The sequence below is a fragment of the Sphingomonas rhizophila genome, from assembly GCF_014396585.1.
Lineage (GTDB): Bacteria > Pseudomonadota > Alphaproteobacteria > Sphingomonadales > Sphingomonadaceae > Sphingomicrobium > Sphingomicrobium rhizophilum.
On the sequence record NZ_CP060717.1, the window covers coordinates 1,960,819 to 2,018,489 of the forward strand.

47 protein-coding genes, 1 tRNA gene and 4 pseudogenes (2 of these 52 only partly in view) are annotated in these 57,671 nt (G+C 61.9%); 23 read left to right on the forward strand and 29 right to left on the reverse strand.

Features of this window, described 5'->3' with window-relative positions; translation table 11 throughout:
* Together H9L12_RS10035 and H9L12_RS10040 are read right to left on the reverse strand one after the other, a co-directional pair.
* Positions 1-2,534, reverse strand: partial view of an NAD-glutamate dehydrogenase gene (locus tag H9L12_RS10035; protein ID WP_187541618.1) — the 5' portion only. The gene continues 2,098 nt to the left of window position 1, outside the view; only the first 2,534 of its 4,632 coding nucleotides appear in the window; it begins with the start codon at positions 2,532-2,534; its stop codon lies off the left edge, out of view.
* A gap of 39 nt (positions 2,535-2,573) precedes the next feature.
* Positions 2,574-3,920 (reverse strand): PAS domain-containing protein, encoded by a 1,347-nt coding sequence (locus H9L12_RS10040; protein WP_187541619.1) that lies wholly within the window; start codon positions 3,918-3,920, stop codon positions 2,574-2,576.
* 152 nt (positions 3,921-4,072) lie between these two features.
* On the opposite strand from H9L12_RS10040, the gene H9L12_RS10045 reads away from it, so the two are divergent.
* Positions 4,073-4,148, forward strand: a tRNA-Thr gene (locus H9L12_RS10045).
* A gap of 193 nt (positions 4,149-4,341) precedes the next feature.
* Here the strand turns inward: H9L12_RS10045 and H9L12_RS10050 are convergent.
* The 3 genes from H9L12_RS10050 to H9L12_RS14495 are packed head-to-tail and all read right to left on the reverse strand — an operon-like array spanning position 4,342 to position 6,627.
* Positions 4,342-5,916 carry a recombinase family protein gene (locus H9L12_RS10050; protein WP_187541620.1) on the reverse strand — a complete coding sequence of 525 codons (1,575 nt, stop codon included), beginning with the start codon at positions 5,914-5,916 and terminating at the stop codon, positions 4,342-4,344.
* Complete coding sequence (locus tag H9L12_RS14490) at positions 5,913-6,317, reverse strand: DUF2924 domain-containing protein (protein WP_187541621.1); 405 nt, start codon at positions 6,315-6,317, stop codon at positions 5,913-5,915. The genes H9L12_RS10050 and H9L12_RS14490 overlap by 4 nt, the downstream gene beginning before the upstream one ends.
* 31 nt (positions 6,318-6,348) lie before the next feature.
* Positions 6,349-6,627: a DUF3489 domain-containing protein gene (locus H9L12_RS14495; RefSeq protein ID WP_425506777.1), complete on the reverse strand. Its 279-nt coding sequence runs from the start codon at positions 6,625-6,627 to the stop codon at positions 6,349-6,351.
* A 469-nt stretch (positions 6,628-7,096) separates the two neighbouring features.
* Between H9L12_RS14495 and H9L12_RS10065 the strand changes: the two genes are divergently transcribed.
* From H9L12_RS10065 to H9L12_RS10085, 5 genes are all read left to right on the forward strand, one after another.
* The gene (locus tag H9L12_RS10065; protein WP_187541623.1) at positions 7,097-7,435 is read left to right on the forward strand and encodes a hypothetical protein; all 339 of its coding nucleotides are present in this window, start codon (positions 7,097-7,099) and stop codon (positions 7,433-7,435) included.
* A complete protein-coding gene (locus H9L12_RS10070) occupies positions 7,428-7,775 on the forward strand; it encodes a helix-turn-helix domain-containing protein (protein WP_187541624.1) in 348 nt (115 codons plus the stop codon). Before H9L12_RS10065 ends, H9L12_RS10070 begins: the two co-directional genes overlap by 8 nt.
* Positions 7,772-8,815, forward strand: a complete 1,044-nt coding sequence (locus H9L12_RS10075; RefSeq protein ID WP_187541625.1) for a protease inhibitor I42 family protein — start codon at positions 7,772-7,774, stop codon at positions 8,813-8,815. Before H9L12_RS10070 ends, H9L12_RS10075 begins: the two co-directional genes overlap by 4 nt.
* Positions 8,816-8,915: 100 nt before the next feature.
* The gene (locus tag H9L12_RS10080) at positions 8,916-9,416 is read left to right on the forward strand and encodes a C1 family peptidase (RefSeq protein WP_187541626.1); all 501 of its coding nucleotides are present in this window, start codon (positions 8,916-8,918) and stop codon (positions 9,414-9,416) included.
* Between the two features lie 4 nt (positions 9,417-9,420).
* Positions 9,421-10,233 (forward strand): thymidylate synthase family protein, encoded by an 813-nt coding sequence (locus tag H9L12_RS10085; protein WP_187541627.1) that lies wholly within the window; start codon positions 9,421-9,423, stop codon positions 10,231-10,233.
* A gap of 657 nt (positions 10,234-10,890) precedes the next feature.
* Here the strand turns inward: H9L12_RS10085 and H9L12_RS10090 are convergent.
* A complete protein-coding gene (locus H9L12_RS10090) occupies positions 10,891-11,916 on the reverse strand; it encodes a pyrophosphatase (protein ID WP_187541628.1) in 1,026 nt (341 codons plus the stop codon).
* 643 nt (positions 11,917-12,559) lie between these two features.
* Between H9L12_RS10090 and H9L12_RS10095 the strand changes: the two genes are divergently transcribed.
* Genes H9L12_RS10095 through H9L12_RS10105 form a run of 3 tightly spaced genes read left to right on the forward strand, consistent with a single transcriptional unit; the run spans position 12,560 to position 15,792 of the window.
* Entirely contained in the window at positions 12,560-13,930 is a 1,371-nt protein-coding gene (locus tag H9L12_RS10095; RefSeq protein ID WP_187541629.1) for a DNA cytosine methyltransferase, read from the forward strand.
* Positions 13,914-15,107, forward strand: coding sequence for an MvaI/BcnI family restriction endonuclease (locus tag H9L12_RS10100; RefSeq protein ID WP_187541630.1), 1,194 nt, complete (start codon positions 13,914-13,916; stop codon positions 15,105-15,107). The genes H9L12_RS10095 and H9L12_RS10100 overlap by 17 nt, the downstream gene beginning before the upstream one ends.
* The gene (locus tag H9L12_RS10105; protein ID WP_187541631.1) at positions 15,094-15,792 is read left to right on the forward strand and encodes an endonuclease III domain-containing protein; all 699 of its coding nucleotides are present in this window, start codon (positions 15,094-15,096) and stop codon (positions 15,790-15,792) included. Before H9L12_RS10100 ends, H9L12_RS10105 begins: the two co-directional genes overlap by 14 nt.
* Here H9L12_RS10105 and H9L12_RS10110 read toward each other — a convergent pair.
* Entirely contained in the window at positions 15,789-16,796 is a 1,008-nt protein-coding gene (locus H9L12_RS10110) for a DUF4268 domain-containing protein (RefSeq protein WP_187541632.1), read from the reverse strand. The two genes, H9L12_RS10105 and H9L12_RS10110, sit on opposite strands and share 4 nt — an antisense overlap.
* A 178-nt stretch (positions 16,797-16,974) precedes the next feature.
* Between H9L12_RS10110 and H9L12_RS10115 the strand changes: the two genes are divergently transcribed.
* Positions 16,975-17,589 (forward strand): hypothetical protein, encoded by a 615-nt coding sequence (locus H9L12_RS10115; protein WP_187541633.1) that lies wholly within the window; start codon positions 16,975-16,977, stop codon positions 17,587-17,589.
* A 362-nt stretch (positions 17,590-17,951) separates the two neighbouring features.
* Here H9L12_RS10115 and H9L12_RS10120 read toward each other — a convergent pair whose 3' ends face one another.
* Both H9L12_RS10120 and H9L12_RS10125 read right to left on the reverse strand, forming a co-directional pair.
* On the reverse strand, positions 17,952-18,524 hold the full coding sequence (locus H9L12_RS10120) for a hypothetical protein (RefSeq protein ID WP_187541634.1): 573 nt from the start codon (positions 18,522-18,524) through the stop codon (positions 17,952-17,954).
* A 265-nt stretch (positions 18,525-18,789) separates the two neighbouring features.
* The gene (locus tag H9L12_RS10125) at positions 18,790-19,506 is read right to left on the reverse strand and encodes an IS6 family transposase (protein WP_187541635.1); all 717 of its coding nucleotides are present in this window, start codon (positions 19,504-19,506) and stop codon (positions 18,790-18,792) included.
* Between the two features lie 169 nt (positions 19,507-19,675).
* Here H9L12_RS10125 and H9L12_RS10130 point away from each other — a divergent pair, with 169 nt between their 5' ends.
* Together H9L12_RS10130 and H9L12_RS10135 are read left to right on the forward strand one after the other, a co-directional pair.
* Positions 19,676-20,410, forward strand: coding sequence for an NHL repeat-containing protein (locus H9L12_RS10130; protein ID WP_187541636.1), 735 nt, complete (start codon positions 19,676-19,678; stop codon positions 20,408-20,410).
* Positions 20,386-20,487, forward strand: a pseudogene (locus tag H9L12_RS10135) (PEPxxWA-CTERM sorting domain-containing protein); the annotation flags it as partial. The gene H9L12_RS10130 and the pseudogene H9L12_RS10135, both read left to right, overlap by 25 nt.
* A 318-nt stretch (positions 20,488-20,805) precedes the next feature.
* On the opposite strand, the gene H9L12_RS10140 reads toward H9L12_RS10135, so the two are convergent.
* Complete coding sequence (locus H9L12_RS10140) at positions 20,806-25,974, reverse strand: beta strand repeat-containing protein (RefSeq protein ID WP_187541637.1); 5,169 nt, start codon at positions 25,972-25,974, stop codon at positions 20,806-20,808.
* Between the two features lie 914 nt (positions 25,975-26,888).
* Positions 26,889-28,379 carry a hypothetical protein gene (locus tag H9L12_RS10145; protein ID WP_246450348.1) on the reverse strand — a complete coding sequence of 497 codons (1,491 nt, stop codon included), beginning with the start codon at positions 28,377-28,379 and terminating at the stop codon, positions 26,889-26,891.
* A 644-nt stretch (positions 28,380-29,023) separates the two neighbouring features.
* Between H9L12_RS10145 and H9L12_RS10150 the strand changes: the two genes are divergently transcribed.
* Positions 29,024-29,488 carry a hypothetical protein gene (locus H9L12_RS10150; protein WP_187541638.1) on the forward strand — a complete coding sequence of 155 codons (465 nt, stop codon included), beginning with the start codon at positions 29,024-29,026 and terminating at the stop codon, positions 29,486-29,488.
* Between the two features lie 90 nt (positions 29,489-29,578).
* Positions 29,579-30,265 (forward strand): alternative oxidase, encoded by a 687-nt coding sequence (locus H9L12_RS10155; protein ID WP_187541639.1) that lies wholly within the window; start codon positions 29,579-29,581, stop codon positions 30,263-30,265.
* Positions 30,266-30,614: 349 nt separating this feature from the next.
* On the opposite strand, the gene hemA is transcribed toward H9L12_RS10155, so the two are convergent.
* The 10 genes and pseudogenes from hemA to ccoN form a co-directional block, all read right to left on the reverse strand.
* Positions 30,615-31,835: a 5-aminolevulinate synthase gene (hemA, locus tag H9L12_RS10160; protein ID WP_187541640.1), complete on the reverse strand. Its 1,221-nt coding sequence runs from the start codon at positions 31,833-31,835 to the stop codon at positions 30,615-30,617.
* 229 nt (positions 31,836-32,064) lie between these two features.
* Entirely contained in the window at positions 32,065-33,390 is a 1,326-nt protein-coding gene (hemN, locus tag H9L12_RS10165; RefSeq protein WP_187541641.1) for an oxygen-independent coproporphyrinogen III oxidase, read from the reverse strand.
* Positions 33,387-33,533, reverse strand: a complete 147-nt coding sequence (gene ccoS, locus H9L12_RS10170; RefSeq protein WP_187541642.1) for a cbb3-type cytochrome oxidase assembly protein CcoS — start codon at positions 33,531-33,533, stop codon at positions 33,387-33,389. Before ccoS ends, hemN begins: the two co-directional genes overlap by 4 nt.
* Positions 33,530-35,719: a heavy metal translocating P-type ATPase gene (locus tag H9L12_RS10175; protein ID WP_187543255.1), complete on the reverse strand. Its 2,190-nt coding sequence runs from the start codon at positions 35,717-35,719 to the stop codon at positions 33,530-33,532. Before H9L12_RS10175 ends, ccoS begins: the two co-directional genes overlap by 4 nt.
* Positions 35,653-36,090, reverse strand: coding sequence for a FixH family protein (locus tag H9L12_RS10180; protein ID WP_187543256.1), 438 nt, complete (start codon positions 36,088-36,090; stop codon positions 35,653-35,655). The genes H9L12_RS10175 and H9L12_RS10180 overlap by 67 nt, the downstream gene beginning before the upstream one ends.
* A gap of 2 nt (positions 36,091-36,092) precedes the next feature.
* A pseudogene (gene ccoG, locus H9L12_RS10185) lies at positions 36,093-37,537 on the reverse strand (cytochrome c oxidase accessory protein CcoG).
* Positions 37,538-37,574: 37 nt separating this feature from the next.
* A pseudogene (ccoP, locus tag H9L12_RS10190) lies at positions 37,575-38,479 on the reverse strand (cytochrome-c oxidase, cbb3-type subunit III).
* Entirely contained in the window at positions 38,472-38,630 is a 159-nt protein-coding gene (locus tag H9L12_RS10195; RefSeq protein WP_187541643.1) for a cbb3-type cytochrome c oxidase subunit 3, read from the reverse strand. The pseudogene ccoP and the gene H9L12_RS10195 overlap by 8 nt, the downstream one beginning before the upstream one ends.
* Entirely contained in the window at positions 38,627-39,361 is a 735-nt protein-coding gene (gene ccoO / locus H9L12_RS10200) for a cytochrome-c oxidase, cbb3-type subunit II (protein WP_187541644.1), read from the reverse strand. Before ccoO ends, H9L12_RS10195 begins: the two co-directional genes overlap by 4 nt.
* A 9-nt stretch (positions 39,362-39,370) precedes the next feature.
* Positions 39,371-41,074, reverse strand: a complete 1,704-nt coding sequence (ccoN, locus tag H9L12_RS10205) for a cytochrome-c oxidase, cbb3-type subunit I (RefSeq protein WP_187541645.1) — start codon at positions 41,072-41,074, stop codon at positions 39,371-39,373.
* Positions 41,075-41,251: 177 nt separating this feature from the next.
* Here ccoN and H9L12_RS10210 point away from each other — a divergent pair, with 177 nt between their 5' ends.
* On the forward strand, positions 41,252-42,352 hold the full coding sequence (locus H9L12_RS10210) for a PAS domain-containing sensor histidine kinase (protein ID WP_246450351.1): 1,101 nt from the start codon (positions 41,252-41,254) through the stop codon (positions 42,350-42,352).
* Positions 42,353-42,411: 59 nt separating this feature from the next.
* On the forward strand, positions 42,412-42,972 hold the full coding sequence (locus tag H9L12_RS10215) for a response regulator transcription factor (protein WP_246450729.1): 561 nt from the start codon (positions 42,412-42,414) through the stop codon (positions 42,970-42,972).
* Here H9L12_RS10215 and H9L12_RS10220 read toward each other — a convergent pair whose 3' ends face one another.
* Positions 42,973-43,365, reverse strand: coding sequence for a hypothetical protein (locus H9L12_RS10220; RefSeq protein ID WP_187541647.1), 393 nt, complete (start codon positions 43,363-43,365; stop codon positions 42,973-42,975).
* 214 nt (positions 43,366-43,579) lie between these two features.
* Between H9L12_RS10220 and H9L12_RS10225 the strand changes: the two genes are divergently transcribed.
* Entirely contained in the window at positions 43,580-45,877 is a 2,298-nt protein-coding gene (locus tag H9L12_RS10225; RefSeq protein WP_187541648.1) for a nitric-oxide reductase large subunit, read from the forward strand.
* Between the two features lie 129 nt (positions 45,878-46,006).
* A pseudogene (locus H9L12_RS14500) lies at positions 46,007-47,043 on the forward strand (NnrS family protein); the annotation flags it as partial.
* Between the two features lie 161 nt (positions 47,044-47,204).
* On the opposite strand, the gene H9L12_RS13675 reads toward H9L12_RS14500, so the two are convergent.
* Positions 47,205-47,666 carry a hypothetical protein gene (locus H9L12_RS13675; RefSeq protein ID WP_246450353.1) on the reverse strand — a complete coding sequence of 154 codons (462 nt, stop codon included), beginning with the start codon at positions 47,664-47,666 and terminating at the stop codon, positions 47,205-47,207.
* Positions 47,667-47,732: 66 nt separating this feature from the next.
* On the opposite strand from H9L12_RS13675, the gene H9L12_RS10240 reads away from it, so the two are divergent.
* From H9L12_RS10240 to H9L12_RS10250, 3 genes are all read left to right on the forward strand, one after another.
* Complete coding sequence (locus H9L12_RS10240; protein WP_187541651.1) at positions 47,733-48,461, forward strand: Crp/Fnr family transcriptional regulator; 729 nt, start codon at positions 47,733-47,735, stop codon at positions 48,459-48,461.
* 64 nt (positions 48,462-48,525) lie between these two features.
* A complete protein-coding gene (nirK, locus tag H9L12_RS10245) occupies positions 48,526-49,581 on the forward strand; it encodes a copper-containing nitrite reductase (RefSeq protein WP_187541652.1) in 1,056 nt (351 codons plus the stop codon).
* A 73-nt stretch (positions 49,582-49,654) separates the two neighbouring features.
* Positions 49,655-50,038: a SpoIIAA family protein gene (locus H9L12_RS10250; protein WP_187541653.1), complete on the forward strand. Its 384-nt coding sequence runs from the start codon at positions 49,655-49,657 to the stop codon at positions 50,036-50,038.
* Positions 50,039-50,077: 39 nt separating this feature from the next.
* Here the strand turns inward: H9L12_RS10250 and H9L12_RS10255 are convergent, their stop codons facing one another.
* The 5 genes from H9L12_RS10255 to H9L12_RS10275 all read right to left on the reverse strand — a co-directional run bounded on the left by H9L12_RS10255 (position 50,078) and on the right by H9L12_RS10275 (position 53,334).
* Positions 50,078-50,524: a pyridoxamine 5'-phosphate oxidase family protein gene (locus H9L12_RS10255; protein ID WP_187541654.1), complete on the reverse strand. Its 447-nt coding sequence runs from the start codon at positions 50,522-50,524 to the stop codon at positions 50,078-50,080.
* A 97-nt stretch (positions 50,525-50,621) separates the two neighbouring features.
* Positions 50,622-51,872: a SulP family inorganic anion transporter gene (locus tag H9L12_RS10260; RefSeq protein ID WP_187541655.1), complete on the reverse strand. Its 1,251-nt coding sequence runs from the start codon at positions 51,870-51,872 to the stop codon at positions 50,622-50,624.
* Between the two features lie 163 nt (positions 51,873-52,035).
* Entirely contained in the window at positions 52,036-52,212 is a 177-nt protein-coding gene (locus tag H9L12_RS10265) for a hypothetical protein (RefSeq protein ID WP_187541656.1), read from the reverse strand.
* Between the two features lie 193 nt (positions 52,213-52,405).
* Positions 52,406-52,831, reverse strand: a complete 426-nt coding sequence (locus H9L12_RS10270; protein ID WP_187541657.1) for a pseudoazurin — start codon at positions 52,829-52,831, stop codon at positions 52,406-52,408.
* A gap of 89 nt (positions 52,832-52,920) precedes the next feature.
* Positions 52,921-53,334 carry a SirB2 family protein gene (locus tag H9L12_RS10275; RefSeq protein WP_223177112.1) on the reverse strand — a complete coding sequence of 138 codons (414 nt, stop codon included), beginning with the start codon at positions 53,332-53,334 and terminating at the stop codon, positions 52,921-52,923.
* A gap of 83 nt (positions 53,335-53,417) precedes the next feature.
* Here H9L12_RS10275 and H9L12_RS10280 point away from each other — a divergent pair, with 83 nt between their 5' ends.
* Both H9L12_RS10280 and H9L12_RS10285 read left to right on the forward strand, forming a co-directional pair.
* The gene (locus tag H9L12_RS10280) at positions 53,418-55,637 is read left to right on the forward strand and encodes an adenosylcobalamin-dependent ribonucleoside-diphosphate reductase (RefSeq protein WP_223177113.1); all 2,220 of its coding nucleotides are present in this window, start codon (positions 53,418-53,420) and stop codon (positions 55,635-55,637) included.
* Positions 55,638-55,859: 222 nt separating this feature from the next.
* On the forward strand, positions 55,860-56,483 hold the full coding sequence (locus tag H9L12_RS10285; RefSeq protein WP_187541658.1) for a hypothetical protein: 624 nt from the start codon (positions 55,860-55,862) through the stop codon (positions 56,481-56,483).
* Between the two features lie 26 nt (positions 56,484-56,509).
* On the opposite strand, the gene H9L12_RS10290 is transcribed toward H9L12_RS10285, so the two are convergent.
* Positions 56,510-57,671, reverse strand: the 3' portion of a protein-coding gene (locus H9L12_RS10290) for a glycoside hydrolase family 3 N-terminal domain-containing protein (protein WP_187541659.1). Its footprint extends 1,136 nt past the window's final position; the window shows 1,162 of its 2,298 coding nt (coding positions 1,137-2,298); the start codon falls outside the window, past its right edge; the stop codon is at positions 56,510-56,512.

Here is a 57,671-nt window from a genome sequence, read left to right on the forward strand (position 1 = left end):
TCGCCGTCGTGGATGACGACCTTTTCAGGGTGCACCACCTTGTCATCGACGATGTTGTCGGTGACCGACAGCAAAGAGCGGATGAAGATGCGGTAGCTCTCCGTGCCTTCGGCCAGCCAGGCGTCGCGATCGGTGACGGCGTTCGGCAACTGCTTCGGGTAAAATCCGCCCTTCGCGCCGGTCGGCACGATCACGGCGTTCTTGACCAGCTGCGCCTTCATCAGCCCGAGGATCTCGGTCCGGAAGTCGTCGCGCCGGTCGGACCAGCGGAGGCCACCGCGAGCGATCGGGCCCCCGCGCAAATGGATGCCCTCGACCCGCGGCGAATAGACCCAGATCTCGCGATAGGGGATCGGCGCCGGAAGGCCCGGGATCAGCTTGGAATCGAACTTGAACGCCAGCGCCTCGCGCGCCGCGGGCGAGAAGGCATTGGTGCGAAGCGTTGCATCGACGACCGAACGCATCAGGCGAAGGATGCGGTCGTCGTCGATGCCACGGACGTCGGACAGCGCCTCGTCGAAGGCGGCGGCACTGCGCGCAATCGCCGCGCCGCTGCCGCCATTGCGCGACGGGTCGTGGGCCGCACGGAACAGTTCGATGAGGGCAATCGTCGCCTTGGGCGCGCGCCGCAACGCATCGACCACCGTACCGAGGCCATAGGCCACGCCGGTCTGGCGAAGGTACCGGAACCATGCGCGGAGCAAGATCACGGCCTGCGCATCCAGCCCTGCGTACAGCAACAACTGATTGAACAGGTCGTCTTCGGCCTCGCGGCCAAGCACCGATGCGATGGCGTTTTCAACCACCTCGGCATTTTCGAGGATGCCCTCCTCGTCCGCGCCGGCGGGAAACTCGAGCTGGAAGTCGTGGATGAAGCCGAGGCCCTTGCCAAGCTGCGTCGGAAGCTCGTCAATCACCCGGAAACCGAAATTCTCGAGCACCGGCACCATTTCGCTGAGCGGGATCAGCGCCGCCTTGCGATAGGTATTCAAATGCAGCTGGCCAGCGACGTTGGTGCTGCCGCGGTAGAGACGGACCGTACGGCGATCGCCGGGCTCATTATCGAGACCTGCCAGGCGCAGGATATCCTCGGCTGCCTCGGCCGGCCGGATCGCTGACCGATAGGCGCTCGGTATCGCATCGAGGTAAGTGAACGCCAGTCGGGTCGCACGGCCGGTGCCGACGCGGTTCGCCAGTTCGGCTTCCACCGCCGGGGCCCAGCCCCGGACCATCTCGACCAGGCGCGCGTCGATCGCACCAACGTCGGGGGTCTTGAAGCCGGGGCCGCTGCGCATGGTGAACCGGATGAGCGCAAGATCGCCGTCGCCGAGTTCGACCGACCAGCTGGTGATCGGTGCGCCCGTGGCGTCACTGAGCAGGCTCGCGATTTCCAGGCGGCGGGAGGTCGTGAGCTCGTCGCGCGGCAGCCAGACGAACGCGTAAAGGTGCCGTTCGAGCGTCGAGGACAACAGCAGCAACGTCGGCCGCGGACGGTCGGCGAGCGACATCGCGGTGGTCGACGCCGCGCGCAAATCTTCGAAATCGACAGCGATCATCAGATCGTGCGGAAGCGTCGATACGGCGTGAGCCAGCGCCTTGGCGCCGTGGCTCGACGGTGAGAAGCCGAATTCGCGATCGAGCGCGGCGAGACGCTGGCGGAGGATGGGAACTTCTTCCGCAGGAGCGCGCATGGCGGCGCTGGTCCACAGGCCGACGTGAACGGACAGTTCGTCCACACCCCGGCGAACGACGACGACATCGAGCGGGACGCGGCGATGGACGGGCGAGACCCGGTCGGCCTTGAGCAGGAGAAGCGCACGGCGGGTGCGATCCATGTCGGCAATCGCACGTTCCGCCAGGGATTCGTCCCACAGCAAGGAATCGCGGCGAAGGATGCCCTGGCAGTCACGGAACTTGCCGTCCTTCCGGACGACGGCGTGACCAAGCAAGGTGAAATTGTCGTCGGCCAGCCAGTCGAGCAGTGCTGCACCTTCGGGGCTTTCCTCACCGATCGCGCGAGCGTCGGACGCCATGTCGGCGACCATCGCCTTCCAGTCGGCGACGGCGAAGCGGACGTCGGTCAGGACATCCTTCAGTTCGGCCACCAGTTCCTGGCGAGTGCGAGCGTCGGCCCGGTCGAGTTCGATGTAGATCATCGATTCGACGGTCTCTCCGTCGAGCGATTTCAGCGCACCGCCCTTCGACCGCTCGACCCGAACGATCGGGTGGAGCAGGCGGTGAATGGTCAGGCCGCGCGCGGCGATGGCGCCGGCAACGCTGTCGACCAGGAACGGCATATCGTCGTTGACGACCGCGAGCCGCATGCGGCGGTGGCCGGCTTCGCCGCCGGTCGACAGGAGCTTGAGAGCGATCTCGCCCGGGTCGCGATTCTCGGCGACTTCAGCGACGAAGCGGGCTGCCTCGTCCTGGTCCTGTGGAGAAAAATCGTCCAGTTCACCGGGTAGGGCGTTGCTCAACAGCGCTTTCTGCAAGGCGTCATGGAGTGACGCTGCCGCGCGCTTCTGGCCTGTCATGTATGCATGCTCCGCAAGGGTCTCGCGATGGCGCGGGGCCTAGTCCCGAACCCCTGGCAAGGCAACAGCCGTTGGTCGATCCGGTCGCGGGTCAGGCGGCGCGGCGCAGCAGTTTCTCGAGCGTCGCCGGATCGTTGACCAGCGCCACTGCCTCGTGAATCCCGTCGGCGTTGCGGCGGGTGATGACCAACGCGAATTCTTCGTTGGTCGCCAGGTTGGCCAGCGCGATCGGCGCTGCACCGCGCAACTTGTCGCGGCCCAAGTCGGCCTTGTCGACCACTGTTTCCTGGGGACGGCGCGCCTTGCGCTCGGCGGCCACGAGGCCCTTGAGACCACCATCGGCCCTTCAAGGAATTTCTCGAAACCGCCGAAGTCGACCTGGTTGCGTTCGGCATTCGACAGGGCGGCGGCGAACTCGGTCAGGCGCGCCTTGTCGTAATCGACGCCGAAGACGAGCTTGACGATAGGGGTCATCGGCGCGCGGGCTTGCGCTTTCACGCCGGCATCGTCGAGGATCTCGGCATAATCGTCCGGCACGCGGCGGGCGGCGACGGCAAAATCGTAGGCCATCGCCAGCGCGCGATAGAGCGCGACGCGGCTGCGTCCGTCCTGCGCCTTGCAAACCTCGGCACTTTCGCGAGCAGCGCTGAGGCGGTCGGCGAGGCCGGCATCGTCAGCGATTGGGCTCGTCACCGCCTCGTCGTCGTGGAGCGGCCCGTTCTCCCAAACCATGTGCGGCGTGGCGGGGACCTCGTCCACGAGGTGCTCCGGCTCGGCGGCTGGATCGCTTTCCTCGTCGACTTCTTCCTCGAGATCGAGCGGCGGCAGCGCCGGGCGGATCACCTCACTGACCTGGTCGGCCTCGCCCGAATCTTTCCAGTTGATGACGCCGTAGATGAAATCGATGGTGTCGCCGTCGCTGCTGAACGGCATCAGGATGCCGCGGTAGCAGATCGAGTGGCCGCGCTGATTCACGAATTCGGCTTCGAACCCGACCGGCGCGCGGTTGGCGATGATCTGCATATAATGATCGGTGAGGCGCGAGAGCAGCGATCGGCTGGGCACGTCGGCGATCGACTTGATACCCTGCTCGGCAAGCCCGCATTCCTCGCGGATCGCGGTGCCGATATAGGACGTCGCCGGATTGGCCTGGCCCGACGTGAAGTCGAGCAGCACCGAGTGCTGGCTGAAATCCTGGAGCCCGTTGGGATCGAGGTCCTCGATCGACGGATAGTCGCGGCCGTGGAGGAGCGAGCACCAGTAATTATAGGCGCGCACGTGCATCCGCCGCTCGTCGGAGCCGATCGCCACCGTCACTTCATCCGCCACCGCCGGTTCGGCAGTGGGCGCATCGAACGCGCCGGAATGATCACGATAACTGTCCATCAACCACTGGCCCCCGGAAAACTCCGATTTCGCCCCATTTTGCGTGGGAAGCCTTGCCAAACCGTTAACCCTATTTGTTGGCGCCGGACGGGCTTGTCGCGGAAACAGCGGACGTGTAGGGGCGTGCCCGCACCCGGCCCACGGCCGGCAGGGCCGCTTTAGCTCAGTTGGTAGAGCACCTCATTCGTAATGAGGGGGTCACAGGTTCGAGTCCTGTAAGCGGCACCACCCTCTTTGCAAATTCGCAGACTGGCACCGCGAGGTGCCTCAGGTGGCACAATCTATTGCGTGGTTTCCGCGACATGTGAGTCCGCGGTTCGGATCGTCTTCGCACAGAGACCATTCTGGCGCGGCGAATAGCCCGGGAACAGGTGCCATTCTCTAGTGGCCTCTTTTGCAGCCACCAGATGCAGTTCTGGTCCTAGCTGAAGCCGAGAATGCGGCGCTGACCTGGCCAATCCAGTGGTAGGTCGGTGACGCGTAGCAGTCGCCGACCTGTGAGTGACGGCGGCTGTCGTCCTTCGACAATGGCGGTGACAATGTCGGGAGCGAGGAAGCTGATACGGAGAAGCTGCCAAAGGTGCCGCTTGCTGTAGTGGGAGGTCATCTGATCTGTTTTGCTCGAGAAGAGCGACTTGCGTGCGCTCATGGCCAGCGCGACCAGCTTGAGAAGAACCGGGTCCGGGGCTCGCTGGCGATCGCCACTCTCCAGAACCACTTTCAGCTCGGTTCCTCGACGGACAGTCCGAACCGGCAGGCGGATCACGGTCTGAGCTTCGTCAGCGATACTGAGGCACAGCTCCATCTCTCCGAGTTGTACTTTCACTCCACGTTCAATCAGGACCTTGCGTTGCGTAGGAATTGAGAAGTCAGGGAGTTCGTCGGCAAGCTCGCGGTCAGACATCAGCTTCCCCGGTTGGCAGGGACGTTCATGCGACCTGAGCCAGTCACAGACTGCAGCCATCGCGGCACTGTCGAGCTCGTTTGCCGGCACTCGCCAGGCATGCTGCTTGTCCTCGCCTGGCCTCAATCTCGTAACATAGTAACGGTGTCGCCTGCTCCCTTTGTGGGTGGACACGGGTGTCATCGGCCGTCCCTCAGGGTCGCTGATCATTCCGGTTAGCAGACTGGGGTATCGCGTCTGCTTCCCAAGTTTTCGATCATGGCGATTGGAAGCAAGGATTTGCTGAACTTCGGCCCAGTCTCGCTCCGCGATGATGCCGTCATGCTCGCCATCGTACAGCTCGGCCCGGTAGGGCACCTTCCCTGCATAGATCGGGTTCTGCAGCAGCTGGGACAGTGAACCCCGCTGAAAGTGCACACCGCCGGCGATCCGTCCGTTACTGTACTGCCGAACCTTCGTCCTGACGTTCTGTTGCGCCAGCTCTTCGGCTAGCTTCGTCACTGACCGCAGCTCTGAGTAGCGCCGGAAGATCGAGCGGACGATCTCCGCCTCATCGTCGTCCATGAGCAGCTTGCGGTTGCCCAGCCGATATCCAAGCGGCACCGGGCCGCCCATCCAAATGCCCTTCTTCTTCGAAGCCGCGATCTTGTCGCGAATACGCTCGCTGGTGACCTCCCGCTCGAACTGCGCGAACGAAAGAAGCACGTTAAGCGTCAGCCTGCCCATGCTGTTGGTCGTATTGAACGCCTGCGTCACGCTCACGAAGGAGGCACCGGCCTTGTCGAGTGTGTCCACGATCCGGGCAAAATCGGCGAGGCTGCGCGTGAGCCTGTCTACCTTGTAGACGACAATCACATCGACCTTGTCGCGGGCCACGTCCGCGAGCAGTTGTTTCAGTCCCGGTCGGTCCATGTTGCCGCCCGACCAGCCGCCATCGTCATAGTGCTCGTGGATCTGTTCCCAGCCTTCATGAGCCTGACTAAGGATGTAGGCCGCACAGGCTTCCCGCTGCGCATCGAGACTGTTGAACGCCTGCTCCAGCCCTTCGTCGGTCGACTTGCGCGCGTAAATGGCACAGCGCTTCGTCGTCATCGCTTTCGCGGCGCTTTACGAGCCTTGAGATCGAAGAATCGCGGTCCCGACCAGTGGGCGCCCGTTATAGCCGAGGCCACCTGAGTAAGGCTGCTGTAGTAGCGACCTTGATGTTCGTACCCGTTTTCGAGGACCACTACCTGGTGCATCGTACCGTGCCATTCGCGGACCAGTCTGGTCCCGGGTCTGAGTGAGATGCGCTCGTTATCGACCGCAGACTTGCCGGCACTCAGGCGCTTGAGGACCGCCTCGATCTCCCGCCGCGCGTGCGGTGGGAGATCTCCATGGATGCGGGACTGTCTCTTCCACGCGATTCCTCGACGCAGGAGGTCTGGGCCGATCTCCGGCGCCGGTTTCCGCCAGCACTTTCTCCACTCTGCCCGGAGTTGTGCCGGAGTCATGCTCTCTAGTTCCCTCGGCTTTCGCTCGAAGCTACTCACTCGTCGGCTCCGGGGCGCTCTCCCGACCAATGCGGTAGCTGGTTGTTCCGTCGGGGCGCTCCTCCCGCAGCACGCGTTCTTTCTTGCGCATGGCGGTGAGGAAGGCGCGGCAGCTGTGCGGTTTCCACTGGGTCGCCTTGGCAATTTCGTGGAGAGTTGCGCCCTTCTTGCGTGAGAGGAGGCGTGCGACTGTTGCTGACTTTGTCCGAGGTTTTGTTGAGGTTGGCACGGTGGGTCTCCTTGCGACTGGTGCGGAACTGCACCTTTGCACTGACCCAAGCCGCTGAACCTCAGGTTCAAGCGGCGTTACGCGTTTAGGAGGACCAGCAATGCTCGGCGTGGCGCGGTAGTCCAGTAGAAAATGGAAGGCGCCGAATGTCCGCTTTGCGCCAGTTGCCGACGTTAGGCCTCTCCTACCCAATGCTCGCAAGCTGCCATTGCCACGCCGAACTCTTATTCAGCGGGTCCTAGGTTCGAGCCCTCTTGCGTCCGCCGTCTTTTTCCCAGAATCTAGCCGTTTATAATGGCCGATATAGCGGTCAGCCTGTGGCTTGGTCTCCATCTTGGTCTCCACAGTCACCATTTCGGTCACCACTTGCCCCCTTTGAAGCGACTGGAAGCTGCGCGATCACGAAAGCGGGGCCTTCTACGTAGATTCTAGCTTGTTAGATTTGCGAACAAATAGAGAACATACTTGTCATTCCTCTCAGAATGAGGCACCTTGGTCGAAAGGAGCCTGTATGGACTTGGACCCGCAAAAGGTACTGCTAGCGGCCTTTCCGCTGGATGATGTGATCGCCGCGCTAGATGACTGGTGGGCAAAGGAGAAAGAGGATGCAGCACTGCCTGACGATCCTCCGGCCCAGCCAGACATTATGAAACCAGAGGTAGAGATCGATTCGCACCGTGCTGTCCGGGCACTAATCACATTGCAGGAAGTCGTGAAAATCGAAATCCCGGAATCAGTCATCAAAGAAGGTGGTTATGATGATTTCGACGAGATGAAGGCCCACCTGGTTCCGCAGGTGAAGGCTCTCTTTGATAAAGAGCGGGATAAACAGGAAAAGCAGCATGCCTAGCAACCAGACAGATGGCAAGATTGCCGCACGCATCAGGGAAGCCCGAGAGTATCTCGAACTCAACCCAGAAGAGTTCTCCGAGATGCTGAGCCTCACTTCAGCGGAGCTACAGGCAATCGAAGATGCTCAGTCGCCGGTGAGTGCTGCGCTCCTAACGGAGATTGCGAAAGTAGTCGGCCGAAGCTTGGAATTCTTCACTGGAGATGTTTCAGCGAAGGAGGCATCGGAACGGACTGACTTCTTGGCGCGAGCAGCTGAAACCTTGTCTGAGCAGGACATCGGAGAACTCCAGCGCTTCGCAGCGTATCTTCGTTCGCGGTCGCAGAGCGCCGCAGCTTGAATCTGGAAGTCCGGCGTGCCCGGCTAAAGGGTACGAGAGAAGCTGAACGAATTCTTCAAATTCTTGATGCTCGCCCCCGTCTTTTTGAGACGCGTGAGCGGGTAGATGTTTTTGATGCCTTGGCATGGTTGGATGTTCGGGTGCTATTCAAGCCACTGCAAGGCTTGCTCGGCGCTTACATTCGCGGCGTTCAGCCGGGTGCGCTGATCAGCACACAGCGACCTCAATCCGTCCAAAGATTCACGGCCGCTCATGAATTGGGTCATGCGATACTGAATCACGAGCCGAGCCTGGATAGTCCGGAAGTCCTTCGACGCGCTGCATTTAATCTGTCAGCACCAAAGAGAGGCGGCTTCGCATCGTATCTTCAGGAGATCGAGGCAGATGCATTTGCCGGCGCGTTCTTGCTCCCGACGTGGCTGATTGCGCATCACGCACGTAAGCAGGAGTGGTCTCGGAGCGATCTCGGAAAGGCCGAAGTTGCATATCAGCTGGCCCTTCGGTGCGGCACAAGTTTCCAAGCAACGGTTTGGGCTTTGGAGCGCCATAAAATCATCGGGTCCGATGATCGCACGCGTTTGCTTAATGTGAAGCCGAAGAAACTCAAAGCCGACCTAAAGCACGAGCCGCCAGTTGCGGATACCCGTGCTGATGCCTGGAATCTGTCTCAGGCAGACGCTGCGTCTGATTTGGCGGTTACGATTGGCGACACCGTGACGATTAGCCTTGAACAGAAGGCAGGCGCCGGATTTTTGTGGGAGTTGGCCAAACAAGCGTCTCAACTAGCCCAAATCGAGGACGGTACGGCCTTGGAGATTGACCTAGTTGGTGGTCCCAGCGTGCGAAGCTTTCTATTCAAGGCATGCGAGTCAGGTACTGCTCAATTGGTATTCGACCATTTGCGCCCTTGGGAGAACGAGCCAATCGAGCGAGCGTCTTACTCGATTACCGTATTTGAGCCTGAACAGGGTTTGTCCCGTGCAAATCGGGCACGTTTGATTAAGCAAAGTCGAGGAATACGTGGCCTCGACGCCCATTGATCCCGAAATACTAATCGACCTGGGTTCTGCGCGCGATCAAGGCAGTCGACCAACATGCCTTTCGTTTGCGTTGAGCGATGTCCATCGTAGCAGACTTGCGATGGCTGACTTGCTTTCTCCAGAGTCACTGCATCGGGCGGCCGCTTATATTTCTGGGCTGCCTGTCAGCGAAGCGATGTCAGTTAACGGTTGTCTCGCCGCGCTCGACACAGAGGGTCAGACGACCGAGACCGATTGGCCCTACAATTCGCCAGCTAGTGTAAATACGACAGCCAAGTATTTTACTCGAAAAGGCTATTTCGAAAAATTCGACGCACCATTAATTGAAGCGCTTGTGCGAGCCGGCATGCCGATAGGCGTCGTTCTCAACATCGGCTTGGAATTTTTCCGTGTGACGAATGACATGCCATTAGAAGTAACTGATGCGCTTCCCGTTCAGGCTTGCCATGCGCTCATCATTTCTGGGTTTCGCACAACGAGCGGCAAGTGTTATTTTAGGCTGAAAAACTCGTGGGGGCCAGGTTGGGGAAGAGATGGTCACGCGTGGGCTTCTGCCAATTATCTTGCACTTCGGTCGCCGGGCATCATAAGACTTACGTAGAATTATGCGCAATTCCCTTGCCCTCGATGATCAGCCAACAGTCGCGCGTTCTTGGCTTCAGGCGGTAACCGCCTTGGAAAATAATGGAAATCGAGCTTATAACTTAGTCTATTCGGTTACAGAACCATTCAGTCTGCAGCCGGCAGACAAGACGGTTATCCGAGAGTTCAATTCGTTTGCACTTGCGCACGGACTGCACTCCACCGAGACGGTCGCTAACACCATCTTTCCGCTCGATACCTACCTGAGCCAAGGGCCAGCGGCGTTCTCCGACTACTACCTTGATGCAATCTACCCAAAGGTCAAAAAACAATGGGGAACCTACTTTGAAAGAATGGTGCGCCGCCACAATGACGATGGCTCGGCAATGCAAAAGGATGGCGGTCTTCTAAATCCGCTCGTTCGACTTGTTGAGAAAGTGAAGCGCCGTGTCGAGGGAAACGGCAAGACAACCACGCATTACGAGTTGTCCCTTGATGAGCCGTCGCTGGACTTGGCCACGTATGATCCTCATCACGATGGGGCCTATCAAATTGGAGGCCCGTGTTTGAGCCACGTGTCTTTCAAGATTGACGGATCGGGAGAGCTGCGCCTCACCGCCTTCTATCGATCGCACTGGTACATAGCACGTGCACTGGGCAACTTAATCGGACTGGCAAGGCTGCAAGCATATGTTGCCAAGGAATCCGGTGCGCCATCGGGACCGATGACAATTGTCGCCTCTGAAGCGGTATTGGACCTTTCGGGTACTGGGCGTTCAGCCGCACAAACCCGCGCGATGTTACAGACCTGCAAAGACGCCCTGGCCGCAGTTTAGAACAATGTCGTCCCAGCTTCGTTGGGTAATAGGCCGTGAAGCTTTTCCATAGACGAAATGAATTCGCGCTGCCCACCGTAACTCGGGTGCCGAACTGCCTCATGCTCAAATCCCAGATTACTGAGGGCTTGGGAGGCATCGTTTCCTACAGCAATTAGGCGCGGTCTCCCAAACCTCTCCACAAGTGCATGGATCGCCCAGGCCGTCGCTTCCCGCTCTTTCACGGTATGAGCGCGATTGGTGAACGGATTTTCTGGTTGGTGAGGATGAAATGGAAAGGCATTCCAAAGCAGCGGTGTGGTCTTAAGCCGCATAATGACCGACCAGATAACGGCGGCAGTTCGTTCCTTGACCGCCTCCCACGCGTTGCCCTCGCGATGGCAATTCCATCCTTTGGAGTTGGGACAGCGGCCAACATGGTAACTTCGTCCGTCAACGCTAGCCCGGTGCGACGTCCTCCCCGGTAGCCTAGGTCCCTTCCGAACCAAATGCTCTCGATCGTGTTTTCATGCCTCGCGTGCAAAACCGCGGCTAGATTACGCCTGCGGATTGCTGGTGCATTCTCTAGGTCGAACACCTCACATCGATCAGCGTAGGGATTGAAGACGTTGCTCAGCTGCGTCTCCGACAGGTGTACGACAAAGTCCGCTTCCCAGCTCACCGCTCACCCAAACCTTCAAAGAAAATGTCGCGCTGGACCAAGTCCATCGTGACGCGCCCACGCCGCTCAGTCGTCAATTGACGAAACACCTCGTAGCCCCGGAGAATCGCCCTTTCCCAAGCCCACAATGGCTGATCGTCGACCTCATAGCCACGGACAAATTCCTTGATCGTAGAAAGCAGCCGGTAATCGACACCCGTAGCGCCAGCAAATAAATGCGGCTTGGCGTGATTGAACACGAAGGTTGAGATCCCTTCTTCAATCAGGATCGCACGCGCTCCATCCTGATTCTCGTCTAAGATTGGGTGGCTCTTACGCTTTACCTTCAGCAAAGCGCGCAGCACCGGCGACCAGCCAAGGATCGCGGCGTAGGCAATGTGAAAGACGTCGTGAAATCGATAGTCATCCTGAACGTCGATGTTGTCCGTTAAGGGATCCCCGATTTTGATCGTGAATACTTTCTGGACGACGAATTTTTTAGCGCCAACCTCAACCTCGTCGAATTCAAACGGCAAGTGCTTCGGTATGCGCTCGTCGGCGCTAATGGTTCCTCCGTCCGGAGCGGGCCTGTCATCGTACAGGGGCAGCGGTTTGCGGCTAACCGGAAATCGAGACAGGCTCTTTGTAATGTTATGACCAATTGCCTGGTCCAGTCCAATTTCCGCCGACGCGAATGCAGCAAGAGTGGATCGCAGCGCAGCAGCAGCCAGATCGAAGAGGCGCGGATTATTGCCCACATTCGCAAGGTTGGAAGCAAGCGCGCCAGCGTGCTCGCCGGCATGAAGCCAAGGGTCACCAGATAGGGACTCGATTGACTGAGCGTATTTGGCAATCACAGTGAATGATGTACGCTCATCGACCCGCCGTCCAAGTGCTGCCGAAAACAATTCGCTCAATGGGCGTGCCAACGAGTGCGCGAGAGCTCCGAAGTACCAAAGAAGATCGCCCGCTTCTTCGACAAGCGTGTCGCGAAACGAAATGTAACTAGGTCCTTCCCTGACTTCCTTCTTAATTTCGCTCATCAATGAACCAAGCTCGCCAAACACCCCAAGACGGCGATCCGAAGCGCGTCGGAGGAAGGGCGGCGATCGGTCCGCGTGATTTGGAGCGTGAACTCCTCAATGGTGTGGGAGGCGGCCATTCTTAACCGCGTGAATATCCATTGCTTCGAAGCCTGTGAAGCGCACAATCACGGTTAAGGGGATTATTCTACGACGCCTGCCTCAATTCCCGGTCTGGTTTGACGCCGCGGCCTTCGGCGTGGCTATAGCAACCAGCTTGGGCGCTATTCCCTTCGCGCAACCAAAAGGCGTTCTGCAGCGTCACTAGCAATTGTCGGGCATTGAGAGGTCCAACACCGATCCCAATCGCTTGGTCGTATTGCCGCCCGGTTCTCGCTTTCGGTGTAGAAATAAAAGGCGACCAATCCCATTCCCACTAAGATTAGGTTCGTCGAGTTAGCGGGCGGCGCTCCCGGCTTGCGAGTGAGGACGTCTTCGGTAAGCAATACTCGGCGATAACCCCCAGCCATCGCGAGAGCGTAAGTGCGGCGCTGGCCCCCGGCAAGGCGGGAAAAAGCATCGCAGCCGCCGAACCCCCTGGACTTCGGCATAACAAGTCGCCATGGTCATGCCGAGTCACGAGCCCTAGGAAACAGTAACGATCATGAGTGATGCAGCAAGGTTGACGATGGTCGACCTATTCGCCGGATGCGGTGGACTGTCGTTGGGAATGGAGAACGCCGGCTTTACCCCGTACTTCGTGAATGAGCTCAACGAGCACGCGATGGCGACCTACCTTGCCAATCGGCACCACGTGCTTGGCGGCAAGCCGTTCGCCGACCAACCAAACCTTCGCTGCAACGATGCCCACGAACTTCAGGGCGAGCGCCTCGAACAAATGGTCGATGACCTAGTCGCGCTGGGGCTGGAGCTGCCCGACACGAAGGCCGCAGCGGCTGGAAACGGGCAGGGCACGCTCGACCTGCTCGCTGGCGGCCCGCCCTGCCAAGGTTATTCGGGAATTGGACACCGGCGATCGTATTCGGTGGATAAGAAGGATCTACCGTCGAACCAGCTTTACCAGCGCATGGCGGCAATCATCCGGAGGCTACGGCCGCGCATCTTCCTGTTTGAGAACGTCAGGGGCCTGTTGAACTCAAAGTGGACGCGCGATGGCGATGACAAGATTTGGCCTTACGTCCTGCGCGAATTTCGTTCGATCCCTGGTTACGAGGTGCGCTGGTCACTAGTCCGGGCCGGCGACTACGGCGTTCCACAAAACCGTCCCCGCGTTCTTCTCGTCGGCATTCGGAACGACATCCTCAAGAACAGCGAGACGCTGAAGCCAGACGTCGACGAGGAGGACGCGGTAAAGTGCGGGTTCTTGCCGGCTGGCGAACCATCGGAGTGCCCTGACCTCATTGACCTGTTGGGAGATCTCGTCGACCCGGCGATCGAGAAGGCATTGGAGGAGAGCGTCTACCCTGCAGGTAAATTCGCGACACTGAAGTATCCGCACCCCGCAAAGACCGAGGAGCAACGCGCCATGCGCGTACCGGCTCCAGCACATGAGCACAGGTCGAAAGGCGAGCTGACCGACCACGAGTATTCGAAACACGCTCCGCGCATCGTGCAAAAATTCAAGCATATGCTCGCGAACAATGGTGAGATCCCGGACGACGCTCAAACCAAGAAGTTCTCGCAGCGCGTATTGTTGAAGACCTGGGGCAATCGCCCACCCAACATTACGGCGACCTCGATGCCAGATGACTACGTGCATTTTTCTCAACCACGAACGCTGACGGTGCGCGAGTGGGCAAGATTGCAACTCTTTCCCGACTGGTACAGGTTTGAAGGTAAGCGCACCACCGGCGGCATTCGTCGCGCCGGGAATCCGAGGGAAGGAATCTTTGACCGTGAGGTCCCGAAATACACTCAAATCGGGAACGCCGTGCCGGTGGGGCTCGCGGAACGCGTCGGAAAGCATTTCAAGCGCATCCTCGGGGAAGCGCTAGGAGATGCTGGCAAAAAGTGATTTCCCAGTCGAGGACGCGCTTGAGCTCCTGACCCGGCATGACATTGACGCCACCCTTCTGGTGCCAACACCGACAGGGCTCGACAAGTCCATCATGGACGCGACCGAGGAAGCTCGGGACTACCTCTCGGACAAAGGTTTTCACGACTACGCCTCGCAAGATCAGGGGCCCGAGGCGAAGGTCGTGCGTGACGCGTTCTTCGTGACAGAGACGGGCCTCGAGCGCACTCGCGTTTCGCTTTATCGCCCGCAGACCAAGTCAGGTGATCCGCGGATCTGGCTAGGCGAGGCGACACGAAGAAACGCAAATCCGTTCAACCTTCTCGCGTTGGTCGTCCTCGGTGACGAGCTCTACGTTGCAAACCTCAGTAACCCGCGGGTTCGGGCAGCTATCGGGGACCCAGCATCGCCCTTTGGACGGCTCGTACACAAAGCAGAAGAGAGCGATACCGGGGCGGTTGAAGACCTCCTTGGGCTACTGCGTGAGGTCGCTAAGCGCGGCTACGTGAAAACGTTGCGGCCAGGCGACACGGGCGTTGGCATGACGCTAGAGACGCTTCTTGGGATTGCCGCGAACTCGAGCCAACTGCCCGATTTCCGGGGAATCGAGCTGAAGGCAAAGCGAGTTGGCCGAACCATCAACAGGTCGAGCCTGTTCTCACAGGTGCCGGACTGGAAGCTTAGCCCTGTCAGGTCAGCAATGGGCCTATTGGAGCGACGGGGCTACGAGCGGGAGGGGCGCCTACAGCTGTACCATGAGCTGGATGGCAAGCGGCCGAACTCGATGGGGCTAAAGCTCGACATCGAAGCTGAGGCGGACCTGTTGCGGCAGGTGCACGTCGATCCTGTGACCTCCGTAATCACGCACGATGTGAGCTGGAGAATGCAAGCTCTCCGCGACCGCCTGGCCTCTAAGCATGCCGAGACATTTTGGGTCCGTGCGCGGTGTCGCGGCAAGGGCGAGGACGAGGAGTTTTGCTATGTCGAGGTCGAGCACACCAAGCAGCCGAAGGTTCGCAACCTCGAGGCCCTAATCGAGGCAGGTGTCATTTCGATGGATTACACCCTCTCGAAAATCTCTCCGACGCGGGCTCGAGACCATGGATATTTGTTCAAGATCCATCCCGCAAATCTTGGCGCCCTGTTCCCCCCGTCGCGGACCTATGCCCTCGCCTGACGCGCTCACACGTGGCCAGAAGGTAAAGCTCAGTCGCCTCGCGAGGGATCTCCTTGATTGGGCCAGCGAGCATGGGCGCACCTTCCCTTGGCGAGACGATGGGGTATCAACGTATGAAAAGATCGCGGTCGAGGTTCTCCTGCAACGCACGACCGCTACGGCCGTGTCGCGGTTCTACGGGGCGTTTTTTGAAAAGTACTCTGGCTGGTCAGAGCTCGCGTCAGCAGAGGTCGAGGATCTTGAACAGTTTTTGAAGCCGCTAGGCTTGTGGCGGAGGCGGGCGGTCGCCCTTATCGGTCTTGCGAGGTACGCTCGGGACAGGAACGGGTCCTTTCCGGAACACCAAAGTGAACACTCCGAGATACCTGCGGTCGGCCAATATGTTTCGAATGCCATTCTGACATTCCAGCACGGGCAGTCATTGCCCCTCATCGACGTCAACATGGCACGCGTCATCGAGCGCTTTGTCCGGCCGCGACGCTTGGCCGACATCAGGTACGATCCGTGGCTACAAGACGCGGCCAAGTGGTTTGTCCGAGGTCGTGACTCCGCGTTCAGGAGTTGGGCGATACTCGATTTCGCAGCACTGACATGCAAGGCGCGAAAGCCCGAATGTCCCACCTGCCCAGTTAGGCGCAGATGCAGCTATTTCGCTGGCACGAAGCAGGCGGTAGCTGATCGCTAGACAGATTCCTCGAGGCTGCTGGCAGGCTCCTGCCAATCCTCGCTTCGAAGTTGTCGAACGCGCTTTTCGAACACCTTTCGAAAATCATTCACGTGCTTGGCAAGCCACGCGTGTTGCCTCTGCCAGTCAGAACGGTCCTCCGGATCCACGTTGCTCAAGGCAATCGAGATTCGCTTGTCGCGGGCGTCTGGAAGTTCGTCCCAGTGAAGCTCGTATCCTAGCTCGCGCTCGACGTCGGCTTGCTGGTTTCGAAGCTGATAGAAAAACGACTTCGCGTGTTCGTTTGAAATGTAGAGCTCTGCGCGCACCTGCTTTTTTGGGCGGATCATCACCGCACTCACCATGAAGCCGCTCCTGCCAACGGGATACGTCATCCAAGACTGCGGTTGCGCCTTCCGGTTGCCGGCAATCGGGCCTTTGTGCCGATCGAGCTCAAGGTGGAACTGCTCCCAGTATTCCCGTTGAAGGACGCGAGTTTCGGAAAGCTCTGACTCGTCAATTGCTCGGGCGGCCTGCGCTACGGATCGCGACCAATTGTTTGGCTTGGAAACGATGTTGAACTTTGGAGCGGCGGGTGAATCGCCGATGCGCCAGAGCTCCACCTCGAGGCCAAAAAAGCGAAACGTGTCATCCGTGATCTTGTTGAGCCAATCGAGCGTAGACCGATGCTCCTCGGTGAACCGGGCGGCAATCCACACGATGGTGACGGCCTCTAGGCCAGAGGCGTAAGTCAAGAGCTGGCCGAGATGACAGTGGTCCGTTCTCTCGAGCTGATTTTCTACCAGTACCCAGGAGTTGGTGCCGAGTTCCTTGCAAAGGATGTCTGCTCGGAACGGGCCTACCGCCTTTTCCTGCGCCTCTAGTTCCAGTTCTAGGCCTAGGGTCTCCGCGAGAACTGCCAGATTCTCTTCGCGCGCCAGCCAAGGCGTAAAAGAGGTGGCCTCAGACGCCCAGATATCGCGCAGCTCTACCTTCGCAAGCCGTCCTAAGCTGATTTCGACCATCAAACCTACGCCCCCGTTACTTCAACGCACGATGGCCATCTTTGCGAGGTCAACCTGAATTAGCAACCAGCTGACATCTGCTTGTCGACACCTCGGGATTTGAAAGTAGGCTGTTCCCATGTCCAGAGTCGTGCAGCCAACCGGGAGTCGGGGTAGTCTCAAGTGGATTCAGCTCTCGGTGAACGACCGATGGTCTTCGCTTGAGGACCCGATCGAAGCCAAGCTTGGCGGAAACGTCCAGTGGCGCTCGCCGCTCTCAGGCGATGACTACGCGGAGTATCGTGACGGCGAGTTTCTAGACATCGTTGATCTCGGGCACCTGAGATCCGACTTGGCCGACTTCTGGCCATCGCGCGGTCCGCAGTGGGACGCGCTTGGCGTCGGCCCGAAAGGGCAAGTCATCTTGGTCGAAGCCAAGGCGCACGTCGGGGAAATGTGCTCGCCTCCCACGGGCGCCAGCCAAGCTTCGCGGCGCCGCATCACCGACAACTTGAATGCCTGTGCGCAGTTGCTCGGCGCCCGCGAAGGCCATGCCGATTGGAGCCGTCATTTCTACCAGATCGCGAACCGGCTAGCCCATCTCCGTTTCCTACGAGAGCGAGGTGTGGACGCCTATCTTGTCCTCGTGAATTTCCTGAACGACCGCGAGATGGGTGGCCCGTCTACGCCGGAAGCATGGGAAGCGGCCTACCAGGTCGCGTTTCACGTCTTAGGGCTGTCCAAGCGTCATCCGTTGTCGCGCTACATCGTCGACGTTTATCCCGACGTTGCAACGATGAGAGGTCAGGAATGACGTGCCCAGAGATAGAGCAATTCTACTCGCAGTTCCTCCCCGAAGACGTTGTAGTGGAGAGCGTCCCCATCAAGGGCATGCGCTTCGTGACAAAGAGCCTGTCGCCACACCAATCTCCGAGATCTCCAACGGTTCGGAGCATCGCTGCGTTGGCAGCAGCAGCGGCGGCGTCGCACGTGAAGCTCGAAGTCGGCGAACTGGTCCCTCGGCACTTACCAATGCCGGCCGGCGTGATCGAGAACGGCGCCTCGAGCGATATCCTGCGTGCTGGCCTTGCCACGGTGGACCGAACGGCCCAGGGCAATGATGCCTTCCGTCTTACGCAGTTGGGCGTCGATGCAATCCGCTCGACTCTGACTTCGTCAACTTTGAACCGATTTTTCGGCGCCAGCTAATCGGAATCGGCGCTCAATTTCACTCGCGGTTACCTGCCATTTCTCGAAGAGCTCGACCGACGACCCGCGGGCACTTACCGGGTTCGAGTTGAGTGTCATGCCGAGCGGGTTGCCCTTGATGCAAAGGCGCCGGGCTTCGGCGAACGGCACGAGGAAGAAAACGAAGGGCGAGTCAGGATCGAGATAGAAGCTAGAAAATCGAGGATCCGTTTCTCCGACTAGCAGGAGGTGATCGTAGGCCTTCCCTCCGCGCTCGCCGTAGATTTTCTGCCATTGCCAGCGGAGCGTGGGCGCGGAGCGGTTCGGTCGTGACAATTTCGCGAACTTGACCTCTACGAGTTCTCCACGAACTTCGATGTCGTGCGGCGCGCCGTGGGACGTGAGGTGTCCCCCGACCAGATTCGCGACTAGCTGTTCTCCGGTTATGCCGGCGGCCAAGGTGCGGTGCTGCCCGAGAAAACGCACCTGCTCCTCGAGCGATCGAACACGGTCTCGCAGCTCTTGGTTTTCCGCCCGAAGGCTTTGAATGTCATCCCGCATTTTCGGTCACCGGCCAGTCCCATCCTGACTTCAGAGACGCCTCGTCCGTTTCCTCAAGCCATTCACGAATCTCTCGTGATGCTTCTCGTTCTCCTTCGGCACGGGGTCCACCACGTTTTCATGTTCGACCATCTCGATGAACTCGAAATGTTTCCGAAACTCGCTGGAGTGCGCCTCGATCGCCTTGCCATAGTGTTCGATGGCGCTGTCAGACTAAGTCGCACAATTCTCCGATTGGGCGCAGTTCGGTCTTTGAGGCGCGGGTTTAGCCGGCAAGCTGCCGCCACTCGTCCAAGGCGGCCGAGCGGAGTGCCTTGTAGGTTTGTCGATCGACGAGGTGACGTTCGGAGTTGAAGTGATTGTGGACGTTGGCGTGGACGGATGCGAACTTCTGCAAGGTCTTCATTCGTCGGAACCTGAGCATCGATCGCTCCCGTCTTCGGAAGCTGAGGTGACTGTTCTCGACGCGGTTGTTGGCCCAGCGTCCGACCTCCTGTTTGTCCCGGTTGCCGAGCTCGGTCATCGCTGCCTTGTAGGAGCGCAGGCCATCGGTGGTGATGGCTTCCGGTGAGCCGTAGCGCTTGAGCGCCTTCTTCATGAACTTCAGCGCTGCACCCTTGTCCCGCTCCCTGGTAACGAAGCTCTCGAGGATCTCGCCCTCATGATCGACGGCGCGCCACAGGTAGCGCATCTCGCCGTTCACCTTTACGTACATCTCGTCGAGGTGCCAGCGCCACTGGCGCATCCCGCGCATCGCGCTCACCCGCTGCCGGCGAATGTCCGCGGCGAACATCGGCCCGAACCTGTTCCACCAGTGGCGCACGGTCTCGTAGCTGACATCGATGCCGCGCTCGGCCAGCAGGTCCTCGACGTTGCGCAAGCTAAGCGGGTATTTGACGTACAGCATCACCGCCAGGCGGATGATCTCGGGCGAGCTGTTGAAATAGCGGAACGGGCTGGCAGGTTTGCGGGGGCGAGGCATGAAGCGCCCCTACCCTGCGATCCTTACTCAGAGGTGCATCTGGTCTGACAGGGCCCCTTTTACCGGTGAGTCTCAAATCGGCACATGCGGATGCGGACGAGTGCGACTTGCTTAATTTCCGTTAACCGATATTCAGCTAAGCTCGTTTGTGTCGCGTTGGGGGGTTTCAATGAAAAAATTCGCGAAGACGCTTTTGGCAGCCGTGTGTTTCGTCGCCGGCGCAGCGCCTGCCGCAGCCGGCGTTTTATACGTAACCGACGGCGATTCCTCGAGACTAGCAATCGTCAACACGGCCACCCAGGCCGTCACGGTAACCCCGACGCTGCCAGGCCAGTACCCAATCGCGGTCAGCTCGAGCGTGTGGGTCGGCAATTACTACGGTAGCAACTCGTCGCAATACAATTTGGATGGATCGCCCACGGGCGTAACCGCTCCGGCTGCCGATGTGAATGCCGTGGATGGAACGACGAACGGCGTTTACAACTTCGAGCTGGGTAATGCCTTCACGAATAGCGCGACCGTGTATCGCGCAAATCTAGACTGGACCAACCCGGTCGCCCTTTTCAACGTGCAGCACGGTTCGGACCTCGTCGGGATCACTTATGACACCTTGAGCGGAAACTTATGGGTTTCGAACAATACGACGCTCTTCCAGTATACCTTGGCGGGCGGACTCATCAGTCAATTCAATCATGCTGGTGGTCGCGGTTCACTTGCTTATGACACCGCGGACGGGACGCTCTGGTACGTTTCTAACGGGTCGAACGCGATCCGTCAGTACTCGACCTCGGGTTCATTACTGCAGACTTTGAACATTCCCGGTCTGGCTTCGAACAACTGGGGCGCTGAATTTGCTATCGGTGCAACTCCCGGTGCTGTCCCGAGCCGGGAACTTGGGCAATGATGCTGCTTGGATTCGGTGCCATTGGCTTCGGTATGCGTAAGCGCGCACGGGCCCACCCAATCGCGCAGTGTGCATAGACCATCGACCCCGGTGACTCAGGCGGTCCGGTCGCAAGGCCGGGCCGCTTTTCTTTTCAACCCGTGTCTAAACCAGTGGCAGGATCATCAACCGGGCCTCTTTGCTGCCGCACCTGGAGCATTTGAGACGAGGCCTAACGCCCTCAGGCTGCCCGCGCCGCATAGCTTCCCGACCTCGTAGCCACTGAACGTCCGCGCTGCCCCACATCCTCCGCACTCGATCCTCAGGCCTGCACCGAATCGCACGAGTTCGGCCGTCGTTCGGATGTGCTTGGTGGACATTGCCGCCCGCTAACGCGTTGAGAACGATTGAGAACATCAGGTCTCGGCCGCAGCGGCAAATTCTTTTTGGTAACTCGACCGGAGTGCCGCCGTCTCCCACAGCGCTAGCGTCCGATTTGGGTCGAAAGCGGACATCAGCCCAGAAAGGTCGCCCCATCGCCATGGGGCGGAGCCACTGTCGAAATTTCCGGCAGGCGCTACCTGCGTTGCCGGAATCGCCAGGCCACGACCCGGCGCCCAATCACAACAGGAAGTCCCCGAACTCAGAGCGTGAAGACCATCGAGGCGAACCCAGAAATCGGCTTTGCCGTCGCCGTCGGTGTCGCCCTGGATGTAGGTGTTGCCACTGATCTGTTGATACCGGAGTTCGCCCGTCACGCCGTTGAAGGCGGCACTCCCAATGAAGCTGAACGCCTGATCGCCATTCGTCTGGGCATTTGAATCAACTGCAGTGAAGTCAAGCCGATCCGCCTGCAGGCGGTTGAAATCATGAATGCGATCGGCAGTGCCGCTGCTCATTCCAGCGAAGTCGCCCGATGAGAAGGCGAACAGGTCGGCACCTCCGCCGCCATAGAAGCGATCAAGTCCCGAACCGCCGCTCAATGCATCCGCGCCACTCTCGCCGTAAAGGATGTCATTGCCTGCCTCCCCGCGCAGTTGGTCATCGCCACCTCTCCCATACAGAAGGTTGGCCCCGCTGTTTCCGAGGACCAGATTGGCGAGTTCGTTTCCAAACCCGCGAGTATTTCCCGATCCAGATAATTCCAGCTCTTCGATGTTGCCGCGAAGCTGATGGTTGATCGATGCGACGACGCGATCGGTGCCCTCGCCAGCATTCTCGTACGCGTAGTCGGCGAGATCGGAAACAATATACCGGTCGTCCCCGGTGCCGCCGTACATCCGGTCATATCCTGATCCACCCGTGAGAGTGTCGGCACCCTCGGCTCCCAGGAGGTAATCGTCTCCGGCGCCGCCATCCAGGGCATCGTCACCCTCGTAGCCATAGAGCCTGTTGCCGACGGCGTTTCCAACCAGAACGTTATACAGAGCGTTCCCCTTACCGATTACCGCGGTGCCTGTCAGAGTCAGATCCTCGACGTTGTCGCGCAATTGGTAATCCAGGCTGGCCAATGCGCGGTCGCGTCCTTCCCCCGCGTTTTCGTAGGCGTAGTCGTCCGCGTCGGCGACAACGTAGGTGTCGTCACCCAACCCACCATACATTCGATCGTATCCGGCGCCGCCGACAAGCTGATCGTTGCCGGCACCGGCAAGAAGGAGGTCATCACCCGCGCCGCCGATGAGGAGGTCGTCTCCGCCCAGCCCATCCAATCGATCGGCCCCACTCCCTCCATCAAGAGAGTTTCCGAGCGCATCTCCGCGAAGCACGTCGTCGAAAGCCGAGCCGATCAGATTTTCCACGTCTACGAGCCAGTCTGCTCCGGCCCCTACTGTATCCTGCGCAGTCTGAAGCCCAAGGTTCACGCGGACGCCGTAATCAGCGGTGATGTAGGAGGCACTGTCTGAGCCATCTCCGCCGTTTATCTGGTCGTCGCCACGTCCTCCTTCCAGGATATCGTCGCCCCCCTTACCAGTGAGCGTGTCATTCCCGGATAACCCGAAAAGATGATCTGAACCAAAGCCTCCGGCCAAGTTGTCATCACCATCAGTACCAAGGACATCACCAACGGGCGCCAAGATGAAATCCGACATCGTGAGATCGGTAACGCCAAGGGGTAAAGTGACCCGCAGCGTCATCGTCCCCGTCGAGGTAGCAATTGTCACGGTAACGTACGGCAACTCGAACGGAATGCGGACATGCGTCCAACTGATTGACCGAACGTCGAGAGCGCTGAGGTCAATCTTATCGACTCCAGTTTCAAGGGCGACGCGGTCCTGAGCTGCTTCAGTCGATTCCAAGACGTCATTATAGACGTATAAGTCAGCGCCCTGCGCACCCCCTAGATAGTCTGCTCCCAGACCGCCAATCAGAATGTCGTCGCCATCCATCCCGGTGAGGACATCGGTACCTGTGCTTCCAACCAAAACGTTATCGAGCTCATTTCCTCGCACCTGACCCGCAGTCATCAGGGTAGCGTTCTCGACGTTGGCCGCCATTTCGTAGTCGCCGTTCAGGCCGTTCAACAGGACCTGATCAACGCCTTCGCCCGGCCTTTCGACAACCACGTCGTCGGGAGTGTTTATGACGTAAGTGTCATTTCCTTTACCGCCGACCATGGTATCGGTCCCCGCTCCGCCATCGAGCCGGTCATTAGCCAAACCACCAACGAGCAAGTCGTCGCCGCCACCGCCATTGAGTCGTGTCACACCCACGGTCGCCAGCAGTGCGTCGTCGTTTGACGTCCCGATTATGGTCGAACCTTTGGGTGCAACGTCGATGTCTGAGGAATTTACCGACCCGGCTACTCTGATTACCGTCGTGCCAGACGCACTTTGAGCCGTGATAGTCGTTACGCCATTTGCCGTCGCCAGATTCACCGAAGTCGTCGCGAGTGCGCTCAGATCGATGCGATCGATGCCAGTCTCGAAGTCTTGGATTAGATCGCTTGCCGATCCAATCGAGTCGTTCGCGGACAGGAAGATGAATCGATCAGAACCGGCCCCGCCAAAAAGCTGATCGGCACCGTATCCTCCTGCGACAAGGTCGTTACCCTCGCCTCCTGTCAGCCCATCAGCGAAGGCACCGCCGATAAGCATATCCGCACCGAGTCCCCCCTCAACATCGATGAGTGCGGTCGCGTCTGTGCCTCGGTAAAGATCACTCCCGGCGCCCAAGGCGACGTTGCCCGAAATACTTCCCGAGTTGTAAATTGCGTCGGACAGCTGACCAAGCCGCACGCTTCCGGAAATGCTGCCGCTATTGATGATTTCGCTGCGCCCCGCCGTAGACTGGATCGCAACGACGCCGCTGACGATTCCCGAATTGACGAACGAGTTGACCGTTGCCCATGGGGATGTGGTCAGCAAGATCACAGCGACTGCGTCATTGGCCGCGCTCCCCTCACCGTGAGATGCGCTGATGCTGCCGCTATTTACAAACGTCCCGCCCGCGTTGAGCCGAACAGCGTAGGTTCCACTCCCGCCGATGGCCTCGATCGTTCCATGGTTTTCAGCGATCGGAGCGGTTGGGCGTTGCGGCCCCCCTCCAATATTTATCGCATGGGACATCCCGGTAACGGACTTGGCCGAAATCACGCCGGAGTTCTCAAAAACCTTGTCACCCCGGAGATAGGTGAGCGTTACTGCATATGCATCGCCACTGATTGCCTGGCAGATAATTTCGCCAGTGTTTGCAAGATTACCTCGGACCTCGATCGCATAAGCGAAGCCTCCGCCGCTTCCGATGGAGGAAACGCTTCCAGAATTGCTAATCGACTCAATAGTCCCGGTTATGGCACGGCTGGTAATGTAGGGGGTACTTGTCGAAAGTGCGACGACACCATTGTTAATGAGAGCGTCAATGCTGTGATTGGTCGCCGTCAATACGTTGGCATCGTCGGCGCGGAATACCTCTCCGTCGTCTATGAACAAGTCATGCTCCAGGGCGACCGTTCCCGTTCTGACTGGATCGGTCAGCGCAAGGCCCGTCGCGCCACCGGGCGCCAAAGCGGCCGCACCCGATGCGATCGAGCCGAGCCCCGAGTAGCCGGCCGGCGCTGCAGCTCCGACCGAAATACTTAATCCAAACGGGGCATACACCGTTTCGCTACCGAGCACGAAGACGCGAATGGTGGCCCCGTCGCGAGTGATGGAAGCAGCCTCGCTCCATGCGCCCACAAGCGCAATATGGCTTGAGCCTTGACCTTCAAAATTGAGCTTTCCGCCGCCGAGCGTCTGCGCGTCCCCGGCTCGAACCAGGACAGCCTGGTCCGCGTTCAGGAGAATATTTTCAAAACCCGTCAGCCGACCTGTGGCCAAGGCCGCCTTCAGGTCGAGTTTCATTGCGCCGACATTGAAGCTCAATGTGTCATAACCGCCGTCGCCAGCCAGCAGTGCGAACGACAGGTCTTCCGCTTCAACCAGGTCGTTCTGCTCGCCCGCACGCACGACGTCAGCGCCCCGGCTGATGATGTGGTCCGAACCACCTTCACCATACAAACCGTCATTACCCGATCCGCCGATGAGGAAGTCGGCGCCGGTGCCACCCAGGAGAAGGTCGTTACCGCCATTCCCGTTCAGGTGATCGTTGCCGCGATTGCCAGTTGCGCGATCAGAACCGGCGGAACCATTCAATTGATCGTCGTGCCAGCCAAGGTCGATCACACCGACGATCGAGCCGCCTGACGTATCCAGCACATCATTTTCGTCGCCCAAGGCGATGTCGCCTTGAATCGCGCCCTGATTGACCAGGGTGTCTTTCCCGCCACCTGTTTCGACTCGTCCAAAGATCTGACCGCTGCTCGTGTTGGTAATGCGGTCGCTTCCCCTGGGACCGTACATCGTGTCCGTGCTGAAACTCGACCAAGCGATGTCCGCTCGCAAAAGGCCGCTGTTGACGAAGTTCAGCGTCTCGACTTCCAAACCGCCCGCCAAGATTCCGTACGAAGGCGCCCCGCCGGTCGCCAGCGCTTCGATCCGACCGTGGTTCGCGATCAGGGTATCGCCAAGCAGCGATCCTCTTGAATAGATGACGGCGGTAGCGGAAATGCCCTCAGCCAAAATGCTCCCGCCGGCATCGTTCTGGAGGTCGCCTCCGTTGAACAACGCGACTGCGGTAGCGGCGCCGACGCCGCCGGCGTTGCCCGTGCTCGCCGCCGGCGCGTACGCAACGATGAGCCCCGAATTCTGAATACGAGCTGCGGGGTCCCAATGCTCGACCGCCTGGGCGTTCCCATTCGCGATGGCATAGATCGAGCCGCTGTTTGAAACCAGGTCTCCGCGACTGGCGACCGATACGCCGTAAGCATTCCCGTTAGTCGCCTCAGCCACCATCGTGCCGGTGTTCGTGACGGTCGGCAGGTTAAATCCGACGAGGATCGAGGTTACGTTTTCGGCTGATCTATTCCACAATGTACCATGATTGGTGAACGACGTGACGTTGTGATCCGCCCAGAACATTCGAGCAATCGCGGCATATGATGATGTCGTCGATGCGACGACGTAGTCCTCACCAGACGACAGGAAGTATTCCGCCAGGAAATTGTTCGCCGTCCCGGGAGGCCCAGGAAGTGTGAAAAGCTGGGGCATTTATCGCCCGATGACGACGATTGGTTGAACAGCACCATTCTCGCTAGACCGACCAGCCATCCCTTACGCTCCCTGACAATACTACCGCCATTAAGTGTGGTGCCTATCGCCTTCGCGACCGGCCAAGCAAGGGGAATCACCTGGGAAACGGAGCCGGACCGTCGGGTCGTTCATCAGCGTGGAGTCCGATTTTGGTCGAAGTCAGACGCGGCACGTTCGTGTGGGAAGCGGACATTGGCATCATTCGCCGACGCAGATAGCTTCTGACAATGGCGCGCACACAGCAGATGTTCGAGAATATTACCGACGGTCCAATCTACGTATCTGTTGAGCCGTGGCCGAAGTGATTCGAGTTGGAGCCGCAGGACAAGCTGACGCTTATCTGGAACGCCGCTGACGTTGGCGATGCTGTGCAGGTCAAGGTCATCGACGAGCGCGAAATTGTTGTCTGGCCAAACGGCAATCTAGAGGACCTCGTCATAATGTTTAATGGAGGCTCCTCCGCAGGTCGAAGCTGGGCGTTCAAGCATCGATGACGTCGAAAGCTTATGTCCGCACTGGGTGTCTGCGAGCTTATGACCGGGCTCAGTTCGTTGGTTAGGTCCAAGCCAGATTGAGTACCCTTGCCGCCATCCCTGCCTTTTCCTGAGGCAAGAACCGTCCGTAGTGCTTGGCAACCATGTCCGGCGTGTCATGGATTGCGTAGCTGGCTTGCTCGTACGAGCCGGTCTGCTTCAGAATGTGAGTGGCGAGAACGTCCCGGACATTGTGCGGCCCGTGAGGCAAGAGGCCTTTGATTGCACCGCGGCCGGTGTAGGGATTGAAGATCCCGTACCGTTGTATCGCAAGGCGCCACGCGTCGTAGAACCCGGTCTGCGTAAAAGCCGCGTCTCGGGTAGTCGCCTTAACCGTCTTCACGAAAAAGGTACGAGGGTCTGCTGCGCGGCCAAGAAGCACTTCGCGATGTATTGCGACATAATCTTCAATGAACCGATAGAGTCCTCCGAGATCGGGAAGTGCCAACCGAACCGAGTACCCGCCGAAGAACGAGGAGCCGCTGTTCTTGAACGCGGAAGTTGGTAACAGAACTTCCCAGACTGCAGCGTCATCTTTCCACCGAAGTTCGCCGACCTCCTGCGCATTGAGCAGACGCTCTTGAGTTGGCTGCCGGCCTCGGGGCATAACAGGAGCTCCCGGAGGTTCTTCTGCCTGAGGCCAAGGTGCAGGCCAAATCGCAGCATGAGGAACGACCGGACAGCCTCGGCCGCCGGCCGCGGGTGCTTTCTGCTGTCGGGCATGAGCCTCACTATTTCCTCGGTGATGCGCCGGTATTCTCCGACCGGGCTCGCGGCTTCGAGGATCGGCAAAATCGGTTCGAAGGGATCGCGATGGACGCGGGCCACTCGCTCGATTTCCTTCGACCGCGACTTGGCGAAAGCGAACATCCGGTCGCAGCAATTGTCCCAGTCGGAAGAAGCATCCGCGAGATCAGCTCGCGTGACCAGGCCCTCGATCGGATGCAATTGTGAGATGACCCCGGGATGCTGCCTTAGCCACCCGGTCCGCCGGCGCGTAAGTGCTTTGGCCAACTGGAGCATGTTGACCTCCCAGGACGTGTAGAAGCCGCGACGCTCCTCGCGCCACCTAGCATACCAGTCCCAGGTCGCCGGAAAGACGAGCAAGCCCAGGCCCAGCGATTGACTGGGTATGCCGAGTCCATTCACGGCACCGCCGGGTGGCGCCATCAAGGCGCCGAACAGGAGGCCGAGGTGCTCGACCTTCTGTTGTGCTGTCACCTCTTTCCATTTCCCGAGCCGCTCGAGGCCGACCTGCGTGAGTGTCGCAGTCTTGAACCTGACAAGCGCTTCCATCTCTAGTTGAAGTTCCACCGGAGCGTCGACGACACCAGCGGGCGCGCGACTGAGCGCCTTTTCTGTCTCCAGACTTGAATTCGCCACGACGGGCGAGCCGGAATGGCCTGCAAGGTTCGGGAAGCGAAGCGAGAAGCGATCGCGCAAGACCTTGCATTGGTAACGACGGTAATCCGTGCATCCCGAGATGATGACGCGTTGCACCCACTCGACGATCTCCGCGCGCTCTTTGAGCGGTCGCCGGTCGAAGTCATCCGGCAAGTGCCATGCGATGCGTCTCCGCTCCGATGGCGTAAAGGCGAGTGATCCGGCTTGACCGGTTGTCGCACGTCCCGGGTGGGCCAGTTTTGCCCGGAAGTAGCCCTCGGGAAGTCGATACCGATGCTCAATCCGCTCGAGCACGCGGAGACTAGTGGCCGAGCGGGGAGCCTTTCGGCCGGCGCACCACTCCCGGATCGTGGTCCTGTCGAAGGTTTCGCCCGCGCGGATCACGGCGCGGTGCAGGTGCCAGATGGTGTCGCCGTGTCGCGACATGTGCGCAGCTAGAGCCTCGCCAAAGCCAGGCGGGTCGGACCACTCGGCGAGCGGCTCAGGAAAATCGACGATCAGCCGAGGCTTCGGGCCACGGCGCTTTCCGGGTTGCTTCGCGGGCTTTTGCGAGTGTGGGGACGAGAACTGTTGTCATTCACGGCAAGGGTCCTTCGATGAAGGTTTTCCCCCTTGGCCTGATCAACGAACAAAATGCCTGATACGGTCGATTAATCTCCCTGTTCCGGGCGATTAAAGTCCCTGTTCCGACGAATTACAGGAGTGAGAGGTCTTCGCGCGAGAATCCGCAGAAATCTGCCGATGGTGCTCAATAGCCTCATCGAGATTGCGTCGCATCGGCCTGTTTTGGGCCGCGATTTGATGCGAATTCCCTGTTTTGCGGGAATATCAGGGAAGATACGGGTTATCGCCAGACTGCTTCGCGCACCACTCTCGCCTTTCCTTACTGCTGTTGTCAGACGGCTCGAGTGCCGCCTTTAGAAGACGTGTGCCTGACGAGGGCGCGCGGCGGTCCGACGACCCGTCCAACTCGCTCATCGACCCGTAGATTCACGTAATGGCGGGCCCTTCTCGCTCCCCTAGGTCGGGCCATCCCCACCAGTGGGATTTGCTTAGCGAGGAGCAGAGTCATGTACCACGAGCAGCTCAAAACGCGCGATGCCTTCAAGGTCGTCGAGATTTCGACCCTCGACGGCCCCGCCTCGGCGGCGCTTGCCGAACTGGAGCTTGGCCGCGGGCGGCTTGCGGAAGCGGCGGTTCCCGACGTGCCGCGCGCGATCGGAGTGATGATGGCGGCCACCTACGCGGCGATCGTAGCGCTGTTCGCGCTGACCATCGCCACTGCCGGCCAAAGCCTGTTCGTCATCGCGATTGACGTCGTCTTCCTGGTTGCCTTCTTCGCCGTGCCGACGATCATGTTGAAGCTGGAGCGCGACCCCGCCCGGAGGCCGAGCTTGAGCCGCTTCATGGCGCAGGGAATGCAGACCTATACCGGACATGTCTCCGGCGCCGGTGCGCTGGCCCAGATGTTTATTGTCCCGGTGCTGCTGGCGTTCGCGGTCCTCGCGATCGGCGTCATCGCCGTCCTGTCGTGACGCCTTTAGGTAATATCCACGATTATCAATGGGTTGGGCCCTCTCTAAACGGGCCCGATGACCGATTCCAAATGATTGAAAGAACCGAACATGTCCGCACCCTATGTTGATCTGAACGTCCACCATGCGCCCAAGGGGGTGTCGGATCGCGTCGCCTACGGCTTCACCAAGGCCCTGCGTTTCTGTGCCGACACGTTCTTCGCCAAGCGTTACGGCCACCGGGCGATCGTGCTGGAAACCGTCGCGGCCGTGCCAGGCATGGTCGGCGCGACCATCAACCACCTGAAGTGCCTTCGCCGCATGTGCGACGACAAGGGCTGGATTCGCACGCTGATGGACGAAGCGGAGAATGAGCGGATGCACCTGATGACGTTCATCGAGGTCGCCAAGCCGACGGTGTTCGAACGGCTCGTGATTCTCAGCGTCCAGTGGGTCTTCTATCTCGCATTCTTCGCGCTCTACCTGATCAGCCCCCGCACAGCGCACCGCGTGGTTGGCTATTTCGAGGAAGAGGCGGTGTTGAGCTACACGCTCTACCTGAAGGAGATCGACGAGGGCCGCAGTCCGAACGGCCCGGCGCCGGAGATCGCCAAGCGCTACTGGCAGCTGCCGGACAGCGCCACCTTGCGCGACGTGGTGCTAGTGGTCCGGGCCGACGAAGCTCACCACCGCGACGTCAACCATGGTTTTGCCGACGAGCTCGCCGGACAGCCGGTTGACGAAGCCCGGTTCGCCCCCTCGCCGCCGCATGTCGAAGGCATCCGGCTGGTTGCCTAAAGCGATCGAGGTCGGCGAGCAGCCGGCCTCGAACCCAGCAGTCTTGATCCATGCGGCAGCTGACGCTTCGGCGAAGGCTGCCGTTTTCCTTCTTCGACAATTGCTGTGTTGGTCTGCTCCCAAATGACAGGGGGCCTCCGCGTGTAGCGCCTGGTAACAAAAGCGCCCAGGCTGGAGCGCATCCGTGGCAGAAGCGTGCCGAACACGGCTCGGCCACGCCTTAAATCGTCACGCCACGAGAAATAGAACGCCAGGAGCGATTACCTGGACGAGCATCTGTATCGCGGGGGATTGGATGGGGAGTATCGGACGGGCGCTCACCGCGCTCCGGCGACGTTCGCCGGCTTGCTCAGGCGGCTTGCCGAAATTCCAGCTCCAGCCGGTCCCAGATTTCGACCAGCGCGCTGGTGAGTTCGTCCATCATCGCTTCGCTGTGGTTGGGGCCGGGCGTGAAGCGCAGCCGTTCGGTCCCGCGGGGGACGGTCGGGAAGTTGATCGGCTGGACGTAGAGGCCGTATTCGGCGAGCAGGATGTCGCTGATCGCCTTGGCCTTGACCGGGCAACCGACCAGCAGCGGCACGATGTGCGTGACGCTTTCCATCAGCGGCAGCCCCGCCGCGACGAACTTGGCCTTCAGCATCGCCGCGCCGGCCTGCTGCGCCTCGCGCTCTTCGGCTGAGGCCTTGAGGTGGCGGACGCTGGCCAGCGCGCCGGCGACCAGCACCGGCGACAGCGAGGTCGTGAAGATGAAGCCCGGCGCATAGCTGCGGATGCAGTCGACGATCGTCCGGTCGGCCGCGACATAGCCGCCCATCACTCCGAACGCCTTGCCCAGCGTGCCTTCGATGATCGTCACCCGGTCCGCGACCGCGTCGCGTTCCGAAATGCCGCCGCCGCGCGCGCCGTACATGCCGACCGCATGGACTTCGTCGAGATAGGTGATGGCGCCATAGCGGTCGGCGAGATCGCAGATCTCAGCGATCGGCGCGACGTCGCCGTCCATCGAATAGACGCTTTCGAACGCGATCAGCTTGGGCGTTTCCGGCGCCTCGTCGCGCAGCAGCTGCTCGAGATGATCGAGGTCGTTGTGGCGGAAGACGCGCTTCTCGCAGCCCGAATTCTTGATCCCCGCGATCATCGACGCGTGGTTCAATTCGTCGGAGAAGATCACGCAGCCGGGCAGCAGCTTGCCGAGCGTCGACAGCGCCGCCTCGTTCGAGACATAGCCCGAGGTGAACAGCAGGGCGCTTTCCTTGCCGTGCAAATCGGCAAGCTCGGCCTCCAGGTCGACGTGGTAATGGGTGTTGCCGCCGATGTTGCGGGTGCCGCCCGAACCGGCGCCGACATCGTGCAGCGCTTCTTCCATCGCGGTGACGACCGCCGGGTGCTGGCCCATGCCGAGATAGTCGTTCGAACACCACACGGTGATCGGCTTCGGACCGTTGTGCCCGGCAAAGCAGCGCGCGTTGGGGTAGTTGCCCTTGGTGCGCAGGATGTCGATGAAGACGCGGTAGCGCCCCTCGTCATGGAGGCGATCAATCGCCGACCGGAAAATGCTGTCGTAATCCATGACCAATTGCTAGCCCTGGACTGGACCGGACGGCATTAGGGGATTGTCCGGAGCCGCCGATGTTCGGCGCAGCCTGTCGTCGCATGGCATGCCGCGGGCGGTTCGGAATTCCTTTTCGGCGTGTCGCGCCCGCCATGGCACGCCGAGGGGTCGGCGGGGATCGCCATGCAGCAAGTGGAAGCCAGCACATTTAGGCAGGCGAGGATTCCTAGCGAGGCCGCAATGCTCGTCATATCGCGCTGCTGAACCGCCTGGCGGCCGGTTGGCGATAGCTGTCGAACAGCGATGCGATGACCCGGGCGTAGGGCCTTCCATAATCGGGAAGCCTCAACTTCCCGGCCTCGATCGTCGCAAGGCCATTGTCGAGAAACGGCCGCAGGCGCGCCAGCCTGTCCTGGTCGAGCAAACCCTGAACCTCGGCCTTGCCGTTGCAAAGCAATTGCTCGATCACGCGGCCACGCCGGCGATCCTCCTCGCTTCGGCGGATGCCGTGAGCAGCGGGCAGCAGGCCCGACGAGACCTTGATCCTGTAGCGTCCGGCATTCTTTTCGGTCTGGACCAAGAGGTTGGGGAAGTCGCTGATCGAGCTGGCCCCGAGGCCGACCAGCACGTCCGACGGATCATCGGTGAACCCCTGGAAATTACGGCGCAGCCGGCCTTGGCGGGCGGCGAGCGACAAAGCGTCATGCGGCAGCGCATAATGGTCGAACCCGATCGGGGCGTAGCCAGCGTGGGTAAGAATCTGATGGCCAAGCTCCGCCTGACGGAAGCGAAGCTCGGCGTCGGGCAAGGCGCTGCCGTCGATCTGCCTTTGGCGCGGAATCAGGTGCGGAACATGCGCGTAGCCAAACAGCGCGATCCGTTCCGGCCGCAGCGCAATGGCCGCGCGAAGAGTCTGCTCCAATTCCTCCAGGCCCTGGCGGGGAAGCCCATACATCAGGTCAAAATTGAGCGACCTGACGCCCGCCTTGCGCAACTCGCCGACGCACGTCTCAATCAAGCCCAATGGCTGCAGCCGGCCGATCGACCGCTGGACTTTCTCCTCGAAGGTTTGCACCCCCAGGCTCGCGCGCTCGACCCCGGCCGCCGCGATCGCTTCGACCCAGGGGCCGGTCAGAGACCGCGGATCGAGTTCAATCGACAGTAGCGCGTCATCGGCAGCGAACGACGAGCGCAGCCTGGCCAGCAGCGAGGCGAACTGGCCGGGCGAGATGGCATTCGGACTGCCCCCGCCGAAGGAAATGCGCCGCACGCTTCCGCGACCACCTATTCGCTTCGCGACCAGCTCGATTTCCGCGTCCAAGGTCTCGAGGTAGGAAGCGAGGCGTTGCGTCCGGTTGGCCGCACCGGTGTTGCAGCCGCAGTACCAGCAAATCTCGTGGCAGTAGGGGAGATGGACGTAGAGCGAGAGCGGCTGGCCGGCGTCGATCGTGTTGAACGCATCCTCCAGGTCGCTCCTGCCAACGGCGTCGCTAAACTCCGCGGCGGTCGGATAGCTGGTGTAGCGCGGGACCGGAGTCGCCAGCAGTTCGGGAAGATAGGTCCAGCTCGTCATTGATCTTCGTCCTCAATCAGGATGCGCATGCCGGCGCCGTCCATGTCGTCGAATTGCCCGTCGCGCGTTGCCCAAAAAAAGGCGGCGAGGCCGGCGAGGCCCAGAGACAGGGCGATGGGTATGAGGAGCACCAGGGCGCTCATCGAGCGGCGGTCCGCAGACGAAGCGCGTTGGCGACGACGATGATCGACGAGCCGGACATGGCGAGCGCGGCAACCAGCGGCGTAACCAGCCCCATGAACGCCAGCGGCACGGCGACGATGTTATAGCCGATCGCGATGACAAAATTCTGGCGAACGATCCGCATCGTCCGGCGGGCAGCGACAACGGCCCTCGCGACCGGCATCAGGCTGTCGCCCAGGAACACCGCGTCGGCCGCATTCTGACCGACATCGCTGGCCGAAGCCGGCGCCATCGAAACATGACCCGCCGCGAGCGCCGGTCCATCGTTCAGGCCATCGCCGACCATCAGCACCTTGCGGCCCTGGTTCTGCAGCCGGTCGATCAGGTCGAGCTTGTCCTGCGGTATCATGCTGGACTGGGCCCTAAGGCCGAGACCCCTAGTGACGGCCGCGACCGAAGCCGCCCGGTCGCCGGTGGCGATCGACGATTCGATGCCAAGTGCCCGCAATCGCTCGATGGCACCGGCTGCTTCGGGCCGAAGCTGGTCGTTGAAACACAGGATCACCGGTGCGTGGCCTTCCATGGTGAAGGCCGTGGCTAGGGAATCGATCTCCAGTCCGGGGATCTTGCCCAGGGAAACGGCGACCCCGCGATAGCTTGCAGAGACGCCGATGCCCGCCGTCTCCGAGACGCTGTCGAGTGACGCGGGGCACACGCCCTCGGCCTCCAGCGATCGCCGAACGGCCGAGGCCAGCGGATGGCGGCTGACCGACGCCAGCGCGAGGACGATCGGCTTTGCCGCGTCGGGGATCGCCTGCGGGTTGAACAGATCCGGGCGGCCGAGGGTCAGAGTCCCGGTCTTGTCGAACAGCGCCCGGTCGGCCTCGGCAAGGCGTTCCAGCGCGCTACCGTCCTTGACCAGGACCCCGGCGCGCATCAGCGATCCGGCGGCGACAATCTGCGCCGCCGGCACCGCCAGCCCAAGGGCACAGGGGCAGGTGATGATCAGGACGGCCGCCGCGATCAGCAATGCCTGGTGGGCACTCGCGCCGACCAGCAACCAAGTGACGAAGGACAGTGCGGCCAGCGTATGAACCGCAGGCGCGTAGAGCCGCGCGGCGCGATCGGCGATGCGGACATAGCGCGACCGCCCCTGCCCCGCCTCGCCCATCAGGCGGGCGATCTCGGCGAGGCTGCTGTCGCTCGCCGTCGCCGTCACCCGGATGGTCAGCGCGGCATCCAGATTGAGGGTGCCGGCATGAGCACGGTCGCCGGCAGCAAGCAGCCGCGGCGCGCTCTCGCCCGTCAGCAGTGACAGGTCGACGCCGCTTTTCCCCGTTTCGACGATTCCATCGGCTGCAACGCGTTCGCCGGCGGCGACGATCATGCGCATGCCCGGTGCAAGGTCTTCTGACCGGACCCATTCACTGCCGCCATCGTCACGGATCACCAGCGCACCGGCGGCCTGCTGCTTGAGGAGCGACGCCACCCCATCGCGCGCGCGGTCGCGCATCACGCTGTCGAGCGAGCGGCCGACGAGCAGGAAGAACAGCAGCATTACCGCGCCGTCGAAGTAGGCGTGCGGACCACCGGTAACGGCCTCGAACAGGCTGAGCGCCGTCACCAGCAGGACGCCGATGCTGATCGGGACGTCCATGTTGGTCCGCCCGCGCCGGACCGCGCTCCAGGCCGAGCGAAAGAAGGGCTGGCCGGAATAGGCGACCGTCGGAATGGCGATGAGTCCCGACAGCAGATGGAACAGGTCGCGGATCGCTCCCTCGGCGCCGGACCAGACCGACACCGACAGCAGCATGATGTTCATCGACGCAAAGCCGGCGACGCCGGTGGCACGAAGCAGCCTGCGAGTCTCCGGATTCTTCTCGCGCGACGCGGCGTCGCTCAACGGCTGCGCCTCGAAGCCAAGGCGGCCGACCGCCTCGACCAGTGCCGGAATGGTCAGTGACGAAGCATGGGTCACATTCAACTGCTTCGACGTGATGTTGAGCCGGGCGGAGACAAGGCCGGGCAGACCCCTTAATCCCTGCTCGATCTTCGCGATGCAACCGGCGCAGTGCGCACCGGGCACGGCCAGCACGGTTCGCAGCAGCGGTTCGCCGCCGTCGATTGCTGCCAGCGCCGTCACTGCAAGGTCTCGATCAGCCGGGCTTCGGATTCGCCGCGCCGGACCAGCAGGTGAATGTTCCATCGACCGGGCGGAAGCGCCTTGATCGAACGAACGCCGCCGCGCGCGGCCGCGAAGGTCAGCGGGACATCGACTTCGCGGCCCAGCGGGTGCCGGGCGAAGCCGCTGACCGTCGCTCCGTCGATGGACAGGGAGACAGCGACATGCCGCGCATCGTCGAGAAAAGGTTCGATCGTCCAGGCCAGCTTCCGCTGCCGCTCGGCGGCGGCCAGCCAGTCGTTGTATTTCTGGCTGGCGACGTAGCTGTTGTCGACCACCACTCCGCCGAACGTGCGCGTCGCGAAGGTCGCCATTGTCAGGTTGACCGCGATCACCACGCCGAAGAACGCGACCAGGATCGCGGTCATGTGACGGCCTGAAAAACGGCTGGTCATGCTCAATCCCCCGGCCGTTCGAACACGGCTTCAACGCGGTCGCTTTCCGCGCCGTCCGCGGCGCGGACGACGAAGCTGAACCCCTGCCGCCCTTGTCCCCACCGGGGGCGGCAACGAAAATAGGTAGTTTTGCGAGGGCGTCGGCGGGGACGGTGGTCTGCACCAGCCGGGTCGCCGCCTCGCGACTTCCGCCCTCGCCCCACATCACGGCGCCCGGCAACCCTTCAAGCCGGACCACCATCGCCCGCGGCCGAGACTGCATGTTCCTGAGCTTGAGGGTGAAGCCGTTGCGGACCGCGCCGTCGGCGAGCTGGACAAAGGCCGGGTTGCGCTGGTGCTGTGCGCTGATGTCTAGCCGCGCCCGGTCACCCAGCGCGAAGAGCATGCCGAGGCCGACCGACGACCAGATCAGCGCATAAGCAAGGGTGCGCGGTCGGAGCAGCGTCTTGAGCAACGGTTTCGGCGTTTCGCCGGCAGCTTCGGCCCTGCAATCGTCCAGCGTCGCATAATCGATGAGGCCGCGGGGCTTGCCAATCCTGGTCATGACCCGATCGCAGGCATCGATGCACAGCGCGCAGGTGATGCAGCCGACCTGCGGGCCTTCCCGGATGTCGATGCCGGTCGGACAGACGGCGACGCACTGGTTGCAGTCGATGCAGTCGCCGAGACCGAGGTCGGCCAGAGTCGCCTCGCGCCGTCCGCGCCCGCGCGGTTCGCCGCGCCAGTCCTTGTAGGTGACGATCAGCGACTTTTCGTCGGTCATCGCCGTCTGGATGCGCGGCCAGGGGCACATGTAGATGCACACCTGTTCGCGCATGAACCCGCCGAAGGTGAAGGTGGTGGCGGTAAGGATGGCGACGGTGGAATAGGCGATGGTGCTGGCTTCCCCCGTCACGAATTTCTGCGCCAGGGTCGGGGCGTCAGCGAAATAGAAGATCCATGCCCCGCCAGTGGCCAGGGAGAGGACCAGGTAAACTGCATATTTGAAGGTCCGGCGCGCGAGCTTCGACGCGTTCCACGGCGATTTGGCCAGCCGCATCTGGGCGTTGCGATCGCCGTCCACGAACCGGTCGATATGCTGGAACAGGTCGGTCCAGACCGTCTGCGGACAGGCATAACCGCACCAGGCGCGGCCGACGACCGATGTCAGCAGGAACAGGCCGACGCCGGCCATGATCAGCAGGCCCGCGACATAATAGAATTCGTGCGGCCAGATTTCGAGCGGACCGAAGTAGAAGCGGCGGTTGGCGACGTCCAGCAGCACCGCCTGGTCGGGCGCATATGCCCCGCGGTCCCAGCGCAGCCAGGGCGTGACGTAGTAGATGGTCAGCGTCACCGCCATGATCAGCCATTTCAGCCGACGAAAGCGCCCGTCGATCTTTTGCGGATAGACGGGCTCGCGCTTCGCGTAGAGGCTCTTGGCCGGTGGGGTCGATTGGTCGGTCATGTGCTTGTGCCGGTTGGGGCCGGCACACCCGCCAGCCCTATTTCGTCGCCGGTCTCTGCATCGTTTTGCGCTCGCCGCCACCTAGGGAATGCACGTAGGCCGCGAGCATCTTGGTGGTCACCGGATCGAGCTTTCCGCCCCAGGCCGGCATGACGCCGAAGCGGGCGTCGTGGATCGACTTGCGGATCGCGTCCTCGTCACCGCCATAGAGCCAGATGGCGTCGGTCAGGTTGGGCGCGCCGAATTCGCGCTTGCCCCGCGCGTCGTCGCCGTGACAGGCGGCGCAGTTGGTGGCGAACAGGGCGGCGCCACGTTGGGCAGAAGCGGTGGCGCGTTGCTGACCGCTGACTGTGCGGACATAGGCGGTGAGGTCGTCGATCTCGACCGGCTGGAGGAGGCCATCGCGGCCGAAGGCGGGCATCTGCGACATGCGGGTCTGGTCGTGCCCGGGATTTCGGATGCCATGTTCGACCGTGTAGTGAATCGCCTCCAGGTCGCCCCCCCACAACCAATCGTCATCGTTGAGGTTGGGATACCCTCGGGAGCCCGCGGCCCCGACCCATGGCACTGGACGCAATTGACCCGGAAGGCAGCACGGCCGCCTTCAACCGCGGCCTGCATGAGTTGGGGATTGTTCGGTAGCGCCTCGATCGACGTTTCCGCGACCGCCCGCATGATCGGCGCCCTGCGCGCACGCTCCGCGGCCAGTTCTTCCTCCAGCTGGCCGCGGCTCGACCAGCCGAGCACACCGGTGGTCGCCTCGCGGATCATCGGCCACGCAGGATAGGCGACGACATAGGCGACGCCCCAGATAATCGTCGCGTAGAGCGACCACAGCCACCAGCGCGGCAGCGGCGTGTTGAGTTCTTCGATGCCGTCCCACTCGTGACCGACGGTTTCGGTCCCCGTCGGCTGATCGATGCGCTTCTTGTCGTCAGCCATGGTCGGCGTCCTTGAAGATCATGTTGGCGGCGTCGCGGTTGCGATTCCTGTTGCGGGGGAGGAAAGCCCAGCCGACGAGGACGAGATAGACGAAGCCCATGAAGACGAGGCCCCAGCTGTCGGCGAAGTGGCGGAAGGCGTCGTAGCTCACCGGACCTGCTCCTGCGGAGCGCCAGCCTTGAAGTCGACGTGCGTGCCGAGCATCTGGAGGTACGCGACCAGCGCATCCATTTCCGTGGTCTTGCCCGGATTACCGTCATAGTCGCGTGCCTGCGCCTTCGGGTAACGCTTCTGCAGGTCGGTGGCATCGGCATTGGCATCGGCCTGGATGCGCAAGTCCGCGTCTGCCTTCTCGATCGATTCCTCGGTATAAGGAACGCCGGTCCGCTTCAGCGCCCGCAAGTTCGCGCTCATGTTTCCGGTCACGAGTTCCCGGTCCGCGAGGAATGCATATCCTGGCATGATCGATTCCGGCACCGTTGAGCGCGGATCCTTCAGGTGCTGCACATGCCACTCGTCCGAGTAGCGGCCGCCGACGCGGGCGAGGTCGGGGCCGGTGCGCTTCGATCCCCATTGGAACGGATGATCGTACATGCTTTCCGCCGCGAGGCTGTAGTGGCCATATCGCTCGGTCTCGTCCCGGAACGGACGGACCATCTGGCTGTGACAGCTGTAGCAGCCCTCGCGAACATAGATGTCGCGCCCGGCGAGCTCGAGCGGGGTGTAGGGCCGAACGCCCTCGACCTTCTCGACCGTGGATTCGATATAGAACAGGGGCGCAATCTCGACGATGCCGCCGACGGTCACCACCAGCAGCGACAGCACCGCGAGTAGCGTGACATTGCGCTCGATGGTGCCGTGACTGAATTTCCTGAAAGCCATGGGTCAATCCTATTCGGCGGCAACGATGGTGGCGGGTGACGGCGCGCCGAGCGGGCCGTTGGTCCGGCCAAGGGCCAAAGCCGGAAGCGGCCGGTCCTTGGCGGGGTCGAAGGCGGCATCGGTCAGCGGCTTTTCGTCGCGCAACCGTCCACGAACCGTCTGGACGATGTTCCACACCATGATCAGGAAGCCGGTGAGGTAGAACAGGCCGCCCGCTGCGCGGATCAGGTAGAGCGGGATCATCGCCTGGACGACCTCGGCGAACGAATAGACGAGGTAGCCGTCGGCCCCATATTCACGCCACATCAGCCCCTGCATGATGCCGGCGACCCACATCGACGCAGCGTAAAGGACGATGCCAAGCGTCGCGAGCCAGAAGTGCCAGTTGATCATCCGCAGCGAGTAGAGCCGGGTCCGGCCCCACAGGCGCGGCGCCAGGTAGTAGACGCAGGCGAAGGTGATCATGCCGTTCCAGCCGAGCGCGCCGGCATGGACATGGCCAACCGTCCAGTCGGTGTAGTGCGACAGCGAGTTGACCGCCTTGATCGACAGCATCGGCCCTTCGAAGGTGGCCATCCCATAGAAGGCGAGCGCCATCACCATCATCCGGATGATCGGGTCGGTGCGAACCTTGTCCCACGCGCCATTCAGGGTCATCAGCCCGTTGATCATCCCGCCCCAGCTCGGCATCCAGAGAATGACCGAGAAGACCATCCCCAGCGTCTGCGCCCAGTCCGGCAGCGCCGTGTAATGGAGGTGGTGCGGGCCTGCCCAGATGTAGAGGAAGATCAGCGACCAGAAGTGAATGATCGACAGGCGGTAGCTGTAGATCGGCCGCTCGGCCTGCTTGGGGACGAAGTAATACATCATCGCCAGGAAGCCGGCGGTGAGGAAGAAACCGACCGCGTTGTGGCCGTACCACCACTGCGTCAACGCATCCTGGACGCCGGCGAACAGCGAATAGCTTTTCGAACCGACCAGGCTGACCGGGATGCTGAGATTGTTCACCACATGCAGCATCGCGATGGTGATGATGAAGCTCAGGTAGAACCAGTTGGCGACATAGATATGCGGTTCGCGCCGTTTCACGATCGTGCCGACGAACACGGCCAGGTAGGCCACCCAGACGATGGTCAGCCAGATGTCGACGTACCATTCGGGCTCGGCATATTCGCGGCTTTCGGTGATGCCGAGCAGGTAGCCGGTCGCGGCCAGCACGATGAACAGCTGGTAGCCCCAGAACACGAAACGGGCGAGGTTCGGGAACGCGAGCCGAGCGCGGCAGGTGCGCTGCACGACGTAGAAGCTGGTGGCGATCAGGGCGTTGCCGCCGAACGCGAAGATGACCGCTGACGTATGGAGCGGACGGAGCCGCCCGAAACTGGTGTATTCAAGCCCGAGGTTGAGGACGGGGAAGGCCAGCTGGAGGGCGATGTACAGGCCCGCGGCGAGACCGGCGACGCCCCAGAAGATCGTGGCGATCACGCCCCAGCGGATCGGCTCGTCATCGTAACGCGACTGGTCGGGGCCGGTCACGGCCTGAACCGGATTATAGTCGGCGTTCCTCAGCGTCAGCATCATGACGAGGAAGGCGGCCGCGGCGACGATGGCCATGTGCACGGAGAAGCCGAAGTCCGCTGAAACGGCGACCGCAAAGACGGCCAGCACGGCCAACGCCAGCCACCCGCCGGTCCTCACTAGCAGATCATCCATCGTATGAGCCGTCCCGCTTCTTTGAAGTGGATCCGGCTTTGCCGCGCACCGCGGCGCGACGCGTTACGCAAACTTACGTAAGCCGCCCGCCCCTTTGAATTTGCCCGATCCCGGGTAAAGGTAGGCCATGGTCAATCCGCATCAGCAGACCGGGGAATCTACGCGCGCGAGGCGCACTTGCGCTCCATCCTGGAAACCGCGCCGGACGCGATCATCGTGATCGATGTGAAGGGTTACATGCTTTCGTTCAGCGCGTCCGCGGAACGGATGTTCGGCTATTCCGAGGCGGAGGTTGTGGGCGAGAACGTCAGCATGCTGATGCCGTCACCCGATCGCGAGCGTCACGACGGCTACCTCGAACGCTACATGCGGACCGGCGAACGGCGAATCATTGGCATCGGCCGCGTCCTGACGGCCAGGCATCGCGACGGCACTACGTTCCCGATCGAGCTGTCGGTCGGCGAGGCCCGGATCGGCGACGACCGCGTCTTCACCGGATTCATCCGCGACCTGACCGAACGGCAGCAGGCCGAGCTGAGGATTCATGACCTCCAGTCGGTGCTGGCTCATGTCCAGCGCGTGTCCGAAATGGGAACGCTGGCGACCAGCCTGGCGCACGAGTTGAACCAGCCGCTGACGGCCATTGCCAACTATGTCGAAACCGCCCGGGACCTGCTGCAGGAACGTCCCGACGAGGAAACATTGGAGATCGTCCGCGAGGCGTTGTCGGAATGCGCTTCGCAATCCGTTCGCGCCGGACAGATCGTCCGGCGCCTTCGCGACTTCATCTCGCGCGGCGAAACGGAGCAGCGCATCGAAAGCCTGCAGCGCCTGGTCACCGAAGCGAGCGCATTGGCGCTGGTCGGTGCCGGCGACCAGGATCTGGAGGTCGACGTCCAACTCGATCCGACCGCGGACAAGGTCCTCGTCGACCGGATCCAGATCCAGCAGGTGGTCTTGAACCTAATCCGCAATGCCATCGAGGCAATGGAGGAATCGGCCGTCAAGCGGCTGATGATCTATTCCGAAAGAGAGGCGGGCGGCTTTATCCGGCTGACGGTTGCCGATAGCGGGCCGGGTCTGTCCGAAGAGGTGGCGGAGCGGCTGTTCGAGCCGTTCAGGAGTACGAAAGCCACCGGGATGGGACTTGGCCTGTCCATTTCGGCCACCATCGTTTCGGCGCACGGCGGCCGCATCTGGGCCGATTCCTCGAAACTCGGCGGAACGGCATTTCATTTCACCATCGTCGACGCGGACAGTGAGGAGGCCCAAGCGTGAGCGAGAGAACCATCCATCTGGTCGACGACGATGAGGCGATCCGCCGGTCGGCAGGATTCATGCTCAAGACGTCAGGGTACAAGGTCAGCAGTTACCCGTCGGGCGTCAAGCTGCTCGAGGGCTCGAAGGACCTGGAACCGGGCTGCATCCTCCTCGACGTCAGGATGCCGGACATGGACGGCCTGCAAGTCCAGCAGGCCCTTCAGGACCGCGGCATCGGCTTTCCCGTCATCGTAATGACCGGGCACGGCGACGTCAATGTCGCGGTCCAGGCCATGAAGGCCGGAGCGGTCGATTTCATCGAAAAGCCATTCGAAAAGGCGACTCTCTTGACCGCTATCGAGGAAGGCTTCTCCCGGCTGGAGCAGACCGGCAAGGGCCGTGCCCGGGCAGAGGAAGCGAGGGTTCGCTTGCAGGCTTTGACACCGCGCGAACGGGATGTGCTCGAAGGCTTGGTCCGCGGCCACCCCAACAAGACGATCGCCTATGACCTCGACATCAGTCCGCGGACGGTCGAAATCCACCGCGCCAACCTGATGAGCAAGCTTGGCGTCGCGAGTCTTTCCGAAGCACTGAGAATCGCCTTCGCCGCCGGCCTCGACGAACAGCGAGCCGGATGATCAGTGAAGGCTAGCGATCCGGAAGCGTGACTCGAAGCCGTCCGGCTCGGTCAGGAAGATCTGTTCCCCAAGTTTGATGGCGTCGGCACCGAACTGGAATAGTTGCGCGTTGGAGTGCCCATTGCCGTCGGAGCCCCCGTTGGCCTTCGTCGACCCCTTGCCCTCATAACGGATGGCATAGCCCTGCGGCGTGGGCACGAGGTTTCCGATCATGTCCGCTTCGTTCGCCCAATAGCGGCGGACCGTCGCCCGCGCCGGTTGGGACGCAAGGGTGGCGGTATCGATTACGCCCTCCTCGGTCAGCGGCAGCCGGATAAGATAACTGCGGCCGGCCGAGCCCCGCGGGAACTCCCAGCTGGACGCAAGTTCGAGTCGAATTACCTTCCACGTCATGGCCGCTAATTGGCGCCCCCGCATCCAATCCTGAATACGCACATCTACGGACCTCCTGGATTTGCGCTGGATCAAAGCCTTCGACGCCGGGCCGGCCGATTTCTCTCGCAGCGAGGCGCGACCGTGCGACCTAGGAAAACTGCGTAAATCAAACGGGTCGTCGCCTCGCTACTCAGCGCAACCATGCCGGCATCGGGCCGGGGGATCATTCGAGATGGCGAACAACAAGAAACTCTGGGCCTGGCTTGCGGGGATTTTCCTCGCCTCTTTCGGCGTTCTCGGGCTGCTGGGCCGCGAAATCTACGTCCAGGCTCCCCCCGTGCCGGAACGCGTCGTCACCAGCAGCGGCCAACCCATCTTCACTCGCGAGGATATCCAGAGCGGCCGCGAGGCCTGGCAGACCCTTGGCGGCATGCAGCTCGGCTCCGTCTGGGGCCACGGCGGCTATGTCGCGCCGGACTGGGGCGCCGACTGGCTCCATCGTGAATCGACGACGCTGCTCGATATCTGGGCGAAGAAGGACGGCGCGGCGAACTTCGCTGCGCTCGACGCCGAAGACAAGGCGGCGCTGGAAGCTCGTTTGAAGAATGAGCTCCGGACCAACAGCTACGATCCCGTCACGGGCGCGATCACGGTATCCGCCGATCGTGCGCAGGCGATCCGGGCAACGGCGGGTCACTACGCCACCTTGTTCAGCAGCGACCCCAGACTGGCGGAGCTGCGCGAGCAATATGCCATTCCCAACACGTCGCTGACCAACGACCTCGACCGTGCGCGTCTTGGCGCATTCTTCTTCTGGACCAGCTGGACCAGCGTTACCCAGCGCCCGGGGCAGGAAATCAGCTATACGAACAACTGGCCTCACGACCCGCTGGTCGGCAACGAGCCGCAGGCTGCGCTCGGCATCTGGTCGATGGCCAGCTTCCTGTTCCTGATCGCCGGCATCGGCTGGCTGGTATGGTACCAGGCCCGGCGCGGCGAGGACGACCATGTCGTCGCACCGGACAAGGACCCGTTCCTGCAACTGACGCCAACGCCGTCGATGAAGGCGACGACGAAGTATTTCGTCACGGTCGTAGGCCTGTTCCTGGCGCAGATCTTCCTCGGCGCGGTGACCGCTCACTACGCGGTCGAAGGGCAACAATTCTACGGCTACAACATCTCCGAGGTCATTCCCTATGCACTGACCCGCACCTGGCACACCCAGCTCGGGATCTTCTGGATCGCGACGGCGTGGCTCGCGACCGGCCTCTACTTCGCGCCGATGCTGTCCAACCACGAGCCCAAATATCAGAAAATGGGCGTCAACATCCTGTGGATCGCTCTGCTGGTGGTGGTGATCGGATCATTCGCCGGCGAGTGGTTCGCGATCCAGCAGAAGCTTGGCCATGCCGAAAACTTCTGGTTCGGCCACATGGGCTACGAATTCGTCGACCTGGGACGCTTCTGGGCGATCCTGCTGTTCGCCGGACTGATGATCTGGCTGGCGCTCGTCGGGCGGGCGTTGTGGCCGGCGCTCAAGACGCCGGGCGAGACCCGCGGGCTGGTTGGCATGGTGTTCATCTCGACCATCTGCATCGGCTTGTTCTTCGGCGCCGCCCTGACCTGGGGACGCCACAGCCCCCTGTCGATGATCGAATATTTCCGCTGGTGGGTGGTGCACCTGTGGGTCGAGGGCTTCTTCGAGGTGTTCGCGACCGCGATCATCGCCCTGATCTTCGCCGGCCTCGGCCTGGTACGGGCCCGCGCCGCAAATTCGGCGGTGTTGTTCTCGACGGTCATCTTCCTGACCGGCGGCATTCTCGGCACCCTGCACCACCTGTACTTTTCCGGAACGACGACCCCGATCATTGCCTGGGGCGCAATGTTCTCGGCGCTCGAGGTAGTGCCGCTGGCCCTCCTCGGCATCGAGGCCCTGCACACCTATCGGGTGACCAAGGCGGCGCCGTGGGTGCAGACCTACAAATGGCCGATCCTGTTCTTCGTCGGCGTATCGTTCTGGAACCTGGTCGGCGCCGGCATCCTCGGCTTCGCCATCAACCCGCCGATCTCGCTCTATTATGTGCAGGGGCTCAACCTGACGCCGAGCCACGGGCATGCCGCGTTGTTCGGGGTCTATGGGCTGCTCGGTATCGGGTTGATGCTGTTCTGCCTGCGCACCGCCTACCGGACGACCGCCTGGTCGGATGCGCTCCTCAAGCAGGCCTTCTGGACGATGAACGTCGGGCTGGGCGGGATGGTGTTCGTCAGCCTCGTGCCGCAGGGCCTTTACCAGGCCTACCACAGCATCACGACCGGCTTCTGGTACGCGCGCTCCCCGGAAATCATCCACAGCCCGGTCATGGAGACGCTGGTGTGGATGCGGGTCCCGGGCGACATCGTGTTCAGCATCGGCGCCGTGTTGCTGGCCCTGTTCATGGCCAAGCTGCTGATCGGTCCGCGGGCCAAGCAGCCGGTCGGCGCGCCCGAGCCGCGGCCCGTGCCGGAACCGGCAATGGTACCGGCGGAGTAGTTGACGCGAGGGGGATGGCGTCCGGCGAACTGCGCCGGACGCCATCGCTGCTTCCGCGGTTCCAAGTTGGAGATTTCGATGACTGTCACGACCAGGGGAGAACAGATGCTTGCGCTTCGCCGGACACGCATGGAAGCGGCGCCGGCTTTTCTTCGCGGCGGCTTTCGTCCGTTCTTCTTCCTTGGTGCGGCCTGGGCGGTGACGGTCGTCACGTTGTGGGTGATGGCGATGGGGGGTCGATCACCATCCCAAGCGCCTTCGACCCCTTGTCATGGCACCGTCACGAAATGCTTTTCGGTTACCTGGGAGCGGTGATCGCGGGCTTCCTGCTGACCGCCGTTCCCAACTGGACCGGCAGGCTGCCGATTGCCGGCGGCCAGCTTGCATCACTGGCGCTGCTGTGGGTTACGGCGCGCGCCGCGATGTTCTTCTCGGCCTCGACGGGCGCCGCGATCGCAGCGCTGCTCGATGTGGGGTTCCTCCTCGTCCTGGCGCTGGTTTGCGCTCGGGAAGTCCTAATCGCCCGGAACCGCAACGTGCCGGTCGTCGGTGCCGTGCTGCTTCTCGCACTCGCCAGCGCCGCCGACCATGCCGAAGCGGCGCAACTTCTGGCTAGCGACGGCGCCGGTTGGCGTGCAGGCTTCGCGATCGTGCTATTGCTGATCGCATTGATTGGCGGTCGGATCATCCCCTCTTTCACTGCCAATTGGCTGATCAAGCAGGGTCAGGCGCGCCTTCCACGCCAGCCTTCCACATTCGACTTTGCGACAATCGGCGTCACCGCCGTCGGACTGGGCTGCTGGGTTTTCGGAGTGGCTGCAGGTTGGGGCGCCGCGCTCCTGATTGGCGCGGGATTACTGCAGATCGTGCGGCTCGCGCGCTGGCAGGGCCTTCGAACCACGGCCGACCCGCTCGTGTTTATCCTTCACCTTTCCTACGCTTGGCTTCCGCTCGGCCTCGTCCTTCTCGGCATGAGCCTGCTCGTTCCGACGCAGCCCACGTCATCGGCTCTTCACGCGATGGCTGCGGGAGCGATGGCGTCGATGACCCTGGCGGTAATGACCCGCGCAACGCTCGGCCACACTGGTCGGAAGCTTCACGCCGACTTCGGGACCACCTGCATCTACCTTCTCGTGACGCTTGGGGCGGCGACACGCGTTGCAGCCCCCTGGCTGCCGTTCGACTATATGCTGTCGATCCAGCTGTCAGGTGCGCTGTGGGCGGTTCGTTCCTGCTGTTCCTGGTCCTGTACGGTCCCAAGCTCCTTGGACCGAGACCCGACGGCAAGCCGTGACCGAGGCCGTGCGGCGCAAGGAGCCGCACGATGTCAGAGTTGTTTGACCAGCACGATGGAGTCCAGGTCGAGGCCTAGCGCAACCCAGCCCTTCGCCCTCGGTGCCGTCGGATCCGCAAGACCTTTCGCGCCGATCCGAAGCTCGAGCCCCGTGCAGCCGAGGTCGCGGCCCAGTTTCTCGGCAGCCTCGAGCAGTGCCGCGCGCCCGGGCGCGGCCTGGCTCAATTCGAAGGTGACGAAGTCGTCCAGCGCAAGCACAAGCCCATGGCGCATCCGCTCGCCCAGGCGATAGCTGAGTACGCCGACGATGCCGCCCCGATTATCCCACAGCCCCAGCAATCCACCGGACCGATAGCGGCGCTGCACATAGTCCTTCCAGCCTTCGAGCGTGACCTCGGGCGCGACGGCCCTGATCAACGGGTAGGCCGAGTCCGCCTGTGCCGGCGTGACCGCATCTACGTAGAATTGCGGCTTATGTGGCGCATGGGTTGCCATCTAATTCCCGTGTCATGATTGGCAGGCGCGATCCTTGATCTGCCTCATGAATCGAGGGGTCTTTCGATGAATATGATGGGCAAGATCGCACCGGCACTTCCGGACCTCGAGCCTGGGCACCCCTGCTTCGATTGCGCGGTGCGGGAACTGGCGGTCTGCGGCGTGCTGGAAGCCGCCGCCTTGAGAGCCTTCAAGTCCAGCGGCCCGACCGTTCATTACAAAGCCGGCGACACGGTGGTGTTCGAGGCCGACGAGGCAGCCAACGTCTACAGCCTGACCGCCGGCCTGCTGCGGTTGTCAAAACTGCTTCCGGACGGACGACGGCAGATCGCGGGCTTCCTGTTCCCGGGCGACTTCCTCGGCATCACCATGGAAGAGGAGCATGCCTTCACTGCCGAAGCGGTAGCGCCATCGACGCTGTGCAAGTTTCCGCGTTCCCGGTTCGACCAGATGGTCGCGTCCAATCCGCAACTGGAACGTCGCCTTTACGCCGTGGCGGCGCACGAACTTGCGGCGGCGCGGCAGCAGCTCGTTCTCCTTGGCCGCAAGACCGCGACCGAGCGGGTCGCCTCGTTCCTGCTGATGATCTCCGGCCGGTGCACCACCCGGCAAGGCGCAGAAATCGATCTGCCGATCTCGCGTATCGACATGGCCGACTACCTCGGCCTCAGGATCGAGACCGTCAGCCGCGAAATCAGCGCGCTGAAGGTGGCACGCGTCATCCAGCTCACTGGACGGCAAACCTTCCGGATCATCGACCGCAACCGGCTCGATCAGCTCGCCGACGGCGAATGATCCAGGTCAATTACCGCCCAATCCCAAGACCTATTGATGTCACGGTTCAAAGAAGGATGCAGGAATGAAACGCCGAGTAATGATTGGAGCGAGCTTCGCCGCCCTGTTCGTGGCGGCCCCGGCGATCGCCCAAGACCATAGCGCCCACGCCGCGTCGGCTGCTGCCGCCGGCAAGGTCGTGGACATTGTCCGCGATCCGGCCGACCTGCCGCCGCCAATCGGCGCGCGAGGCCCGAAGACCCACAAGATCCATTTCGACACCACTGAGGTGACCGGGCAGCTCGATGATGGCTCGACCTATCATTACTGGACCTTCAACAACAAGGTTCCGGGACCGTTTGTCCGGGTCCGCGTCGGCGACACCGTCGAGGTGACGCTGAAGAATTCCGACGACAGCGTGATGATGCACAACATCGACTTTCACGCGGTCACCGGACCGGGCGGCGGCGCGGCCGCGACCATGGCCGCGCCTGGGGAAACGAAGGGCTTCACCTTCAAGGCCCTCAATCCCGGCTTGTATGTCTACCACTGCGCGACGCCCACGGTTGCCCAGCATATCGCCAATGGCATGTACGGGCTGATCCTCGTCGAACCGGAGGGCGGCCTCAGCAAGGTCGACCGCGAGTTCTACGTGATGCAGGGCGAAATCTACACCGAGCAGGCGAACGGCACGAAGGGCCTGTTGACCGAAAGCCTCGACAAGTTGCTGGCCGAAGCGCCGGAATATCTCGTCTTCAACGGCGCGGCCGACGGCCTGTCGCGAAAGCCTTTGACTGCCAAGACCGGCGAGAACGTCCGCGTCTTCTTCGGCGTCGGCGGCCCCAACAAGACCTCCGCGTTCCACGTGATCGGGGAAATCTTCGACAAGGCCTATCCGCTGGCCTCGGTCACCTCCGAACCTTGGAAAGATGTGCAGACCATCACCGTTCCGCCGGGCGGTGCCGCGATCACCGACTTCAAGGTCGATGTCCCGGGCAACTACATCCTGGTCGATCACGCCCTGTCGCGGCTCGAGAAGGGATTGAAAGGCATATTGAAGGTCTCTGGCGAACAGCGGGCTGACATCTTCAAGCCTCACCAGGTCGAAGACCCGGCGAAGGTTGCGGCCTCGGGACACTGACCCGGTCGCTTGCCATGGACGGCGGCGGAGCCATCCGCCGCCGCTTTCCGTTTCACGTCAAGGAGGACATCACATGCTGGAAATGCTGGATAGCGGCGACGACGTCATCGCGGTTCGCATCTCGGACAAGGTCACCGGCGCCGATCTGGATGCGATCATGGACCGGCTCGACGACGTCATGGGAGCCGCTGAAAAGGTCCATGTTTTCGTCGAGACCCGCGGCATAGACGGCATCGAACTGTCCGGCCTCGCATCCTACATGAAGCGCGCGATGCCATTGTTCGGCAAGCTCGACCGGTTCGGGCGGGTGGCGGTGGTCGCCGATCAGGCGTGGGTCCGCATTGGCACCCGTGTCGAAAGCGCAATGCTGCCGTGGGTCCATTACCGGACGTATATGCCCGACGAACGGGAAGAAGCCCTTGCCTGGGTCGAAAGAGGCACCGGCACGCCCGACTAGCCAAGCCGGTTAAGGACGGCTTGCGCGGACACGCGAAGGCTAGCCGGTCTCGCCCACGGTAAGCGCCTCGGTGTGGCCGATTCCCTTGCTGTAATCGAGCATGGAAACATATTTGCAGTCCGCCCGCATCAACGCTTCGTCGGACATCCCTGGCGGGCCGAAGTCGGCCAGGTTGGGATGTCGTTCGGTAAGCAGCTGCCAGGCGAGTAGCCTCTCCTTCTCGTCCAGCACTTCCGCGGCATGAGCACCGGCATAGACCGCCTTGATCTCGCCGAGCGAATGCGGCTCGCTAGTCACCGCGATCGACACCCGGTCATCCCGTTGGATGTTGGCGAACTTCTGGCTGGACCGGAAGATGGCGAAGTAGATCCGCCAGCCCTCGTTGGCGTAGCCCACGATGGTCGTCTGCGGCCAACCGTCGGGCCGAACCGTCGAAATCGCCATCATCCGCTGGTTGTCCAGAATCTCGATTGCCGGTTGCAGCATCTTTGCCTCCGTTGAACATCAGCCAATATAACGGCCATGCGGCTGGTAATGCCCGGGCCGCAGCGCCCACTCACTAAGGAATGCTCCCTACCGGCAGTCAGCGGTCGGGAGGAGTCCATTCCGCCGGCCCTACATTCCGTCGCACCAGGCGTTGCCCCAATCCGACCGCGGTGCCGACCGCAATCGCTACCGTGAGGTCGCTCAACACCGTCAGCACCATGGTCAGTAGCAGCAGGAAACGGTCGGCTCGGCGAGCGCGGAGATGCTCGCGCCAGCGATGAGGCTCGCTCATCGACCAGGCGGTGACCATCAGCAGCGCTGCCATGGCAGGCATCGCCAGATGAGCCATCAGTTGTGCGGCCACGACGACAAACAACAGAATGGCGAGGGCATGGACGATACCGGCAACCGGGGTGCGCCCGCCGGCCCGCACATTGGCAGCAGTCCGGGCGATGGCGCCGGTCGCCGGGAGTCCGCCGAACAGTGGTGATGCGATATTGGCCGCGCCCTGTGCCAGCAGCTCGGCGTTCGATCGGTGCGCCCCGCCGACCATTCGGTCCGCGACCAGGGCCGATAACAACGACTCGACGCCGGCGAGGAACGCGATCACGAGCGCCGACGGGAAGAGTTCGATGACCCTGCCGACGCTCATCGGCGGAAGTGACGGGTAAGGCAGCCCGCTCGGCAAATCGCCAAAGCGGGCGTGGATCGTTTCGACCGGCAGCGACAGGAGCGCAACCGCAGCCGACGCCAAGGCGATGGCCACTATCGAACCGGCTCGCCGCCGGAGCAGGGCGATAGCGCCGATCGAGGCAAGGCCGACCGCCGTCGCAGCGGGGCTGATCGAACTTCGCGCGTTCCACAAGGCGGGAACCGCCTCGACCAGATCGGCGGGAAGCCGGGCGATGGACAGCCCCAGCAAGTCTTTCAACTGGCTAATCCCGATGATCAGCGCAATGCCGATGGTGAAGCCTTCGATGACCGCTTCGGGTATCAGCGCGATCAACCGTCCGGCGCGGACCAGGCCCGCGAACACCAGGATGAGTCCGGCCATCAGCGTGGCGAGCAGCAGCCCGTCGAAACCGAACTGCTCAATCACGCCGTAGACGACAACGATAAACGCGCCCGTCGGCCCGCCGATCTGGACGCGGCTGCCGCCCAGCAGGGAAATCAGCAATCCACCGACGGTCGCGGTGGCAAGACCGGCCGCCGGTGTCGCCCCCGAAGCGATGGCAATCGCGATGCTGAGCGGAAGCGCGACCATGGCCACGGTGACACCGGCCAGGGCGTCGGCGGCGAACTGCCGCGGGTTATAACCCTCGATGGTAGTCAGCAGTTTTGGTTTCATTTGAATGGACCGGGCACTGCTTCGCGTCGCAATGGCTCGCCTAGTGCCGATGGCTTGCCGATGCCGCTTCCAAGGTAATCATAGGCGCGGGATGTCTTAGTGAGCCCCAGCCTTGTCTGGATGCCGGGATCTCGCCCCACGTGACTGTCGCGTCTCCACAGGTCTAGCGAACCGGCAGGTAAAGCGGCCCGGATGCGCCATTGGGAAGCTTGAGCATCAGGCCGAAGCCGTCGAAATGGTCGGCGGGTAACTTGCCACGCCAGATGATCGCCGAAACGCGGTCGCGCTGCTCCCGCGCTGCAAAGGCGGCGGCGACGCCTGCGGTCATTGGGGTCAGCATCTACAAAGTCCTAATCCAGCACGCAGCCGTGGAATGATCAGTGGACGTTGCTAGGTCGTGCCAATCGCGCCGTAATCACGTAGTTCTCCCTAGCGAGACCGACGTGGCAGCCGGTAAGCCGCGCGAAAAAAGATGCGCCGGCCACGACTGTGGCCGGCGCCATCGCAGCCCGAGGGGGTTGGGCTGACCGCGATTATTTGATCAGGTTCGCCATCACCGACTTGGCCTTGCCCGGATGGCTCACCGCTTTCGCCTGGGCCGCGTTGGTCGCGCTACCGACGATTACCGCGCCGACCATGCCCATCCCGTAGTGCGGGAGGCATTTGTAACCGTAGACGCCGGGCTTGCTGAATTTGACCGTCAGGTTCTGGTTCATCTTGCCCTTGAACGGCGCGGCGCCCGCGGGGATCATGCCCGAGATGATCTCGGCGTTATGTCCCTTGTCGGTTGCGACGAAGGTCACGGTATCGCCCGGGGCCGCCCTGACCAGCGCCGGCTCGAACACCATCGCGCCGTTCGCGCCCTTGTTCAGCATCTTAACCTGGATGTCCTTCGCGGCCGCTGGTCCAGCCACGGCCATCGCCATCACCGCTCCGGCAACGAGAAGTCCAATACGCATTTCAGTCTCCATTCGGCTTCACCTGGCGTTCCTGCGCCCCGGTTGAGAATGGATTTAGGCCGGGTTCGCCCGCCCCGCCTTGCGCTGGATCAAATCGTCGCGAGCAGGCCGAGCGGGTCGTGCGCCCGCGCAACGGTGATTATGAAGCCGAAAACCGCCAGCGCGGCCGCCATGCTCCACAGGCGGGTCGATTTCTTCTCGGCCCGAAATGCCCAGGTGCCGAGCATGATGTAGAGAACCAGAAGGACGACCTTCATCGTCAGCCAGCCGTCGACGAACGGGTACTGCTGCACGATCGTCGTCAGCATCAGCGCAGCCGTCAGCAGCACCATGTCGACCGACCACACCAGGATTCTCAACGGCAGGGCCTTCGGCCATGTAGCGCCCAGGAAATTATGACCGATCGTGCGCACGAGGAACAGCGCACCGCTGAGGGCCACCGCGCCAATATGGACGTGGCGAATGGGGAGATAGAATTCGTCCATCGGCGCCGTGACTGCCACATCGGAATCGCTTTTGCGATGGATCAATTCTGACGGAGCCGCCCCGCGTTAGCCCTCCGTTTGAAAGTTCAACGGGGTAAAAAATGATGGCGTTCGCCAACCTGCTGGCCGCGGAAATCTGGACCGCCAAATATCGCTTCCAGCCGCCGCAGGGGGACGGCGACGACAGCTTCGCCGCGACCATCGCGCGCGTCGCGAACGCCGTTGCCGAAGCCGAACCGACCGAGCAGCGCAGTTATTGGCGCGAACGCTTTGCCGATGCGCTGGCGGGTTTCCGTTTCATTCCGGCTGGCCGCATTCTCGCCGGGGCCGGCACCGACCGTTCCGTGACCCTGTTCAACTGCTTCGTCATGGGCACGATTCCGGACAGCCTCGAGGGAATCTTCGCACATCTCCGCGAGGCCGCCATGACCATGCAGCAGGGCGGCGGGGTCGGCATGGACTTTTCGACGATCCGACCCTCGGGCAGCCCCGTGAAAGGCGTCGGTGCCGACGCTTCCGGCCCATTGACCTTCATGGACTGCTGGGATGCGATGTGCCGGACTGTCCTGTCCGCCGGCCAGCGTCGCGGCGCGATGATGGGCTGCATGAGGATCGATCACCCGGACATCGAGGCGTTCATCGAAGCCAAGCGCGACCCGGCGCGGTTCCGCAACTTCAACGTTTCCGTGCTGGTCACCGACAATTTCATGAAGGCCCTGTCGGCCGGTGCCGACTGGCCTCTGGTTTTCAACGGCGAAACGTACCGAAGCGTACCGGCCGCCGACCTGTGGCGTCGGCTGATGCAGGCTACCTACGACACCGCCGAGCCAGGCGTCATCTTCGTCGATCGCGTCAACGAGCAGAACAATCTCGCCTATTGCGAGGCGATCAGCGCGTCGAATCCGTGCGGTGAGCAGATGCTGCCGCCTTACGGCGCGTGCCTGCTTGGATCGATCAACCTCGCCGCACTGGTGAATCGGCCATTCGAGGCCGACGCCGGGATCGACGAGGCGGAGCTGGCGCAGCTGACGCAGACGGCGGTTCGAATGCTCGACAACGTCATCGACATTTCGCGCTACCCGCTGCCGCGGCAGGAAGCCGAGGCCAAGTCGAAACGCCGCATCGGGCTGGGCGTCACGGGGCTGGCGGACGCACTGCTGTTTTGCGGCACAGCGTATGGAAGCGGGCCTGCGGTCGAACTGACCCGTCGCTGGCTCGGAATCATCAAGCGCGAAGCCTACCGCGCTTCTGCCGAACTGGCTGCGGAGAAAGGCCCCTTCCCGCTTTACGATCCGTGCATCCTCGATCGCCCCAATCTCACCGGCCTTGACGAGGAGGTTCGCGTGCGGATCGCCGAGCATGGCCTCAGGAATGGCTGCATGACGTCGATCGCACCGACCGGCACCACTTCGCTTCTCGCGGGGAATGTGTCGTCGGGCGTCGAGCCGGTCTTCGCCTATTCCTACCATCGCAAGATACGCAACCCGGACGGCTCGACCCGCGAGGAAGCGGTCGAGGATTTTGCGTTACAGGCGTGGAAGCGGCTCAAGGGAGAGGATGCGCAGCCGCCGACCGAACTGTTCGTCAGCGCCCAGACGCTGACGCCATCCGACCATCTGACCATGCAGGCCGCCGCCCAGGCGCTAATCGACAGTTCGATCTCCAAGACGGTCAACTGCCCGGAGGATATCTCCTTCGACGCCTTCGCCGACATTTATGTCGAGGGATATCACCTCGGCTGCAAGGGCCTTACCACCTATCGCCCGAACGCGGTGACGGGTTCAGTGTTGAGCGCCTCGAAATCCACAGCGGAGCCGCAGCAGGAACCGGTTCTCGCCAGCCGCACGGACGCGCTGCAGGGTACGACCTACAAGCTCAAGTGGCCCGAAAGCGCGCACGCGGTCTACGTCACGATCAACGACATGATCGACGAAAGCGGCGCGCGCCGGCCGTTCGAGGTTTTCATCAATTCCAAGAACATGGAGCATTACGCCTGGACGCTTGGGCTGACCCGCATGGTGTCGGCGGTATTTCGCCGCGGCGGCGACGTTTCCTTCGTTGCCGAGGAATTGAAAGCCGTGTTCGACCCGCGCGGCGGGGCATGGGTGCAAGGTAAATATGTTCCCTCGCTTCTGGCTGCGATCGGCGGCGTGATCGAACGCCACCTCGGCGCCGAGCAAGGAGAGTTGTTCCAGACCGCAAAGGCCGACACCGCCGAAAGCGCCACCCACGCCGCTTGCCCGCAATGCGGCTCCGCGTCGCTGATCAAGGTCGAAGGCTGCAACAATTGCCTGTCGTGCGGTTATTCAAAATGCGGCTGACGGGCCGCGGGAGGTCATGAATGTCCAAGCACCCCTCAGCCCTTCAATATCTGTTGGCACGCTATCGGGCATCCCCCCAGCGGCCCGCGCCGACAAAACTATCGTCCCTATCCTTGGATGTTCCAGCCAAGCTTCTGGCGTTGGCATCCAGGGGCCTCGGGCTCGCAAGTGGCGACGTGGATGCCGCGACCGTGCATAGCGTGCGTCAACACAGGAGGTGACATGGGCATGGATTTGCCGCCGCCGGCTCCGGCGATCGAAATCAGCATCGCAAGCCGCGGCTATTCGAAGGGGGTGGCGCAAACCGACGGGGCGCAGCTGGTTGTGCGTCCTGAGGTGGCCTTCGGCAATTTCAGGATTTCCGCTTACGGCAAGAATGTCACCGCTGTCGGCTATGACATCGAAGCAGGCTTGTCGGCCGGATACAGGACGACGGTCGGCAAGGTCGAGTGGAGCGGTAGCGCGACGGTCAAGCGCAATGTCGACGCCGATCCCGGGATCGACAATACCGCGCTGGAGCTAAATGTCGGCGCAACGCGTAGCTTCGGCGCGCTGAAACCGCGGCTCAGTCTCACGTACAGTCCCGACGACCTGGGCTCTACCCGGCGCTCCTATTTCTGGGAAGCAGGCTCGGCCTATTCGATCGGCAAGGGGTTCGGGCTACAGGCCGGCGTCGGCCTTCGCCGCCGCGCCGGTGGCGCGGACTACACCAGCCGCACCGCCGCGGTGACCAAGGCTTTTGGCAAGCATCTGACCGGCGAGGTGCGATTGTACGACACCAGCCGCGGGGAATTGGGCGACAATTACGACCGTCGCGTCGTCGTGTCGCTTCGGTTGCGGAGCTAGTCGGCCATCGTCCGGTGACCCGTCCGCTAAGCGGCGGCGAGGACAAAGCTGCCGCGTGCTCCTTCGGCCTGGGCGGAGGGCGCGATCCACACGTCGAACGCGCCGGGCTCCGCGATCCAGCGATTGTTCACGCCGACGAATTCGAGGTCGCGGCGCGACAGGACGAAGCGCACGGTTTTTGACTCGCCCGGCGCTAGATCGACCTTCTGGAAGGCGCGCATTTCACGCACCGGCCGGGTGATGCTCGCGACCCTGTCGTGGATATAAAGCTGCGCAACTTCGGTCGCCGCGCGCTTGCCCCGGTTGGTAAGCGTGGTGGAGATCGTCAGCTTGTCGTCCCAGCCCATGCGCGGAGTCGACAGGGCGAGGCTGCCATAGACGACAACGCCGTAGGTCAGGCCGTGCCCGAACGGATAGAGCGCCTCGTTGAGCGTTTCGCGGAAATGGGTCTTGTATTCCTGCGGCGGTCCCGGCGGGTTGGCACGGCCGGTCGCCTTGTGGGCGTAATAATAGGGTTGCTGGCCGCTTTCGTGCGGGAAGCTGATCGGCAGTCGGCCGCTGGGCCCGACCTTGCCGAACAGGATGTCGGCGGTGGCGTGACCGCTTTCCGACCCCAGGAACCAGGTGACAAGGATCGCCGGCGCATTCTTGATAGCCCCTTTAAGGGCCAGCGCGCGACCATTGCGGAGGATTACGACGATCGGCTTGCCGGTTCTGGCGACGGCCTCGGCCAGTTCCTGCTGCGCGGGCGGAATGGTGATGTCGGTCCGCGATTGCGCCTCGCCGGACATGCGCTCGCTCTCGCCGACGGCCAGCAGGACGACGTCGGCCTTGCGCGCGGCCGCGACCGCCGCAGCGATCCCGCCATTCAGGGGCTGGTCGATCCCGCTCCCTTGGGTGACGGTCACACTGCCCTTGCCCTTCACCGCCTCGCGGATCCCCGCGGGCAGGTCGACCGCCTGCGCATTGTCGCCGTAAACGACCCATGGCCCGTTGATGTCCGCACCCGACCGCACCATCGGCCCGATCAAGGCAATTTTGGCGGATGGCGAAAGCGGCAGCAGGTTGCCTTCGTTCTTCACCATCACGATCGACTTCTGTGCGGATTCGCGGGCAAGTGCGATCGCATTGGGCAAGCGGGAACGCGCCTTTTCCCGCTGCAAGTCGATGCGGCGGAAGGGATCGTCG

Excerpts from the sequence above, each read along its gene's own strand:
- H9L12_RS10110 (WP_187541632.1), bottom strand. The coding sequence starts at position 16,796 with ATGGTCGAAATCAGCTTAGGACGGCTTGCGAAGGTAGAGCTGCGCGAT.
- H9L12_RS10080 (WP_187541626.1), top strand. The coding sequence starts at position 8,916 with ATGGCTGACTTGCTTTCTCCAGAGTCACTGCATCGGGCGGCCGCTTAT.
- hemA (WP_187541640.1), bottom strand. The coding sequence starts at position 31,835 with ATGGATTACGACAGCATTTTCCGGTCGGCGATTGATCGCCTCCATGAC.
- H9L12_RS13675 (WP_246450353.1), bottom strand. The coding sequence starts at position 47,666 with ATGGCAACCCATGCGCCACATAAGCCGCAATTCTACGTAGATGCGGTC.
- H9L12_RS10285 (WP_187541658.1), top strand. The coding sequence starts at position 55,860 with ATGGGCATGGATTTGCCGCCGCCGGCTCCGGCGATCGAAATCAGCATC.
- H9L12_RS10255 (WP_187541654.1), bottom strand. The coding sequence starts at position 50,524 with ATGCTGCAACCGGCAATCGAGATTCTGGACAACCAGCGGATGATGGCG.
- H9L12_RS10125 (WP_187541635.1), bottom strand. The coding sequence starts at position 19,506 with ATGCCTCGCCCCCGCAAACCTGCCAGCCCGTTCCGCTATTTCAACAGC.
- nirK (WP_187541652.1), top strand. The coding sequence starts at position 48,526 with ATGAAACGCCGAGTAATGATTGGAGCGAGCTTCGCCGCCCTGTTCGTG.
- H9L12_RS10180 (WP_187543256.1), bottom strand. The coding sequence starts at position 36,090 with ATGACCAGCCGTTTTTCAGGCCGTCACATGACCGCGATCCTGGTCGCG.
- H9L12_RS10050 (WP_187541620.1), bottom strand. The coding sequence starts at position 5,916 with ATGACGACGAAGCGCTGTGCCATTTACGCGCGCAAGTCGACCGACGAA.
- H9L12_RS10145 (WP_246450348.1), bottom strand. The coding sequence starts at position 28,379 with ATGTCGCGACACGGCGACACCATCTGGCACCTGCACCGCGCCGTGATC.
- H9L12_RS10085 (WP_187541627.1), top strand. The coding sequence starts at position 9,421 with ATGCGCAATTCCCTTGCCCTCGATGATCAGCCAACAGTCGCGCGTTCT.
- H9L12_RS10070 (WP_187541624.1), top strand. The coding sequence starts at position 7,428 with ATGCCTAGCAACCAGACAGATGGCAAGATTGCCGCACGCATCAGGGAA.
- H9L12_RS10040 (WP_187541619.1), bottom strand. The coding sequence starts at position 3,920 with ATGGACAGTTATCGTGATCATTCCGGCGCGTTCGATGCGCCCACTGCC.
- H9L12_RS10250 (WP_187541653.1), top strand. The coding sequence starts at position 49,655 with ATGCTGGAAATGCTGGATAGCGGCGACGACGTCATCGCGGTTCGCATC.
- H9L12_RS10280 (WP_223177113.1), top strand. The coding sequence starts at position 53,418 with ATGATGGCGTTCGCCAACCTGCTGGCCGCGGAAATCTGGACCGCCAAA.
- H9L12_RS10090 (WP_187541628.1), bottom strand. The coding sequence starts at position 11,916 with ATGAGCGAAATTAAGAAGGAAGTCAGGGAAGGACCTAGTTACATTTCG.
- H9L12_RS10105 (WP_187541631.1), top strand. The coding sequence starts at position 15,094 with ATGCCCTCGCCTGACGCGCTCACACGTGGCCAGAAGGTAAAGCTCAGT.
- H9L12_RS10120 (WP_187541634.1), bottom strand. The coding sequence starts at position 18,524 with ATGCGGGATGACATTCAAAGCCTTCGGGCGGAAAACCAAGAGCTGCGA.
- H9L12_RS10140 (WP_187541637.1), bottom strand. The coding sequence starts at position 25,974 with ATGCCCCAGCTTTTCACACTTCCTGGGCCTCCCGGGACGGCGAACAAT.
- hemN (WP_187541641.1), bottom strand. The coding sequence starts at position 33,390 with ATGACGAGCTGGACCTATCTTCCCGAACTGCTGGCGACTCCGGTCCCG.
- ccoN (WP_187541645.1), bottom strand. The coding sequence starts at position 41,074 with ATGGATGATCTGCTAGTGAGGACCGGCGGGTGGCTGGCGTTGGCCGTG.
- ccoO (WP_187541644.1), bottom strand. The coding sequence starts at position 39,361 with ATGGCTTTCAGGAAATTCAGTCACGGCACCATCGAGCGCAATGTCACG.
- H9L12_RS10150 (WP_187541638.1), top strand. The coding sequence starts at position 29,024 with ATGTACCACGAGCAGCTCAAAACGCGCGATGCCTTCAAGGTCGTCGAG.
- H9L12_RS10220 (WP_187541647.1), bottom strand. The coding sequence starts at position 43,365 with ATGACGTGGAAGGTAATTCGACTCGAACTTGCGTCCAGCTGGGAGTTC.
- H9L12_RS10215 (WP_246450729.1), top strand. The coding sequence starts at position 42,412 with ATGCTCAAGACGTCAGGGTACAAGGTCAGCAGTTACCCGTCGGGCGTC.
- H9L12_RS10175 (WP_187543255.1), bottom strand. The coding sequence starts at position 35,719 with ATGGAACATTCACCTGCTGGTCCGGCGCGGCGAATCCGAAGCCCGGCT.
- H9L12_RS10260 (WP_187541655.1), bottom strand. The coding sequence starts at position 51,872 with ATGAAACCAAAACTGCTGACTACCATCGAGGGTTATAACCCGCGGCAG.
- H9L12_RS10130 (WP_187541636.1), top strand. The coding sequence starts at position 19,676 with ATGAAAAAATTCGCGAAGACGCTTTTGGCAGCCGTGTGTTTCGTCGCC.
- H9L12_RS10155 (WP_187541639.1), top strand. The coding sequence starts at position 29,579 with ATGTCCGCACCCTATGTTGATCTGAACGTCCACCATGCGCCCAAGGGG.
- H9L12_RS10065 (WP_187541623.1), top strand. The coding sequence starts at position 7,097 with ATGGACTTGGACCCGCAAAAGGTACTGCTAGCGGCCTTTCCGCTGGAT.
- H9L12_RS10265 (WP_187541656.1), bottom strand. The coding sequence starts at position 52,212 with ATGCTGACCCCAATGACCGCAGGCGTCGCCGCCGCCTTTGCAGCGCGG.
- H9L12_RS14490 (WP_187541621.1), bottom strand. The coding sequence starts at position 6,317 with ATGACTCCGGCACAACTCCGGGCAGAGTGGAGAAAGTGCTGGCGGAAA.
- H9L12_RS10095 (WP_187541629.1), top strand. The coding sequence starts at position 12,560 with ATGAGTGATGCAGCAAGGTTGACGATGGTCGACCTATTCGCCGGATGC.
- H9L12_RS10225 (WP_187541648.1), top strand. The coding sequence starts at position 43,580 with ATGGCGAACAACAAGAAACTCTGGGCCTGGCTTGCGGGGATTTTCCTC.
- H9L12_RS10240 (WP_187541651.1), top strand. The coding sequence starts at position 47,733 with ATGAATATGATGGGCAAGATCGCACCGGCACTTCCGGACCTCGAGCCT.
- H9L12_RS10270 (WP_187541657.1), bottom strand. The coding sequence starts at position 52,831 with ATGCGTATTGGACTTCTCGTTGCCGGAGCGGTGATGGCGATGGCCGTG.
- ccoS (WP_187541642.1), bottom strand. The coding sequence starts at position 33,533 with ATGAGCGCCCTGGTGCTCCTCATACCCATCGCCCTGTCTCTGGGCCTC.
- H9L12_RS10100 (WP_187541630.1), top strand. The coding sequence starts at position 13,914 with ATGCTGGCAAAAAGTGATTTCCCAGTCGAGGACGCGCTTGAGCTCCTG.